Origin of the sequence: Parabacteroides sp. Marseille-P3160, assembly GCF_900162725.1 — a bacterium.
Classification (GTDB): Bacteria; Bacteroidota; Bacteroidia; order Bacteroidales; family Tannerellaceae; genus Marseille-P3160.
Genome location: NZ_LT799418.1, coordinates 4087278 through 4144948, shown reverse-complemented (window position 1 = coordinate 4144948; position 57671 = coordinate 4087278). Strand labels below are relative to the sequence as shown.

46 protein-coding genes and 1 pseudogene (1 of these 47 only partly in view) are annotated in these 57671 nt (G+C 45.5%); 33 read left to right on the top strand and 14 right to left on the bottom strand.

Features of this window, described 5'->3' with window-relative positions; all coding sequences use genetic code 11:
* From BQ8014_RS16775 to BQ8014_RS16685, 18 genes are all read left to right on the top strand, one after another.
* Window positions 1-1682 carry the 3' portion of a DUF4861 family protein gene (locus tag BQ8014_RS16775; protein ID WP_080905360.1) on the top strand. The gene continues 883 nt to the left of window position 1, outside the view, so 1682 of the gene's 2565 nt are visible here — the last part of the coding sequence; its start codon lies off the left edge, out of view; the stop codon is at window positions 1680-1682.
* Between the two features lie 28 nt (window positions 1683-1710).
* Complete coding sequence (locus tag BQ8014_RS16770) at window positions 1711-2883, top strand: sulfatase-like hydrolase/transferase (protein WP_080905359.1); 1173 nt, start codon at window positions 1711-1713, stop codon at window positions 2881-2883.
* A 52-nt stretch (window positions 2884-2935) separates the two neighbouring features.
* Window positions 2936-4315, top strand: coding sequence for a DegT/DnrJ/EryC1/StrS family aminotransferase (locus BQ8014_RS16765; RefSeq protein WP_087880561.1), 1380 nt, complete (start codon window positions 2936-2938; stop codon window positions 4313-4315).
* The gene (locus tag BQ8014_RS16760) at window positions 4278-5675 is read left to right on the top strand and encodes a neutral/alkaline non-lysosomal ceramidase N-terminal domain-containing protein (RefSeq protein WP_200814416.1); all 1398 of its coding nucleotides are present in this window, start codon (window positions 4278-4280) and stop codon (window positions 5673-5675) included. Before BQ8014_RS16765 ends, BQ8014_RS16760 begins: the two co-directional genes overlap by 38 nt.
* Before the next feature lie 31 nt (window positions 5676-5706).
* A complete protein-coding gene (locus tag BQ8014_RS16755) occupies window positions 5707-7509 on the top strand; it encodes a beta-N-acetylhexosaminidase (protein WP_087880522.1) in 1803 nt (600 codons plus the stop codon).
* A 254-nt stretch (window positions 7510-7763) separates the two neighbouring features.
* Window positions 7764-8915 (top strand): DNA-binding transcriptional regulator, encoded by a 1152-nt coding sequence (locus BQ8014_RS16750; protein WP_080905357.1) that lies wholly within the window; start codon window positions 7764-7766, stop codon window positions 8913-8915.
* Between the two features lie 151 nt (window positions 8916-9066).
* A complete protein-coding gene (locus BQ8014_RS16745) occupies window positions 9067-10407 on the top strand; it encodes a sugar MFS transporter (RefSeq protein WP_080906022.1) in 1341 nt (446 codons plus the stop codon).
* A gap of 26 nt (window positions 10408-10433) precedes the next feature.
* Window positions 10434-11447: a Gfo/Idh/MocA family protein gene (locus BQ8014_RS16740; protein ID WP_080906021.1), complete on the top strand. Its 1014-nt coding sequence runs from the start codon at window positions 10434-10436 to the stop codon at window positions 11445-11447.
* A gap of 2 nt (window positions 11448-11449) precedes the next feature.
* On the top strand, window positions 11450-12871 hold the full coding sequence (locus tag BQ8014_RS16735) for a putative oxidoreductase C-terminal domain-containing protein (protein ID WP_080905356.1): 1422 nt from the start codon (window positions 11450-11452) through the stop codon (window positions 12869-12871).
* Window positions 12872-12894: 23 nt separating this feature from the next.
* On the top strand, window positions 12895-14199 hold the full coding sequence (locus BQ8014_RS16730; protein ID WP_080905355.1) for a Gfo/Idh/MocA family protein: 1305 nt from the start codon (window positions 12895-12897) through the stop codon (window positions 14197-14199).
* Between the two features lie 258 nt (window positions 14200-14457).
* Window positions 14458-15264, top strand: coding sequence for an FAD:protein FMN transferase (locus BQ8014_RS16720; protein WP_080905353.1), 807 nt, complete (start codon window positions 14458-14460; stop codon window positions 15262-15264).
* Window positions 15265-15394: 130 nt separating this feature from the next.
* Window positions 15395-16291 (top strand): diaminopimelate dehydrogenase, encoded by an 897-nt coding sequence (locus BQ8014_RS16715; protein ID WP_080905352.1) that lies wholly within the window; start codon window positions 15395-15397, stop codon window positions 16289-16291.
* 37 nt (window positions 16292-16328) lie between these two features.
* Window positions 16329-17165: a prolipoprotein diacylglyceryl transferase gene (gene lgt, locus BQ8014_RS16710; protein WP_080905351.1), complete on the top strand. Its 837-nt coding sequence runs from the start codon at window positions 16329-16331 to the stop codon at window positions 17163-17165.
* A 4-nt stretch (window positions 17166-17169) separates the two neighbouring features.
* Window positions 17170-18363 (top strand): FprA family A-type flavoprotein, encoded by a 1194-nt coding sequence (locus BQ8014_RS16705; RefSeq protein WP_080905350.1) that lies wholly within the window; start codon window positions 17170-17172, stop codon window positions 18361-18363.
* A 19-nt stretch (window positions 18364-18382) separates the two neighbouring features.
* Window positions 18383-19195 (top strand): glucosamine-6-phosphate deaminase, encoded by an 813-nt coding sequence (gene nagB / locus BQ8014_RS16700; RefSeq protein ID WP_080905349.1) that lies wholly within the window; start codon window positions 18383-18385, stop codon window positions 19193-19195.
* 54 nt (window positions 19196-19249) lie between these two features.
* The gene (truA, locus tag BQ8014_RS16695) at window positions 19250-20002 is read left to right on the top strand and encodes a tRNA pseudouridine(38-40) synthase TruA (protein WP_080905348.1); all 753 of its coding nucleotides are present in this window, start codon (window positions 19250-19252) and stop codon (window positions 20000-20002) included.
* A 15-nt stretch (window positions 20003-20017) separates the two neighbouring features.
* Window positions 20018-20914, top strand: a complete 897-nt coding sequence (locus BQ8014_RS16690) for a DMT family transporter (RefSeq protein ID WP_080905347.1) — start codon at window positions 20018-20020, stop codon at window positions 20912-20914.
* A 7-nt stretch (window positions 20915-20921) separates the two neighbouring features.
* Window positions 20922-21554: a DUF3256 family protein gene (locus tag BQ8014_RS16685; RefSeq protein ID WP_080905346.1), complete on the top strand. Its 633-nt coding sequence runs from the start codon at window positions 20922-20924 to the stop codon at window positions 21552-21554.
* A 16-nt stretch (window positions 21555-21570) separates the two neighbouring features.
* Here the strand turns inward: BQ8014_RS16685 and BQ8014_RS16680 are convergent, their stop codons facing one another.
* Window positions 21571-21927: a thioredoxin family protein gene (locus BQ8014_RS16680; protein ID WP_080906020.1), complete on the bottom strand. Its 357-nt coding sequence runs from the start codon at window positions 21925-21927 to the stop codon at window positions 21571-21573.
* 149 nt (window positions 21928-22076) lie between these two features.
* Here BQ8014_RS16680 and BQ8014_RS16675 point away from each other — a divergent pair, with 149 nt between their 5' ends.
* Window positions 22077-22871: an SGNH/GDSL hydrolase family protein gene (locus BQ8014_RS16675; RefSeq protein WP_369808816.1), complete on the top strand. Its 795-nt coding sequence runs from the start codon at window positions 22077-22079 to the stop codon at window positions 22869-22871.
* A gap of 212 nt (window positions 22872-23083) precedes the next feature.
* Here the strand turns inward: BQ8014_RS16675 and BQ8014_RS16670 are convergent, their stop codons facing one another.
* Complete coding sequence (locus BQ8014_RS16670) at window positions 23084-23893, bottom strand: MBL fold metallo-hydrolase (RefSeq protein WP_080905344.1); 810 nt, start codon at window positions 23891-23893, stop codon at window positions 23084-23086.
* A 137-nt stretch (window positions 23894-24030) separates the two neighbouring features.
* Here BQ8014_RS16670 and BQ8014_RS16665 point away from each other — a divergent pair, with 137 nt between their 5' ends.
* From BQ8014_RS16665 to BQ8014_RS16620, 10 genes are all read left to right on the top strand, one after another.
* A complete protein-coding gene (locus tag BQ8014_RS16665) occupies window positions 24031-24525 on the top strand; it encodes an RNA polymerase sigma factor (RefSeq protein ID WP_080905343.1) in 495 nt (164 codons plus the stop codon).
* 5 nt (window positions 24526-24530) lie between these two features.
* Window positions 24531-25031 carry a hypothetical protein gene (locus tag BQ8014_RS16660; RefSeq protein ID WP_080906019.1) on the top strand — a complete coding sequence of 167 codons (501 nt, stop codon included), beginning with the start codon at window positions 24531-24533 and terminating at the stop codon, window positions 25029-25031.
* Between the two features lie 59 nt (window positions 25032-25090).
* Complete coding sequence (locus BQ8014_RS16655) at window positions 25091-25498, top strand: DUF6108 family protein (protein ID WP_369808834.1); 408 nt, start codon at window positions 25091-25093, stop codon at window positions 25496-25498.
* A gap of 30 nt (window positions 25499-25528) precedes the next feature.
* Window positions 25529-26428, top strand: a complete 900-nt coding sequence (locus BQ8014_RS16650) for an outer membrane beta-barrel protein (protein ID WP_080905341.1) — start codon at window positions 25529-25531, stop codon at window positions 26426-26428.
* Between the two features lie 35 nt (window positions 26429-26463).
* Window positions 26464-26859, top strand: coding sequence for a YkvA family protein (locus BQ8014_RS16645; protein ID WP_080905340.1), 396 nt, complete (start codon window positions 26464-26466; stop codon window positions 26857-26859).
* A gap of 309 nt (window positions 26860-27168) precedes the next feature.
* Complete coding sequence (locus BQ8014_RS16640; protein ID WP_080905339.1) at window positions 27169-27726, top strand: helix-turn-helix domain-containing protein; 558 nt, start codon at window positions 27169-27171, stop codon at window positions 27724-27726.
* A 10-nt stretch (window positions 27727-27736) separates the two neighbouring features.
* Window positions 27737-29392: an AMP-binding protein gene (locus tag BQ8014_RS16635; RefSeq protein ID WP_080906018.1), complete on the top strand. Its 1656-nt coding sequence runs from the start codon at window positions 27737-27739 to the stop codon at window positions 29390-29392.
* 7 nt (window positions 29393-29399) lie between these two features.
* Entirely contained in the window at window positions 29400-30485 is a 1086-nt protein-coding gene (proB, locus tag BQ8014_RS16630; protein ID WP_080905338.1) for a glutamate 5-kinase, read from the top strand.
* A gap of 10 nt (window positions 30486-30495) precedes the next feature.
* A complete protein-coding gene (locus tag BQ8014_RS16625) occupies window positions 30496-31746 on the top strand; it encodes a glutamate-5-semialdehyde dehydrogenase (RefSeq protein WP_080906017.1) in 1251 nt (416 codons plus the stop codon).
* Between the two features lie 28 nt (window positions 31747-31774).
* On the top strand, window positions 31775-32728 hold the full coding sequence (locus BQ8014_RS16620; RefSeq protein ID WP_080905337.1) for an N-acetylornithine carbamoyltransferase: 954 nt from the start codon (window positions 31775-31777) through the stop codon (window positions 32726-32728).
* A gap of 116 nt (window positions 32729-32844) precedes the next feature.
* On the opposite strand, the gene BQ8014_RS16615 is transcribed toward BQ8014_RS16620, so the two are convergent.
* Both BQ8014_RS16615 and BQ8014_RS16610 read right to left on the bottom strand, forming a co-directional pair.
* Complete coding sequence (locus BQ8014_RS16615) at window positions 32845-34356, bottom strand: peptide MFS transporter (protein ID WP_080905336.1); 1512 nt, start codon at window positions 34354-34356, stop codon at window positions 32845-32847.
* 18 nt (window positions 34357-34374) lie between these two features.
* Entirely contained in the window at window positions 34375-35454 is a 1080-nt protein-coding gene (locus BQ8014_RS16610; RefSeq protein WP_080905335.1) for a DUF4831 family protein, read from the bottom strand.
* A gap of 220 nt (window positions 35455-35674) precedes the next feature.
* Between BQ8014_RS16610 and BQ8014_RS16605 the strand changes: the two genes are divergently transcribed.
* The 4 genes from BQ8014_RS16605 to BQ8014_RS16590 all read left to right on the top strand — a co-directional run bounded on the left by BQ8014_RS16605 (window position 35675) and on the right by BQ8014_RS16590 (window position 49083).
* On the top strand, window positions 35675-35986 hold the full coding sequence (locus BQ8014_RS16605; protein ID WP_080905334.1) for a DUF3467 domain-containing protein: 312 nt from the start codon (window positions 35675-35677) through the stop codon (window positions 35984-35986).
* Window positions 35987-36270: 284 nt separating this feature from the next.
* Window positions 36271-38022 carry a helix-turn-helix domain-containing protein gene (locus BQ8014_RS16600; protein WP_080905333.1) on the top strand — a complete coding sequence of 584 codons (1752 nt, stop codon included), beginning with the start codon at window positions 36271-36273 and terminating at the stop codon, window positions 38020-38022.
* A 294-nt stretch (window positions 38023-38316) separates the two neighbouring features.
* Window positions 38317-38538 carry a hypothetical protein gene (locus BQ8014_RS19260; RefSeq protein ID WP_139785145.1) on the top strand — a complete coding sequence of 74 codons (222 nt, stop codon included), beginning with the start codon at window positions 38317-38319 and terminating at the stop codon, window positions 38536-38538.
* A 30-nt stretch (window positions 38539-38568) separates the two neighbouring features.
* Window positions 38569-49083, top strand: coding sequence for an InlB B-repeat-containing protein (locus BQ8014_RS16590; RefSeq protein WP_139785144.1), 10515 nt, complete (start codon window positions 38569-38571; stop codon window positions 49081-49083).
* Between the two features lie 116 nt (window positions 49084-49199).
* Here the strand turns inward: BQ8014_RS16590 and rny are convergent, their stop codons facing one another.
* The 10 genes and pseudogenes from rny to BQ8014_RS16540 all read right to left on the bottom strand — a co-directional run.
* A complete protein-coding gene (rny, locus tag BQ8014_RS16585) occupies window positions 49200-50681 on the bottom strand; it encodes a ribonuclease Y (protein WP_369808833.1) in 1482 nt (493 codons plus the stop codon).
* Between the two features lie 159 nt (window positions 50682-50840).
* A complete protein-coding gene (locus BQ8014_RS16580; RefSeq protein WP_080906015.1) occupies window positions 50841-51140 on the bottom strand; it encodes a cell division protein ZapA in 300 nt (99 codons plus the stop codon).
* A gap of 4 nt (window positions 51141-51144) precedes the next feature.
* The gene (locus BQ8014_RS16575; protein WP_080905330.1) at window positions 51145-51438 is read right to left on the bottom strand and encodes a hypothetical protein; all 294 of its coding nucleotides are present in this window, start codon (window positions 51436-51438) and stop codon (window positions 51145-51147) included.
* A 150-nt stretch (window positions 51439-51588) separates the two neighbouring features.
* Window positions 51589-51789 carry a winged helix-turn-helix domain-containing protein gene (locus BQ8014_RS16570; protein WP_080905329.1) on the bottom strand — a complete coding sequence of 67 codons (201 nt, stop codon included), beginning with the start codon at window positions 51787-51789 and terminating at the stop codon, window positions 51589-51591.
* Window positions 51790-51966: 177 nt separating this feature from the next.
* The gene (gene obgE, locus BQ8014_RS16565) at window positions 51967-53118 is read right to left on the bottom strand and encodes a GTPase ObgE (protein ID WP_080905328.1); all 1152 of its coding nucleotides are present in this window, start codon (window positions 53116-53118) and stop codon (window positions 51967-51969) included.
* A gap of 7 nt (window positions 53119-53125) precedes the next feature.
* A complete protein-coding gene (locus tag BQ8014_RS16560) occupies window positions 53126-53704 on the bottom strand; it encodes an adenylate kinase (protein WP_080905327.1) in 579 nt (192 codons plus the stop codon).
* Between the two features lie 41 nt (window positions 53705-53745).
* Window positions 53746-54285, bottom strand: coding sequence for a phosphoribosyltransferase (locus tag BQ8014_RS16555; protein WP_080905326.1), 540 nt, complete (start codon window positions 54283-54285; stop codon window positions 53746-53748).
* A 75-nt stretch (window positions 54286-54360) separates the two neighbouring features.
* The gene (locus tag BQ8014_RS16550; protein ID WP_080905325.1) at window positions 54361-55146 is read right to left on the bottom strand and encodes a DUF3298 and DUF4163 domain-containing protein; all 786 of its coding nucleotides are present in this window, start codon (window positions 55144-55146) and stop codon (window positions 54361-54363) included.
* 367 nt (window positions 55147-55513) lie between these two features.
* Complete coding sequence (gene mutL, locus BQ8014_RS16545) at window positions 55514-57367, bottom strand: DNA mismatch repair endonuclease MutL (RefSeq protein WP_080905324.1); 1854 nt, start codon at window positions 57365-57367, stop codon at window positions 55514-55516.
* A gap of 27 nt (window positions 57368-57394) precedes the next feature.
* A pseudogene (locus BQ8014_RS16540) lies at window positions 57395-57671 on the bottom strand (hypothetical protein); the annotation flags it as partial.

The following is a 57671-nucleotide window of genomic DNA, read 5'->3' as shown; positions in this document are numbered from 1 at the left end:
TTCCTGTACTTAAAAGAGAAGTTTCTCGCTCTTATTTGAAAGAGGTGACTTGGGCTAGAATGTTAATGACTTGGGATGAGAATGATCTAAATAAGTCTTTTAATCCCATAAGACCAGACATTGAACGATGGGAGGGCGTTATAGCTGCACCTTCCAATGATAAAGGATTTGAATTCCCGGTTATTGGAGGACCAGATTGTGGCCCTTATAATAAACGTTATGAATTGTGTCTGTCTCCAAGGGGGCCTAACGCTTATTATTTCAATCCGGCCGACCGTCGTATTCATCTTAAATACAGTGATAAAACTTGGTTGAAAGTCGATTATGATTACGATAACAAGTGTGATATGTATTATCTATGGACGGATACGGATCGGGACGGAGTGATGGATAAGTTAGAAGTGGATATTGACGGCGATGGGAAAATGGATGATTCTTTTATACTTGATGTTTCTAAAGTGAGACCGGTCCAATGGACTTTTGAAGATCTGAATACCAACTATGCTCCGATTGTAGTGAATGAACCTTTGCTTGTCTATGAATTAAACCAAGCCCTTATACAAGCATTAGAATCTATTCATAAAGGAATAGATAAGGAACCTGTTTGGGAAATGATAGAACACCGAATGTCCGGAGAACATTTAACAGAGAATTTATCCCAAAGGCTGGTCAATAGTGATGAAACAATGCTTTATTATTTGAGATTAGCTGCTGATCGCCGGATTGTCGCTTTAAAGAAAGCATATAAAAATAGAGTTTTTTGGAAGCATTTTGCTGATGCGAGAACCCATGGAAATCTGAAAGAAATGATACAACAGCTATCTAACCAGTTTAAAATAACTTCCACGAAAGAAAATTATAACTCCTGGCTTAAGAATTTACGAAGTGAACCGAGTCAGAAGAAAGTCGCATGGAATAACACATGGTTACCGCCGAATTGGGGATGGGAATCGGAAAAAGCTGCTTTTCGTTGTTATGATGGGCATTTCGATTTATTTGGAAAACGTGTGGATGGGCTTCTTTATCCGACGATTGATAATGCCAGTAGCTACCATCTCGATGATGGAGGGATCGGAATGGATATACTTCATGTCGGACAGACCGGTGGTTGCGGAGGTTTAGTTTTGTATGTGGACGGGATTCCTTATCCCATTCGGAATGAAAAAAGAGAGGAAGATCCTGTTTTTTCGGCCAGATTGTTTGAAGAAACATCCGATAAAGTGACTGTCGAGTTTACCGTGACAGGGGTAGGTCCGAAAGAGGCTCCCTATACAGTTTATATTCGACCTTCTGCTTTGGCGGGTAGATATGACTCTCCCGTTGAAGTTGAAGTGAAGGGAGGAGATCCGGATAGAAAGATACAGCTCGGGCTTGTTTTGAATGTACTGCCTACTGAAGAATTCTTTTTAGATAAAGCTGCCGGAGTAATGGGAGTCTGGGGTTTCCAAGAGCCTGTCATTGGTTGGATTGGTACAGGAGTTGTGTTTGATCCTGATAAATTATTATATGCTGACGAACAGCCGGAAGAACATCGAGTAGTTTTACAGTATGAAAAAGGAGAGATTTTCCGGTATCATATTCAGGGAGATTGGTTGAGGGGGCATCGATTTGGCCCTTCTGCAGGAATGAAGGACTGGTTGAAAACACTTCAAAATACATCGAAATCAATAAAATGGAGATAGAATCCAAACATATTAATAATTACCTGTGATGAAAAAAATTGTATTTGTACTTGTTCTTATGATGGGAATGGTTACGGTGTCTGTGGCCCAGCAGACACAGAGTACAAAGAGAGTCATTCTATTTATGATTGACGGGCTTAGTTGGGAGGCGCCGACAAAATTGAATATGCCGGTTTTTAATGGTTTGATTAAACAAGGCACTTATATCTCCCAGTCGTATGTCATTATTCCGCATCATCCTACGATTGGCGATTATAGTAAATATAACAGTTGCTCATTTCCGAATCCGGTATTGCATCAGGGTTCTTTATTTTTAAGTCCTGATAATAAAATGATACAAGAAGTCTTTTCACCTAAAGAGCAAACTGCATTGGTTGTTAATACGGTTGCTTATCGGAGCATTGGGCGTGGCTTTTCTACTGCTATTATGGATGATACGTTCTCAGATGCAGAGGTCGTGGATTGTGCCATACGAATCCTTAAGAATCAGCAACCGGTTTTTATGCGCATCCATCTTCAAAGTGCGGGTCAAAGAGGGTATGATATTTCACAAAGTACTCCAGATAAGCCCTATTATAGAAATATATTCTATAAGAATTCTCCCTATGTGCAGGCAATAGAAAATGCAGATAAATTGTTAGGAAAATTTATTGCATTTTTAAAAGAATCCAAAATGCTTGATGAAACCGTTTTAATTATCACATCAGATCATGGGCAAAGCAAAATAGGCTGGCATCCGCTTTTTGATGAAGATAGCTGGAAGACCCCTTTGCTCTTTCTTGGTTCGGACATAGCCAAAGGACGTGAATTGCCTTATTTTGAACAAACAGATATTGCTCCTACGATTGCCGGTTTATTAAAGAAACAAGCTCCGGTTAATAACGGAGGGGCAGGTGTCTTTATAAAAGAAATTTTAAAAGAGAATGAGGTATCCTCCTTTCATTCTCCCCGATATCTGAAAACAATCAATGAACAAATAAAAGAATATAATTTTCTGAGGGCCCGTTTGATTCTTGCTTCAAAGGAAAATGGATATTATGCTAATGTGGTTGCTTTGTTGGAAAATGGAGCTTTTATTGAACCGTTTTATCATCAGGATCGGATTTTGGACTGGTATAAGGCTGGCGATATAAAACATTTGATCGAATCGAATGATAAGGTTTTGAAGCAAATGAGACAAATATTATCGGATAATATATGATAATGGTTTGCTAAAAATGATAAAATATACAATAAATAAAAATTATCAAGAGATGAATAGACGCAAATTTATAAAAAAGACAATATTAAGTGGAGTAAGTGTATTAACTATTTCAGGCTTAAATAATTCATATATATGGGGACAAACAAAAGGAGATAGTCGATTACCTGCAATATTAGGCGGAGCTAAATCCCATCTTGATTTATGGCCCAATTGGCCAGTGTGGAGATCTCCTGATTATGATGAAAGTGTTTTAAAAGTATTGCGTAGTGGAATTTGGTCAAGATCGAAAATTACTGGCGAATTTGAAAAAAAATGGGCTGAATTGATCGGGACAAAAAGGTGTCTCTCGGTTGTAAATGGAACCAATGCGCTCATTGCCTCGATAGCACAGTTTAATATAGGACCGGGTGATGAAGTTATTGTGCCGCCTTATACATTTGTAGCGACTGTTCAAGCTATATTGATCAATGGAGCTTTGCCCGTTTTTGTAGATATTGATCCTGAAACTTTTCAGATAGATCCATCAAAAATTGAAACAAAAATCACTTCAAGAACCAAAGCCATTTTACCGGTACATATTTTAGGCATTCCCGCGGATATGACTAAAATAATGGCTATTGCAAAGAAACATAACCTGATCGTAATAGAAGATGCTTGTCAGGCTCATTTGGCTGAAGTCAACGGGAAAAGAGTGGGTTCTATCGGGCATGCGGGATGTTTCAGTTTTCAAACGTCAAAAAATATGCCGATTGGTGAAGGAGGAGCAATTGTTAGTGATGATGAGAAATTTATGGATAGGTGTTTCTCATATCACAATTTAGGATTACCTTATGGTACGCAAGTAGGAAGCGTTAGCAGCGGACCTTTCATGGTAGGCTCTAAAATAAGATTTACCGAATATCAAGCGGCTATAGGACTTGTTCAAATGAAAAATTTGGAAAGAGATACAAATATTAGATGGAAAAATGCGAAATATTTATCGGAGAAGATAAAAGCTATATCCGGTATATCTCCGGCTAAATTGTATCCGGAAACAACTAAAGCCGTATTTCATTTATTCCCGCTACTATATAATAAGAATAAATTTAAGGGAATGTCTCGAAGTTTGTTTATGGACTCGTTGAGGGCAGAAGGAATTCCCTGTTCTTCTGGCTATACTCCGTTACATACTCAACCATTTATCAAAGCAGCTTTCGAGTCTAAATTGTATCAAAAAGTATATACTAAAGAAGATTTGAATTATGAGAATTTTCTAGATAAGAATATGTGTCCGATGAATGACCTCATATGTAATGAAGAAGCAATATGGCTGACACAAAACTTATTATTAGGCGATGAATCATCCATGGATAATATTGCAAATGCAATTGAAAAGATATATAATAATGCTGATGAAATTGTCAGAAAATTTAAAAATAAAGCAATATAGATTCAAGATGAGATTAAATAATCTTTTTGTTTTTTCCATTTTATTTCTTGGAGGGATATTCTTCTCGAAGCAACAGACTTTTGGTAGTAATAATATATGGAAAGTAGGAGTCGCTTGTAAAAATATTACTCCTGTTGCTTCAGTCTGGATGGGTGGTTATGCAAATAGAGTATCTCCGTCTGAAGGTAAAATACATGATTTGTGGGCAAAGGCTCTCATGATAGAAGATGCGCGGGGGCATCGCGCTATATTAATAACAATGGATTTATTAGGGATTCCTAAAAATTTTTCGGATGAATTGAGAAATAAAATCAAACAAAAATATGGTCTGGACAGATCACAAATTGTATTAAGTTGTTCCCATACTCATTCAGGTCCGGTTGTCTCCAGAGCTTTAGAATATATTTATCCAATGAATTCTGATGATTGGAAAAAAGTAGATCAATATACCGAAAGATTAGAAAAAATGCTTTTTCAATTAGTCGGAGAATCAATGGAAAATATGAAATATGCAAGGATCTATACAAAAAATGGAGTTGCACGTTTTCAGGTAAACAGACGCAATAATAAAGAAAATCAATTGACATCAACAACTAATTTATGTGGGCCTAACGACTATGCTGTTCCTGTAATTAAGGTGGAAGGATTGGATAAAAGTTTAATAGCCGTTATTTTCGGTTATGCATGCCACCCTACTACATTGTCAATCAATCGATTTTCAGGTGATTATCCGGGCTTTGCCCAAATAGAATTGGAGAAATTGTATCCGGGGACAGTAGCAATGTTCTTTCAAGGGGCAGGTGCTGATCAAAATCCTTTGCCAAGACGTACTATTCCGTTAGCGATACAATATGGAAAACAATTGGCCGCAGCAGTAGAGAGTGTTTTGTCTGATAAAATGGATAATCAGGAAAGTATACTAACGAATAAATATAATGAAATAGATCTTCCTCTTGATAATCCTTTATCTATGCAACAATTACAGGAAATTTCAAAAGAAAATGATTATCAGGCGCGATGGGCAAAGGGAATGATTGCCGAATATGAAAAAAAAGGTTCATTTATAAAAACTTATCCATATCCAATACAATATTGGAAAATAGGAAGCCAATCATTATTTGTAATGGGAGGGGAAGTTCTAGTTTCTTATAGTATTCAGTTAAAAGAATTATATGGACAAGAAATTTTCCTTATGGCGTATGCCAACGATATTGTATCTTATATTCCCTCCTCAGCAGTTATTGAGGAAGGAGGGTATGAAGGTGATATCTCACAGCGTGTATATGGCTTACCTGCAAAATGGGATAAACAAATTGAACCTCTTATAATTAGTGGTTTAAAAAAGTTGGCCTATGAATAGCATTTGATAATTAATTTTAACATAAAAAGTAATGGTAAAGTATATTGTGTTTTTGTTACTCTCAATAATGTCTTTTGCTTGTTGGGGACAAGCGCAGAAAGTTTCCCTGATTCCGGAGCCCAATCAGGTTGAAATTAATTCCGGTGATTTTATATTCTCTGAATCCACTCGCTTGCATTATCCTGCTAAAGTGGGAAAGACTGCATTATTGTTAAATGATTTTTTGTTTGCAAATTATGGAATCAGTTTGAAAAATGGAGCCGCCGGAAAAAATTCAATTCAATTGACGGTGGATAACTCGATGAAACCTGAAGCTTATTGCCTGATAATAGACCATAAAGGTATTTCTATTCGAGGAGGAGAGGCCGGGATCTTTTATGGGACTCAAACTCTTTTGCAATTAATTTCTAAAAATAATTCTGGGCAGTTAATCCTTCCCTATGTTGTTATTAAAGATGAACCCCGCTTTGCTTATCGCGGGCTAATGATGGATGTTGGACGATACTTTTTCTCTGAAGAATATATCAAACAGTTTATTGATTTAATGGCCTATTATAAACTTAATACATTTCACTGGCATTTGACGGAAGACGGAGGATGGCGTATTGAAATTAAAAAATATCCTGAATTAACGAAGAAAGGTGCATGGCGCAGCAGTACACAAAAAACACGTGATCCCAATAATCAAGATAGAATACCTCATGGCGGTTTCTATACACAGGAGCAGGTAAAGTCAATTATACAATACGCGGCAGATCGTCAAGTAACAATAATTCCTGAGATAGAAATGCCCGGGCATGCGATGGCGGCTTTATCTGTTTTTCCTGAATTGTCTTGTACAGCAGGACCTTTTGCGGTTCCTCTCCAATGGAGCATCAAAGATGAAATATTTTGTGCTGGAAATGAAAAAACCTTTGAGTTTTTGGAAGATGTATTAACGGAGATTATAGACCTTTTTCCGAGCGAATATATTCATATTGGAGGAGATGAAGCACCGAAGAAAAGATGGAAGGAATGTGAGAAATGTCAATCCCTTATTAAACAAGAGAAATTAAAAGATGAACATGAACTGCAGAGTTATTTTATTCAACGCATCGAAAAATTCATCAATAGTAAAGGCAAAAAGATTATTGGTTGGGATGAAATTTTGGAAGGAGGATTGGCTCCGAATGCAACCGTGATGAGTTGGAGAGGAGAAAAGGGGGGCATTGATGCTGCGAGTATGGAACATAATGTGATTATGAGTCCTAATAGTTATCTGTATTTTGATTATTATCAATCTTTGGATAGAGCTAATGAACCTTTTAATATAGGAGGTTACCTTCCTCTTTCAAAGGTCTATAACTATGAGCCTTTCACTCCACAAATAACAAAAGAACAACAGAAATATATAAAGGGGGTTCAAGGAAATATATGGATGGAATATATTCATTCAGAAGCCATGGTCTATTATATGACATATCCAAGAGCTTTAGCATTGGCTGAAATAGGTTGGTCATCCGCATCCAAAAAAGATTATAATTCTTTTTTGAACCGACTACCCCCTATATTAGCGGAGCTAGATAGAAGAGGTATACCTTTTCGTATTCCTGAACCAGCAGGACTGAATAAAGTGAGTGTTGAGGATGGAAAGGCGATCATCGATTTGATTCCATTGGTAGAAGGAGCAAGAATTTACTACACAACAGATGGATCTGACCCTTCAGTTACCGGTAAGCTATATACAGGCCCTTTGATGCTCCCTCTTAAAGTATCTGGCATTCATGTAAACTGTATACTCGTTTTGCCTTCGGGCAGAAGGAGTGGAATATATACAGTAACAGATGAAAGTTAGTTAATTACTAGTATGGAAAAGATCATCTATTCAATTGAACATTATCATTGCCGGTTTTTGGGCATTCTATTTATATATAAATATTTTTGTTTTACACAAAAGAGTAAATCTTTATCTTAAATTAATATCAATAAACAGAATAGCTATTCTACTTATTATAGACTTTTATCAAACGGGAATTTTATTTTCTAAATAATATGTCTTTTCACTTTTTAAATTGCTATTTTTGATGATAATTCTCTATAAGAATAGTTATGGCTAAGATCTTATTGTTGACAGATTATTCCAGTGGATATAGCAGGGATTTATTGAAGGGATTGGTGAGATATGCAAAAGGGGTCGGCTCATGGTCCTTGCAGCGGATGCCTTTATATTATAGTCTGATGCATGGGGAACGTGGGGTACTGGAGTATGTTAAAAGATGGAAAGCGGATGCGATCGTAGCTCAACTCAATGAGGTGGATATCGATTTATTTAAGGAATTGAATATTCCAGTAGTTGTTCAAAATTATGAGGATCGAAACCAAGCAGTTTCTAATCTTACCGGGGATTATTTTAGTACGGGAGTAATGGCCGCTGGTTTTTTCTTGAAAAGGGGTTACCGGAATTTTGCCTTCTATGGCTTTAAAGATGCTATCTGGTCGAGGGAGCGTCTGGATGGTTACAGGCAGGAAATAGAAAAGCATCATTATTACTTATCCACACTTGAGAATAATAAGAATGAGGAGGAATGGAATTATAATCATACAGGTTTAGGCAACTGGCTGATGGCGTTGCCTAAACCTGTCGCTCTATTTGCATGTGATGATTATTATGCCTTACAGGTTTCTGAAACTTGTAATTTATATGATATCGATATTCCGGGAGAAATAGCTGTTTTGGGTGTGGATAATGATGAATTATTATGCAATATATCGGATCCTTCTCTTTCTTCTATTGTATTGGATGTGGAAAATGGAGGATATAGGGTCGGTGAATTGCTCCAGCGGTTGATTAATGAAAAGAATATAGAACCCGTAAATATTGTTATTGACCCCTTGAGAATCGAGTGTCGGGGGTCTACGGAAAAGTATATTATTTCAGATAAATATATTCAAATGGTAATGGAATATATAGAGGAAAATTTTTCCAATGCTATTTCTGTGAAGGATCTGTTGAAAAAAGTTCCTCTTTCCCGCCGGGTTTTAGAGAAAAAATTTAAAGAGGAAACAGGCATTACTTTATATCAATATATACAGAATTGCCGGATCGAGCAATTCTCCCGTTTATTATTAACTACCGATTCCTCCTTATTGGATGCGGCTTTTCTATCCGGTTTTGATAATTATAAGAATGTTTCCCGTGTATTTAAGAAATATAAGGATCTTTCTCCTGCGGAATATAGAAAGAAATATCGGTCAAAATGAAGTCTTTTATTCCTAATTGACGTTTATTGAAGATTTTGTTTCGTGTTTAGAGGGGGTATTATATGCCTATCAGCTTATTTTTGCTTTATCAAAAAAATGTAATTGTACGACGAACAAATTCTTATGGAATAAACTTAAAAATCTTTTTATTATGAATCATCCGACAGGTCAGCTCGCTTCTAAACATACAACGGCAATTCCGATAGTGATTATCGGAGCTATGTTTTTTATCTTCGGATTGGTTTCGTGGGTGAATGCAATCTTGATTCCATATTTTAAGATTGCCTGCGAGTTGACCCATTTCGAGTCGTATTTCGTGACATTTGCTTTTTATATCGCTTATCTGATCTTGTCTATACCTTCCGCTTTTCTTTTGAAAAAACTGGGTTATAAGCGAGGAATGGTATATGGTTTTTTTTGTATGGCAATCGGTTCCTTGCTGTTTATTCCGGCCGCGTTGACTCGTACTTATGGGATTTTTCTAACCGGTTTGTTTATTATTGGCACCGGCCTGACAATTCTGCAGTCTTCTGCTAATCCGTATATTACCATTGTGGGACCCATCGAAAGTGCGGCTAAGCGGATTAGTATAATGGGTATTTGTAATAAATTCGCAGGCATTATTTCTCCCCTTATTTTTGCGGCTGCCGTATTGAGAGTGACAGATAGTGAATTATTTACTTTACTGGATTCCGGTACACTGGATACTATAACTAAAAACGAATTATTAGATGAGTTGATCCGAAGGGTTATACCTCCTTATGCAATCTTGTCAGTTTTGCTTTTTTGCTTTGGCCTGTTCGTACGCTATTCCGTTTTGCCTGATTTGAATCCGGAGGAGAGTAATAAAGAAGAAACGGGGAAGATGGGGAAGAAATCGGTTTTTCAGTTTCCATATCTTATATTAGGTGCGCTTGCCCTTTTCTTTCATGTAGGAACACAAGTAATAGCCATCGATACGATTATTGGTTATGCCGGCTCTATGGGGATGAATTTGTTGGAGGCTAAAGTTTTTCCATCTTACACTTTAACGGCAACTATCTTAGGATACTTGCTTGGTATTCTCTTAATTCCTAAATATATATCCCAGACGAAAGCTCTCCAGATCTGTTGCATTTCCGGCTTTATCCTTTCTTTGGGAATTATTTTCATAAATCATCCGATTACTATCTTTGGACATTCCGCCAATCTCTCTATTTGGTTCCTCTGCGCGTTGGGATTCCCTAATTCTTTGATATATGCCGGTATATGGCCTTTGTCCATACATGGATTAGGACGTTTTACAAAAATTGGTTCCTCTTTACTGATTATGGGATTGTGCGGAAATGGGATTATGCCGGTTTTGTATGGTTATTTGGCTGATCATTGGGGAGTACAAAATGCTTACTGGCTACTTATTCCGGGATATATCTATCTGATATTTTTTGCAACTTACGGATATAAGATGCATTCTTGGCCTGTTGTCATAAAACGGAAATACGATTATTTTTAATAATGTTGATCTCAAAACAAATTGATATGAAATCTAAGATTTTTATTATTGCATTGTTTTTTTCTTTTTTTTCCCTGGGCATATTACAAGGACAGAAAGTTTTTAGAATCGGAATTATCGGATTGGACACCTCCCATTCCCCTGCATTCATAAAGATGCTAAACGGGGAAGATAAGAAGGCGGAATATGCTGATTTCCGTATTGTCGCCGCCTATCCTTACGGATCGAAAACGATAGAGAACAGTTATAAACGTATTCCTGGTTATACGGAAGAGGCAAAGAAATACGGAGTGGAGATTGTAGGGTCTATTGCAGAGCTATTGGATAAAGTGGATTTTGTTATGCTGGAAACGAATGATGGAAATCTACATTTGGAGCAGGCTTATGAAGTTTTCAAAAGCGGTAAACCGGTCTTTATCGATAAACCGGTAGCCGCCACTTTGGTAGAGACTCTTGCTATTTTTATGTTATCTGAAAAATATAATGTTCCTATGTTCTCATCTTCTTCTTTGAGGTATAATCTTGAAACACAAAAAATAAAAAATGGAGCTTACGGAAAGGTTTTGGGCGCTGATTGCTATTCTCCCGCGCCCGGAGAACCTTCCCATGCCGATTTTTCCTGGTATGGGATTCATGGAGTCGAAACCCTTTATACGGTGATGGGAACGGGCTGTAAGGAGGTGAGCCGTGTCTCTTCCGACGGAATGGATGTGGTAACCGGATTATGGGACGGAGGCCGGATTGGCACCTTTAGGGGGATCCGCGCTGGAAAACAGGCTTACGGAGGTACCGCCTTCTGTGAAAAAGAAAATGTTCCGGTCGGAGGATATCCTGGTTATGAAGTTTTACTGGTAGAAATCCTGAAATTTTTCAAGACGAAGGTTGTTCCGATAGCTCCGGAAGAAACGATCGAGATTTTTGCTTTTATGGAGGCTTCGAATGAAAGCAAACGGAACAATGGGAAATTAATTTCCATACAGGAAACCTTGCAAAAGGGAGAAAAAGCGGCCGCGAAAATATTGAAAAAAAGGAAGTGGTGAATATGCGTATCTTGTTATTTTTACCCTTCCTTCTTCTGAGTGCCTGTTATTCGCCATCAGACCGTCGGTCGGGAGAGAGCGATAAAATCCGTTTGATTACGGTCGCTCCGGCTCACTTCCATGCCGCTCTCCTGCAAAAACAAGCCTTAGCACAATTGGATACGAATGTTTATGTTTATGCGCCGGAGGGAGCGGAATTAGCTGCTCATTTAGATTTGATTCAGTCGTATAATGAACGGAGAGAAGAACCTACTCATTGGAATGAAATTGTTTATCAAGGAGCTGATTTCTTTGAGAAAATGTTGAAAGATAAGCCGGGGGAAGTCGTCGTATTAGCGGGCAATAACCAACATAAAAGCTTCTACATCCTTGAGTCGGTTAAAAATAAGTTGAATGTCTTAGCCGATAAGCCGATGGCTATAGATGCAGCTTCTTTTGGGCAATTGGAGGAAGCATTTGCCGTTGCCGCCCGGAATAATGTGTTACTATATGATATAATGACGGAACGATACGATTTACTTAACCGGATCAATCGTTCGTTGATTAATGATAAGGAATTGTTCGGTGAATTGCAGAAAGGTTCGCCGGATAATCCTGCCGTTCAAATGGAGAGTGTTCATCATTTCTTCAAGACGGTTTCAGGAAAACCTTTGGTTCGTCCGGCCTGGTATTATGATGTTAAACAGCAAGGAGAAGGAATTGTCGATGTAACAACCCATTTGATCGATTTGATTCATTGGAGTTGTTTTCCCGGACAGATTCTAGATTACAGGAAAGAGATACGGGTGCTTGACGCTTGTCATTGGCCGACTCGGATCAGCCGAGCGGATTTTCAGAAGTCAACACTCTTGGATAATTTCCCGGATTTTTTATCCGAATATGTGAAGGACTCTTTACTGAATGTTTATGCGAATGGTTCTTTTGAGTATGAGGTAAAGGGAACCTATGTGAAAGTGGCTGTTGCATGGAATTTTGAAGCGCCGGAGGGTTCCGGAGATACTTTTCATTCGGTGATAAAGGGAACGAAAGCGACTACTTGCGTTTTACAAGGTAAGGAGCAGGGGCCTGTTCCCCGGCTTTATATCCGGAAGGCAAAAGAGGTTAAGCAAGAAGATTTCAGAAGGCAGCTTGAGCATTTCCTCCAAAAGGAAGATGCCCCGTCCCTTTCGTTACAGGAGCATGAAGACGGCCTTATTGAGATAGTCATCCCTCAGGAGATAAGGGAAGGGCACGAAACGCATTTCTCACAAGTTGCCGAAAAGTATTTTGGCTTCCTGAAAGGAGAAAGCATGCCTGAATGGGAAGTTCCCAATATGTTAGCAAAGTACTTTATTACGACACAAGCGTTAATGTTAGCGAAAGAAAAAGCCGACTGTGTGCGGGAACAACATAATTTTGTATCTTTACCGGCAGAAAAACACTAATCTTTATAATTTTGGATTGGAAGATGACTGAATTAGGCAGAAGAGATTTCTTTAAACAGTTAAGCGTAATTGGGGGAGGCGGTTTATTATTGAGTAGTTTGCCCTGGCTGGAAGGATTTGCAACGGATAAGCAAAAAGAGTTGAAAGGGGAAAGGGCGAAAATTGCTATTATCGGTACCGGATCCCGCGGCCTTTATCATATCAATAACCTTTTGGCAATGCCGAATGCTGATATTGTCGCCCTCTGCGATATTTATCCGCCTCACCTTGAAGAGGCTGGCGTTCTTTGTCCCAAAGCAAAAAAATACACCGACTATCATGAAGTATTGGCGTCGCCGGACATAGAGGGAGTTTTGATCGCCTGTCCTCTTCATGAACATGCACCTATTACGATTGCTGCCTTGAATGCAGGGAAACATGTATTTTGTGAAAAATCGATGGCACGGACATTGGAGCAGTGCAAGGCGATGTACGATACTTATAAAAGTACCGGTAAAGTGCTTTATATCGGGCAACAGCGTCTTTTTGACGCCAAATACATTAAGGCTCTGGAAAAGGTACATCAGGGGGGCATCGGAGAAGTAGTCGGTATCCGTAACTTTTGGTTCCGGAATAACGACTGGCGGCGGCCGGTTCCGGAACCGGCCTTGGAGCGGCAAATCAATTGGCGGCTGTATAAAGAGTATTCCGGAGGATTAATGACCGAGTTGGCAACCCATCAATTGCAAATAGGTTCGTGGGCCTTGAAGTCGATTCCTGACTATGTGATGGGAAGTGGTGATTTGGCTTTCTGGAAAGATGGGCGGGATGTATATGATAATGTAAACGTCATTTATCATTATGAGAGCGGAGTAAAAATGACCTTTGAATCCATCATTTCGAATAAACGCTATGGGATGGATGAACAGATTTTAGGACATACCGGCACATTGGAACTGGCTCAGGGAAAATATTACCCCGAAGAGCCGAAACCGGCTCCCGGCATTCAGCAATTGATTAATCAAATTGAACATAAGGCTTTTGATAATATTTCGATAGCTGGCCCCAGTTGGGTTCCCGAAACGGCTGCTGACGTACAGGGAGAGTATATTGTCAAAAATGTAAAAACCCATGACGGTTCTAATACAACCGGAGCAGTGGGGGACGGATCGGTCGAGTTGGTTTCTTCTTTTTGTGATTCGGTGATTACCGGAAAGCCAATACCTGTTTTGGTAGAAGAAGCTTATTATTCTTCCGTTTTGGCTTTGCTCGGATTGCAGGCGATGGAAGAACATCGTATCATTGAGTTTCCCGAAGAATATAAAATTCCTTATTTAAACCATGCATAACCGATGAAAGATATTGTATTTACCCGAAAAAGACAGTGTACGGAATTGATCATTTGGGGAGGATGTTTCCTTTTTTCTTTTTTACTGAACCTTTTTTCCATCATTTTTTACGGTACGGAATGGAAAGAGTTGTATACCCAACTTCTTTGGGTTGTCTGCCTCAGTTTCTTCTTCTATTTTGTCCTTTTGTTTTTTCGTTTGCTTTATCTGTTTGTTTTTTCGCTTTTTTCTTCGAAACATCGGAGATAAGGATTTTATATGGTTGCTTTTTATGAATCCTCGAACTTGCTTCATGGTTCTCTCCCCTATATAATGGGGACCCGATTGGATGCACTGATACTCAATGTAGGGGAAGCTGAGGCCAAGGCTATTTGGGAGAGGATGAGCGGAGAGATAATACGTTTGGACGGGCTTCTGAATAAGTTTGATCCGGAAAGTGAGCTTTCATTTATAAACAGGCAAGCTTATGAGACTCCTGTGCCTGTTTGTGATGAACTTTGGAATATTCTATTGGATTGCGAACTATATCATAAACTATCCTTAGGATATTTTGATATTACCTTAAAGGATTTCCGGCAAATATACTTGGATAAGGAGGAACATACGCTTCGTTTTCTTGAGGAAGGGATTCAGTTGGATCTGGGAGGATATGCCAAGGGGTACGCTCTGGAGAAAATCCGGGATATTCTTCAACGGGAAAAGTGTTTCCAAGCTTTGATTAATTTTGGCAATAGTTCCATTCTAGGTCTGGGAACCCATCCTTATGGTGAAAATTGGAGCATCGGTATCCCGAATCCGTATATTCTACAGGAAAATTTAGGAACGATGCTTTTAAAAAACACGGCCATGTCCACCTCCGGCAATATGCCTACTCATACCAAGCATATTCTAGATCCTCATACAGGGCTTTATTCAGCAAAGCGCCGTGTTGTTTCCGTTTCATCCGCCAATGCAATAGAGGCGGAAATTCTTTCCACTACGCTGATGGTTGCCGACAAGGAAAACATCCCTGAAATTCTCTCGCATTTTCAGATAAATCAATATTTGTTATTCGATTTACCTTAATCATTCATTTCTTTTCGTTTGCCATTCGTCCAAATATGATTATTTTTGTCGTGTTTGCGAGTATAACATGAAAGGATAATCATGGGGAATGGTTTTGCGGACCGTGTCCCCAATAAAAGACAATGTAAGAATGGGAAAAAGAAGAGCGGCCATTGTCGGATACGGCAATATAGGCCAGTATGTACTGGAGGCGTTGGAAGCGGCTCCCGATTTCGAAATAGCAGGTGTAATCCGTAGGAACCCGGATGACGTTCCGGACGAGTTGAGGCCTTATAAAGTTGTGGGCTCCATTACTGAATTGGACGGGGTGGATGTTGCAATCCTGGCGACTCCGACCCGTCAGGTGGAGGCACATGCCAAGGAAATATTGGCGCTGGGTATCCATACGGTTGATAGCTTCGATATTCACGGGGATATCGTTTCGCTTCGCCATTCGTTGAATGAGGTGGCGAAAGCGCATAATGCGGTGGCGGTTATTGCTGCCGGATGGGATCCGGGAAGCGATTCGGTCGTACGCGCCTTGCTGGAAGCAATCGTTCCGAAAGGGATTACCTATACAAACTTCGGCCCGGGGATGAGCATGGGGCACACTGTGGCGGTGAAAGCGATTGAAGGTGTCAAGGCTGCTTTGAGTATGACGATTCCGTTGGGTACGGGCGTACACCGCCGGATGGTTTATATTGAAGTGAAGGAGGGATACGTTTTTGATCAGGTGGCTGCCGCTATTAAATCGGATGCCTATTTTGCACACGATGAAACGCATGTGATACAGGTCGAATCCGTCGATGCCTTGCTGGATATGGGGCATGGAGTCAATCTGGTACGGAAGGGAGTCTCCGGGAAAACGCAAAACCAGTTGATCGAATTTGATATGAAGATCAACAATCCGGCGCTGACTGCACAGATCCTGGTTGCCGTGGCTCGTGCCGGTTTCCGGCAACATCCCGGCGCCTATACGATGATAGAGCTTCCGGTTATTGATCTTTTACCCGGAGATAAAGAAGATTTAATAAAAAGACTGGTATAAAACCGGTCTTTTCCATATATAATTAAAAAGATAAAGTATGTTTTCATTCATCACCTGGACAGCAGATCCTGTTATTTTTTCCATAGGTTCGAAAGAAATACGATGGTATGCCCTGGCTTTTGTACTGGGCTTTGCTATTGGTTATAAAATTGTAGAACGGATGTTTAAACAGGAGAAGGTGAATCCGGCGTGGTTGGATTCCCTTCTTTTCTATACGATCTTCGGAACAATTATCGGCGCCCGGCTCGGGCATTGCCTGTTCTATGCTCCCGGATATTATCTGGCGAACCCGATTGAGATACTGAAAGTATGGGAAGGCGGGCTGGCCAGTCATGGAGGAGTCTTGGGTATTATGGTGGCCATCTACTTTTTCTCCAAGCGGGTGTCCCATCGGAGTATGTTGTGGGCTTTTGACAAGTTGGTCGTACCGACCGGGTTGGTTGCGGCGTTCATCCGATTGGGAAATCTGATGAACCATGAGATCTACGGACATCCGACGGACTATCCCTGGGGAGTCCGCTTTATCCAGAATCTGCATCAATGGATGCATGGGGCTGAACCGATCTTTTCACAGCCTTCTCATCCGACACAAATATATGAAGCAATTGCTTACCTGCTGACTTTTGTCCTTTGTATGTGGCTCTATTTTAAGAAGCAGCTATGGAAAAAGGAAGGATTCATCTTCGGCATTTTTATGATTTGCATCTTTACCGCCCGGTTCTTCATTGAATACCTCAAGGAAGACCAGGAGGCATTTGAAGCGGGAATGTTGTTGAATATGGGGCAATTATTGAGTATCCCGTTTGTGTTGGCTGGCATTTATTTCGTCTGGAGGGCGAATAAAAAGTCAAAGACTGTAACCATAACTAAATAATATAATGTATAAATTAAAAGAGATTACAGACAAAGTCTATTATGTGGGTGTAAACGACCGTACCAAAGAGCGGTTTGAAAATTTGTGGCCGTTGCCGCATGGAGTGTCTTATAACTCTTATCTGATCATGGATGAGAAGACCGTATTGATCGATACGGTCGATATCTGTTATTCCGATATTTTTTTGAAAAAAGTAGCCGACGCACTAGGTGGGAGAAAACTCGACTATTTGGTTGTCGATCATATGGAACCGGATCATGCCGGAAGTATCCGTCTCCTTAAGGAGGAGCATCCCGATCTGAAAATAGTAGGGAATAAGATTGCTTTTGGGATGCTGGACGGCTACCATGGGATTAAAGACGGATTGCATGAAGTAAAAGACGGGGATACCCTTTCGATCGGAAGCCGGGAATTGAAGTTCTTTATGGCCCCGATGGTACATTGGCCGGAAGTAATGTTTACTTATGACATGAAGGAAAAGACGCTTTTTTCCGCCGACGCTTTCGGAACATACGGAACGTTGGACGGAGGGATTATCGATTCGGAGATCAATCTGCAGCGTTTTTGGGGTGAAATGATTCGTTACTACTCCAATATCATAGGCAAATACGGTATGCCGGTACAAAAGGTGTTGGGTAAATTGGCTGGTGTGGAAATAAAGACGATCTGCTCCACCCATGGACCAGTTTGGCGGGAGCACGTTCAGCAAGCGGTTGGCCTGTATGACCGATTAAGCCGTTATGAAGGAGAAGAGGGCGTGACCATTATTTACGGAACGATGTACGGTCATACCGAACAGATGGCGGACGCGATTGCTTTCGGTCTGGCAGAGAACGGAATAAAAAATATTGCAATGCACAATGTCAGCAATGTACATGCCTCGTATATCTTGCGGGACGTATTCAAATACAAAGGGCTTGTCGTCGGCAGTCCTACCTATAGCAACCAGCTTTTTCCGCCGATTGACGCCTTGTTGCATCAGATGGAGTTGCGAGAAATCAAGAACCGTTACGTCGGTTATTTCGGCTCTTTCTCCTGGGCGGGTGCTGCGGTGAAACGGCTTGCGGCTTTTCAGGAGAAGATCGGATGGGAACAGGTAGGCTCCCCTGTCGAACAAAAGCAAGGCATGAAGGAAAGTATTTATGAGGCTTGCATTGCACTGGGAGCTGAAATGGCCGGTAAATTAAAGAATAATTGACTTTAAAAACACAAAAAATATGAGATTGATTATTGAACCGGATTATGAAAAGTTATCCCAATGGGTGGCCAATTATGTAGCCGCCCGCATTAAAAAAGCGGCTCCGACGGCAGGCAATCCTTTTGTCCTGGGTTTGCCTACGGGATCTTCTCCTTTGGGGATGTACAAGCGGTTAATTGAGTTGAACAAACAGGGCGTGATTTCTTTTCAGCATGTCCTTACATTTAATATGGATGAGTATGTAGGACTTCCGGACGGACATCCGGAAAGTTATCATTCATTCATGTGGAATCATTTCTTCAGTCATATCGATATTCCGAAGGAGAACGTACACATACTGAATGGGAATGCCGCCGACTTGGAAGCCGAATGCGCCGCCTATGAAGCCGCTATCCGCCAAGCGGGAGGAATCGATTTGTTTCTCGGAGGGATCGGACCCGACGGGCATATCGCTTTCAACGAGCCGGGATCTTCCCTGTCTTCCCGTACCCGGGTAAAGACATTGACGACGGATACGATCATTGCCAACTCCCGTTTCTTTGATAACGACGTAGACAAAGTGCCGAAAACAGCGGTGACGGTAGGCGTCGGTACGGTGTTGGACGCAAAAGAAGTCCTGATCCTGGTGAATGGGCATAATAAGGCGCGTGCGCTGCAACAAGCCGTAGAAGGAGCTGTCAGTCAAATGTGGACCATTACCGCCTTGCAACTGCATCCCAAGGGAATCATTGTCGCTGACGAGGCCGCTTGCGCCGATCTGAAGGTCGGAACATATAATTATTTTAAAGATATAGAGAAAGCAAATCTGAATCCTGCTTCTTTGCTTGCGTGAGGATTCGTCCGCATCCGGCCTTTTTCTTACCTTTGCAGGGAATTTAAGTAAAAGGTGAACAGATACTTTATTTATCTCGGATATAACGGTGCGAATTACTGCGGTTGGCAGATACAACCCAACGGCATTACGGTACAGCAATGCGTGGAGGAAGCATTGGCTACCTTATTGCGTCGTCCGGTGCCTATTGTAGGCGCCGGACGGACCGATGCCGGCGTACATGCACGGCTGATGGTCGCCCATTTCGATTCGGAAGCGGAAATTGGCGATCTCTCTTTTCTCATGAAGAAATTGAATCGGTTATTGCCTAAAGATATTGCTGTCTATCGCATCCGGCAGGTGCTGCCGGATGCGCATGCCCGTTTCGACGCCACCTCCCGGACTTATTCTTATTATCTTACCGATCGGAAAGATCCGTTTAATTATCCTTTTGTCTGGAATTTGCATGGAGCATTGGATATGGAAGCAATGAACTGCGCCTGCAGGGTATTGCCTGAATATACGGACTTTACCAGCTTTAGCAAGTTGCATACAGACGTGAAAACTAACAATTGCCGCATCGACCGGGCGGAATGGACGAGGGAAGGGGAACTGTGGACTTTTACGATCCGGGCCGACCGCTTCCTTCGCAACATGGTACGCGCCATTGTCGGGACATTAGTGGATGTGGGACGGGGTAAAATGACGGTGGAGGATTTCCGGAAAGTTATCGAATGCAAGGATCGGGGAAAAGCCGGCTCATCGGCGCCGGGACATGCCTTATTCCTGACCGGGATTACTTATCCGGAACATCTGTTTAAGGAATAAAAATAGCAAAAAGATATGTGGGTTTTATTAGCCTTTGTTTCAGCGTTTCTGTTAGGTTGTTATGAAATCAATAAAAAAATATCGCTGACGGATAACGCTGTGATTCCGGTACTCTTTATCAATACGCTGGCATGCAGTCTTATTTTTGTTCCGTTCATCATCCTGTCGTTTACAACGAATATGCTGGACGGAACCTTGTTTTACGTGCCTCAGGCCTCTTTCCGGACTCACCTGGCGATCCTCCTGAAGGCCGTCATTGTTTTATCTTCCTGGATCACCGGCTATTTTTCAGTGAAGAACCTACCTTTGACGATCACCGGCCCGATCAAGGCGACGCAGCCGGTATTGACCCTTACCGGAGCCCTTATCCTTTTTGGGGAGCGGTTGAACTTATGCCAATGGATCGGAGTGATCCTTTCGATCGCTTCCTTCTATCTTCTTTCCTCCTCGGGAAAAAAGGAGGGAATCTGCTTTTCACACAACAAATGGATTTTCTTTGCGGTGCTCTCTGCCCTGACCGGCGCTATCAGCGGCTTATACGATAAACATCTGATGACGTCGATGGATGTCATGACGGTGCAGGTCTGGTACAATATCTACCAATGCATCATCATGGGAATAATCTTATTGTTCCTGTGGTATCCGCGGCGCCGGCAGTCTACTCCCTTCCGATGGAAATGGAATATCCTCCTGATCTCGGTCTTCCTGTCGGTTGCCGATTGGGTTTATTTCTATGCGCTGACTTTTCCGGATTCGATGATTGCCATCGTTTCGATGGTTCGGCGGAGCAACGTGCTGGTTACTTTTGCGGCCGGAGCCCTATTCTTCCATGAAAAAAACTTAAAGAACAAGGCAATTGACCTTTTCCTCGTGTTGTTAGGAATGATATTCCTATATTTGGGGACGAAATAGAAAAAATATGAAACGAATCCTTCTCTCGATAGTTTTTGCCTTTTGTGCTATTTGGGTGTCGGCACAGGATATGGCGAAAGTATTCACCTCGATGCCGGATACCTTGATCCCGCAATTGGAAGAAGCTTGGCGGAAAGATTTAATCGACTTGTTTCAGAATAAGAAGGAAGCGAAGTTGAAAAATACAATGAACGGCTTTTCGGAATTGAATAACCTGACGGCGGATTATTTGCAACTTCAGTTAACTGAGCGCAGTTCTATCGAACTGAAGCTTTTACCGCTGGTGAATAACACCTATATTATCTGTATGGTCACGACAGTAAGCGGACCGGTGGCGGATAGCCGTGTCGCTTTCTATTCTACCGACTGGAAAGAGTTGCCTGCCGGAGATTTGCTTACTCCCGTAGCAGATGAATGGTTCCTTCGCGAGGACGCCGATACGGCTTCTGTCGGATATATCCAGGCGGTTTCCCGCCTGGATGTGGATCTGATTAAGTATAGCTTAAATGCGGAGGAGTTGACCCTCACTGCCGAGTATACCACTCCTCTTTACCTGAGCGCCGAAGAACGCGAAAAAGTGGCTCCTTTTCTCAAAGAGTCGCCTAAAGTCTATCGCTGGAAGACCAGCCGGTTTGAATAATAATAGCTTAACAGTTTCAGAGAAGCTTTTCGTCAATTAGCTTTTTTAGCTCATTTTTAGGCATCGTGCCTAATGTCAGTTCCTTATACCCTCCCGGCGTACAGAGTAAAAGCGTAGGGATCGTACGGATGTTGAACGCTGTTTCCAGAGGCTCCTCTTGGTCCACATCGACGGTGTAGAAGTCTACTTTATCTTTGTATTCTTCCGTTAACTCGTCCAGGATCGGGTATAAACGCTTGCAATAGCTGCACCAGGGTGCATGAAAATCCACGACAGCGGGTTTGTTTCCCTGGTATTTCCAATTTTTCGGATCAGAGACCGCGTCTCCGATTGTCTTTACAAAATCGGCGGTAGATAATACGGTTGGTTTCATTTTTTTCTCCTCTTTTATTTTGTCTTCTTTATTATAACCATGAAAGTAGGGAAATAGATGCATAAAATATATCTTTGTGTGATTGATTTTATTTATCCGGGCATCTATTTTTACAACCGGATCTTTTGACTTATTTATTGTTATGCCTTATGAACAACAGAATGTACTTATTGATTTGCCTTTTTATGACTTGGCTGGGAGTGGGAGCGCAAAATATGGAAACATCCCGTTATGTGAACATTGTCTATATCGGCAATAGTATAACGGAGGGAGTCATTATCGAGAATCCGCGGGGCAATGCGCCTCCCGTGAAAGCCAGTGCCTGGCTACGCGAACAGCCGGGCATTGCCAAAGTCAAATATTCCAATCAGGGAGTCAGCGGGAAGACGACAGTCGATTTTCTACCCGAAACCAAAACCTATTTTCGCAAAGTGGTGGAAGCGGCGGACGAGCTCTCCACCGATTCCTGGGCGACGCTTGTCTTTTCCATCAGCTTGGGAACGAATGACAGTGCAATAAAAGGGCCGAACGGCGCCCCGGTTTCTCCGCAGCAATACTATGCCAACCTGAAGGCCATTACGGATGAGTTATTGCGCCTTTATCCGGGATGCCTGATTGTTTACCAGCATCCGATCTGGTACAGTCCGAATACCCATAACGGAGCAACTTACCTGGAAGAGGGGCTAAACCGCTTGAATAGTTATCCTGCTGAACTTCAGCAGCTAGTGATTGACTATGGGCAGACCCACCCCGGTCACGTATATCTGGGCGATACCGAGGCCTATAATTATTTTAAGGAAAATTACAAAGACAAGCTCATTCCCGAAAACGGACGTTCCGGCATCTTCTATCTCCATCCGAACGTGGAAGGTGCAGCCGACCTTGGCCGTTTCTGGGGAAAGGCCCTCTACCGGATCCTTTCCGGCTTAAGTGATGAAAAGTGAATTCCATGTATTACCGGACATTTAAAATGACGAAGCTGCATCAAAATGAAATCCTGCAAAACTCAAGAGGCTGTTTTAAAAGCATTGCGCCGCCTTGAAAATCGAGTATACTCATTTATAAAATCCCGTGCACGGCTTTTTTCCGTACGAGTCACGGCCTTTTGGACAGCTCCATGATACCCGGAGAAAGGAATTCCGGCTTTTGTCCTTTACTACCGGTTCTTCATCGGGCGGATGCGTAGCTCAATGCCGGTTCCTTCCAGGGCTTTGCCGATCTTCTCCTTGTCAAATTCGGAAAAGTGGCAAGGATACAGCACTTTGGGGCTGACTTTCTTCGCCGCATCAATAAACATTTCGTCCGTCATGGTATAAGGAAGATTCTTAGGCAGGAACGCGATGTCGATCTTTCCTTTCAGCGCATCCATTTCCGGAATGTTTTCCGTATCGGCGGATACATAAACTTTCCGTTCTCCGAAAGTCAGAATATAGCCGTTGCCCCGTCCTTTCGGATGGTAGGCTTCCCCGTCCGGCTTCTTATGCACGATATTGTAAGCCGGAACCGCTTCGATGGAAATGCCGTTCCATACGGTCTTGTCCCCGTTCTTCATTACTTCCCCGTATCCGAGCTGGTCGTGACAAACTTGGGAAGTAATGAATCCGGTATTTTCTTTTCGTACATCGGCGATGGCTTTCTGGTCCAGATGGTCGCCATGCTCGTGCGTCAGGAGGATTAAATCGGCTTTAGGCAATTTGGAATAATCGGCTACCGGGGAATAGGGATCGACCTGAATAATCCGGCCGGCATATTCAAACATAAAAGAACCGTGTCCGACAAGCGTTACGTAAAGCGCCGTCTTGCCGCTACCGAAGGTGTCTGCCGGAATCACTGTTCCGGACTGTACAGCAGAGGGTTTTCCCTCTTGATTCGTTTCTGCCTTCTCCGCCTTCGTATTCGCCTGGTTTCCGCAGGCAAAAAAGGAAAAGGACAGGACTGCGGATAATAGTGCCATTGTCTTTCTCATTTTGTCATCTGTTTATTTGAAATAACAATGCCAATATACGAAGAATCTGAATGTGATTCGCATATTGGAATTATTTTGGCAAAAATCCGGGATTCCCATGTTATGTTTTTCTTCCTTTGTCGTCTACAAAGAAGAGAATGGAACTGGAAGCGTTTAAAATAACGGTTTTGCCCTTGCGGAAGAAGATGCTGGACTATTCGTTGAGGTGGGTGGCGCCTGCCGATGCGGAAGACATCGTCCAGGAAGCCTTCCTGAAGTTATGGAGTATCCGCGAAAAACTGGATGCGTATCGTAGCGTTGAAGCGTTGGCTATCCAGGTGACGAAACATCTGGCAATCGACAAGCTCAGAGGGCGCAAGCATTGGGTGGAAGAATCGGAAGGTGCGCATATCCTTTCCGATTCTCATACGCCTGAAGAACAATTGGAAGAACGGGATGCGGTCGCACGGGTGCGGCGGATCATCGAGGCTTTGCCCGGATTGCAACAAACGATTATCCGGATGAAAGACATTGAGGGTTATGAACTGGCGCAGATCGCCGAAATAACCGGAACGCAGGTAGAAGCGGTTCGTTCCAATCTCTCCCGGGCAAGAAAACGGGTGCGTGAACAATTTTTACAAATGAATAAATGAAAACGATGGATATAGATAAATTACTGGCGGATTATTTTGAAGGAAAGACGTCGTATGGGGAAGAGCGCCGGCTTCGGGCCTATTTCGCTTCCGGAGAGGTGCGGGGGGATTTGCGGAAATACAAGCCGTTATTCGCCTATTTTGATGAGGAAGCGGAGAAGCCCCGGGAAGTTCCTGCGGAGATAAAGAAGATGCTCTCCAAACATTCCGCCCGGCGGATCTGGCTGTATGCATTGGCCGGTGCGGCGGCCTGTTGGCTGCTCATCCTCGGATGGGGGCATTATTCCGGTCAGGGAACGCGTTTTTGCGGCGAAAACTATGTTGTTATCAACGGGCATTGCTATACTGATATACATAAGGTGCGCTCGTTTGCTTTAGAGGCTTTGCAAGAAGTTTCGAGTTCGGATGAATCCTCTTTGCCGGAAGGAACGGGCGAGACTGCGAACGGGAAGGAGATCATCGAAGATCAACTAAAGGAATTCAGTTTTTTATTGGACAAAGACTAAACTAAAAAGGAATGAAACGAATACAATGTTTCCTTTGTTTGTTTTTCGGCTTGCTGCTTATGCTGCCGGAACAGGCTTATGGCGAAGGGATGCAGAAAGGGCTAAAGACGCAAGATGTCTTTCAGCGCTACGGAAAGAAGAAGAATGTAACCATGGTGGAGTTGTCCAATGAAATGTTGGATGCCTACAATATGACGCATTATAAGAGTATCACGATCAAAGACGATCCGGAGGCGTTGCGCTTCGTCCGGAAATGCCTTGAGACGGATCAGGTCGGCGCCCGCAAGATTAAAGAAATCACTGACGACGGCGGTTTGATCTCCGCCTACTACCAAATGCCGGGAGAGCAAAAGGAGGTAAACCGCTTCGTGCTCTTCAAGGTCAATCAGAAAGGAGTTATCACATTGGTTTATATCGAAGGCGAGCTGGATAGTGACGACTTAATTACCATTCTTTTTAATAAATAAGAGTAATAATCCATAAAATGCTATAAAACGATGAAAACGAAATTACTTTCCTTTATGGCTCTTTGCCTTTTGCCGTCTGTTTTGTCCGCCCAGTCGGAATCGCTTTCCATGGATACGGTCATCCGTTTGGAAAACAAACGGATCGAATTGAAAGATGACGGATACCGGATGAAAGTCAAAGTCTTTGACCTTAACGGAGGAGAAATGGAAGACGAGATGATTTTTGAAGGGCATTATCGCAACGGACAATCCTACGAGAACCGGCACACCCGTTCTATCCGTATCCCCATCCCCTCCTGGAATAAAGGCTGGGACGGTCATTGGGCGGGTTTCGGTATGGGTTTCGGCAGCTTTGCAGACGGCAGTTTGCATGTCAATAATATTGACGGTGTGGCTTTACGTGCGGAGAACTCGTTGGAATACAACCTGAATGTGCTGGAATATACCTTTCCTATTTCCCGCTACGGATGGGCGTTGGTAACCGGCGCCGGCATGCGTTGGAACCGTTACCGGCTGGATACGAACCAACATTTCCAGGAGATTGACGGCGTGACGCAACTGGTAGACGCCCCCGAGGGGATTACCTATAGGAAGAGTAACCTGAATACCACCAGCCTTACGATTCCGCTCTTACTCGAATGGCAGCAACGGAAGAATCATGATTCGGGTCTTTTCGTGTCGGCGGGTATCGTGGGTGTAATTAAGACAATATCCTCTTCCAGAGTTGTTTATAATGATGAGTCTGGGAAGAAGAGAAAGGAAAAGAAAGACCGGGGGATGAATATCCGTCCCGTAATGATGGATTTTTTGTTTCAGGCTGGTTATGACTGGATCGGGCTTTATGCCAAATATTCCCCGATGACTCTCTTTGAAAAAGACAAAGGCCCGGATGTGCATCCCGTTTCACTCGGTTTGCAAATTCATTTCTAAATCTTATCTTTGTTTATTCGTTATAAACAAAGAAAATGGCAAGCCTGTATTATAAACGTAAATATCCAATCCAGCCTCCGGAGCAATTGGTTCGTTATGGAACATTCTATTCGGAAAATCGCCTTTGGAATAAAGTAAGGCGGATTGCGCAAAAAGTCGGCGGCGAACTATTGCGGCCGGTGTTGCAACTGTTTTATATGTTGCAGGATAGCGATGTTTCATTGAAACATAAGGCTTATATCGTCGGAGCGTTGGGCTACTTTATCATGCCGGTGGATATTCTTCCGGATTTTATAGCCGTGCTCGGTTTTACGGATGATCTTGCTGTCATGACCCTTCTCTTGAAAGAATTGAAGGATAACCTGACACTTGACATCAAAGAGCGCGCCGATCGGAAACTGAAAGAACTTTTGCGTAACCCTTCTATTTAGAGCTAATTGAATTTTATACCTATTATTCGTGTCTATACCCATAAGAGTCCCGCTCATTCCACGTGGGCGGGACTCTTTTTCATGCCACAGGCGGCAAGATTCCGATCACTGCAACCCAATATTAATAAAGTCGCAACCCAATTATCTTTTTGACCATTGTTGAATATATTTTTGACCCGGTCAAAAATATATTTGGATAAACCCTTAGGAAAATCCGTCTATGCCCAATCAAATCATTCACAAGCGGGAATGATAAACAATTAATGCTTTTTTTATATCTTTGGAGCCTATTCACTAATTGAAAGGCGGATGACTGAAAATATCAAGCAGATTGCAGAGCGACTCGCAGGTTTGCGGGATGCATTGGAAATTTCCAAAGATGAGATGGCAAAAACATGCGGTTTGTCCCTTGAAGAGTATTCCCGGTTGGAAGACGGTTTAAGTGATATATCGGTGAGTGTTTTGCATAAAATCGCACATGCCTACGGCATTGAGCTCACCGCTCTTTTGTTCGGCGACGAACCGAAGATGAGCACTTACTTTATTACCCGTAAGGGAAAAGGCGTCGCTGTGGAACGGGTCAAAGCCTATAAATACCAATCCCTGGCAGCCGGGTTCTCAAAAAGGAGAGCAGACCCTTTTATGGTTACGGTACATCCCAAGCCGGAGGATCACCCGATGTTCCTGAACACGCACAAGGGCCAGGAATACAATTACATCATCGAGGGCAGGGTATTGCTGCAAATCAACAAGAAACAGGTTACGTTGGAGGAAGGTGACAGCATCTATTTTAACGCGGAACTTCCCCATGGCATGAAAGCGCTGGACGGCAAACCGGTCCGTTTCCTGGCAATTATATTAAACTAAGGCAATGAAGATGTTAGAAAGATTTGTTGAGAAAACAACATTCGAGTCGCAGGAAGACTTTATCAAAAACTTTAAAATCAAAGTCCCGGAAAATTTCAACTTCGGATATGATGTCGTAGATGTTTGGGCAAAAGAAGCCCCGGATAAGAAAGCGTTATGCTGGACGAATGACCAAGGGGCGCATATCGACTTTTCCTTTGCGGAACTGAAGCGTAAAAGCGACGCGACCGCTTCTTACTTCCGGTCGCTCGGCATCGGGCACGGGGATATGGTGATGTTGATCCTGAAGCGCCGGTACGAGTTTTGGTTTTCCATCCTTGCATTGCATAAACTTGGCGCTGTGGCCATACCCGCTACTCATCTGTTAACGAAAAAAGATATTATCTATCGCAATAAGGCCGCCGATATAAAGATGATTGTCTGTGCGGGGGAAGAAGAAATCCTGAAACATGTGAAGGACGCCCTGCCGGAATCTCCTTCCGTCAAGCAACTTGTTTCAATCGGCCCGCTCGTTCCTGAGGGTTTCCTCGATTTTCAGGAAGGAATCGAAGCCGCCTCCCCATTTGTACGCCCGGAGCATGTGAATAGCAATGATGATTTTTCTTTGCTCTATTTTACTTCCGGTACGACCGGCGAGCCGAAGATGGTAGTCCATGATTTTACGTATCCTTTAGGGCATATCGTGACCGGTAGTTACTGGCATAACCTGCACGAAGGCAGTTTACATCTTACCATCGCCGATACCGGCTGGGGAAAAGCCGTCTGGGGAAAACTCTACGGACAATGGATTGCCGGCGCAACGGTCTTCGTTTATGACCACGAGAAGTTTACGCCGGCTAATATGCTGCAAATGATTCAGGAGTACAAGATAACCTCCTTATGTGCGCCGCCTACCGTTTTCCGTTTCCTCATCCGTGAGGATCTGACGAAATACGACCTCTCTTCCCTTCACTATTGTACCATTGCGGGGGAAGCCTTGAATCCGACCGTGTATGAGACGTTCTATAAACTGACGGGAATCAAACTGATGGAAGGTTTTGGGCAGACCGAAACAACCTTATTGATTTGCACACTTCCGTGGATGGAGCCGAAACCCGGTTCGATGGGAGTGCCGAATCCGCAATATGATGTAGATTTGCTACGCCCGGACGGAACTCCGGCTGAAGACGGCGAGCAGGGGCAAATCGTGGTGCGTACGGATAAAGGAAGGCCCTTAGGCTTATTCAAGGAATATTATCGTGACCCGGCGCTGACCAAAGGTTCCTGGCATAATCATATATATTATACCGGCGATGTGGCCTGGCGTGATGAGGACGGCTATTACTGGTTCGTAGGCCGTGTGGATGATGTGATTAAAAGTTCGGGTTATCGTATCGGCCCGTTCGAAGTGGAGAGCGCCCTTATGGCGCATCCGGCTGTAGTCGAGTGTGCGATTACCGGGGTGCCGGACGAGATTCGCGGACAGGTGGTGAAAGCGACGATCGTTCTCTCTGCCGAATATAAGGCAAAGGCAGGCGAGGCCTTGAAGAAAGAAATACAAGATCATGTAAAGCGGGTGACCGCCCCTTATAAATACCCGCGCATTGTGGAATTTGTGGATGAACTGCCCAAAACGATCAGCGGAAAGATACGACGGGTGGAAATAAGGGAAAAACACGGTAAATAAAAATCGTATGGGCTATTCCTATTCACGCATTGCTATAAAAATAGGGAGTAACGTCCTGACGCGTAAGGATGGGACGCTGGATATTACCCGTATGTCCGACCTGGTCGATCAGGTGGCGGAGTTGCAGGATGCCGGCGTGGAGATTGTTCTGATCTCTTCCGGAGCTGTCGCCTCCGGGCGGAGTGAGGTAAAGCCCGCCCGTAAGTTGGATGCCGTTTCGGCGCGGCAGCTTTATTCGGCAGTCGGACAAGCCAAGTTGATCAATCGTTATTTTGAGCTTTTCCGGGAACATGGAATTGCTTGCGGGCAGGTCTTGACGACGAAGGAGAACCTGTCCACCCGCACTCATTACCTGAATCAGAAAAACTGTATGGAAGTGATGTTGGCAAACAAGGTGATCCCCATAGTGAATGAGAACGATACGATTTCCGTTACGGAACTTATGTTTACCGACAATGACGAATTATCAGGCTTGATTGCCGCCATGATGGGAGTGGATGTCCTGGTGATCCTCAGTAATATAGATGGCATCTATGATGGTGATCCGGTGGATCCGGATTCCCGGATCATTCCCCGGATCAACGGAGCGGAGGTCGATCCGGAAAGTTTTATCCAGGCGAAGAAGTCGGATTTCGGCCGGGGAGGGATGCAGACCAAATACCGGATCGCCCGGAAGGTGGCGGACGAGGGGATCGAAGTTATTATTGCCAACGGACGAAGGAATCATATCTTGCCGGAACTATTGGCTGACGGAAGCCAAACGGTCTGTACCCGGTTTGTTCCTTCGGTAAAACCGATCAGCAGCATTAAGAAATGGATCGCCCATTCGGAAGGTTTTGCCAAAGGGGAAGTGCATATTAATGCCGGGGCGGAAAAGGCGCTATGCGGCCCACAAGCTACCAGTGTGCTGCTGGTGGGGGTGACCCGTATTCTCGGTGATTTCGAAAAAGAAGACATCGTCCGCATCATCAATGAAAAAGGGAAGCAAATCGGGGTCGGATGCGCCGGTTACAGCAAGGCGGAAGCCGAGAAACGTATCGGCCAACGGGACATCAAACCTTTGATTCATTACGATTATTTATATATTGATTAAGCAAAACGATATGGAAACCCTCGATTATATAAAAGAAGCGGCGCAAGCCTTCCGCTCGGCCGGTAGGATTCCGGAGGAAACGATTCGAGAGGTGCTGCGGGATACGGCAAAAGAGTTAAGGGAACAACTGCCTTTTATCCTGGAAGAGAATGAGAAAGATCTGAAGCGCATGCAGTCCGGCGACCCGAAATACGACCGTCTTAAACTGACGGAACAGCGATTGGAGGGAATGGCAAAGGATATGGAAAATGTGGCCCTGCTGCCTTCTCCTCTCGAGCAGACGTTGAGTGAGGCGACCCGTCCGAACGGGATGAGAATAAGGAAGGTATCCGTACCTTTCGGGGTGATTGGCATTATCTATGAAGCCCGTCCTAATGTTACCTTCGACGTCTATTCTCTTTGTCTGAAAAGCGGCAACGTTTGCATACTGAAAGGAGGTTCCGACGCCGACTTCTCCAACCGTGCCCTGGTGAGCCTGATTCATCGGGTACTGAAACGATACGGATTGGCGGAGGCCGTTTGTACGCTCCTTCCTCCGGGAAGGGAAGCGACGACCGGTCTGTTGGAGGCGGTCGGGCTTGTCGACCTGATCATACCCCGCGGGAGCCAATCGTTGATACAATACGTACGGGAATATTCGCGCGTACCGGTTATCGAAACCGGCGCGGGCATCTGTCATACCTATTTTGACAAGGAGGGCGACCTGCTCAAAGGCGTGGCGATCGTGAATAATGCGAAGACTCGCCGTGTCAGCGTATGCAATGCTTTGGATTGCTTGTTGATCCATCGGGATCGCTTGCAAGACCTTCCTGCGATTTGCCGTCCGCTAGCGGAAAACAAAGTGATCATTTATGCAGACGAACCGGCTTATGAAGCCCTTAGCGGGCAGTATCCTTCCGCTTTACTTCAAAGGGCAACGGAAGTAAGCTACGGTACCGAGTTTCTGGATTATAAGATGAGTATCCGTACTGTCGCATCCATCCGGGAAGCTTTGGATCACATCGCCCGGTATGGTTCCAAGCATAGTGAATGCATCATCAGCGAGTCGGAGACTGCGATCCGTCTGTTTGAGCAAACGGTGGACGCCGCCTGTGTTTATGCGAATGTTTCTACGGCCTTTACCGACGGCGGCCAGTTCGGCTTCGGAGCAGAGATCGGAATCAGTACCCAGAAGTTGCACGCCCGCGGGCCGATGGCTTTGCCGGAACTGACTACTTATAAATATATTATCGAGGGAGAGGGGCAAACCCGCATTTCTTGAAATTAGAAAATAGCAAAAAAAAAATAGAATGAAACAATTTACTTGCGTACAAGACATAGGAGATCTCAAACAGGCTGTTGCAGATGCTTTGGAGATAAAGAAAGACCGGTTCCGTTATACGGAGTTGGGAAAGAATAAAACGTTGTTGATGATCTTTTTCAACTCCAGTCTTCGTACTCGTCTGAGTACACAAAAGGCGGGCATGAATTTGGGTATGAATACCATGGTATTGGATGTCAATCAAGGAGCCTGGAAATTGGAAACCGAGCGCGGGGTCATCATGGATGGCGATAAGCCGGAGCATCTACTCGAGGCGATTCCGGTGATGGGCTGCTATTGCGATATCATCGGCGTGCGTTCCTTTGCCCGTTTCGAGAGCAAGGAGGAGGATTATGACGAAAAGTTGTTATCACAATTTATCCAATATTCCGGTCGACCGATATTTAGTATGGAAGCCTCTACGCGTCACCCGTTGCAAAGCTATGCCGACCTGATTACCATCGAAGAGTATAAAAAGACAGCGCGTCCCAAAGTTGTCCTTTCTTGGGCGCCGCATCCGAAACCGTTGCCTCAGGCTGTTGCAAATAGTTTTGCTGAATGGATGAATGCCACTGATTATGACTTTGTTATTACCCATCCGGAGGGATATGAACTCGATCCGGTTTTTGTCGGGAAGGCGAAAGTCGAATACGACCAGCGTAAGGCTTTTGAAGGGGCGGATTTTATTTATGCCAAGAACTGGTCTGCCTATACCGATCCGAATTATGGCAAGGTGATTAATACGGATCGGGCCTGGACGGTCGATACGGAGAAAATGGCATTGACTAATAATGCCTATTTCATGCACTGTCTTCCGGTACGTCGTAACATGATCGTGACCGACGATGTGATCGAAAGCCCCCAAAGCATCGTCATTCCGGAAGCTGCCAATCGCGAAATCTCCGCGCAGGCCGTACTCAAAAAAATATTGGAGAGCCTCTGAAAAACAATTTTCTTCGTTTGATGCGAAATAGCTCTAATGAAGAAGACTTAGCAAAATGCCCCCTCTTGTAATTTGACAAAAGGGGGCATTCTGTGTTGAAAATATTTTCTTCCGGATTATTTAGTAATCCGCTCCAGCCATTTAAGCATAAACAACATGGAAAGCATGGAAATCAGACAGGCTATAACGAAGACCATCCACGTCATCCAGATCGGAATGTTTTCGTAAAAAATGGCGCCGAATACCAAAAGTTGGTTTCCTAATGCGGTTGCTCCCAGCCAACATCCTTGCATGATTCCCTGGTACTGGGGAGGTGCGACTTTGGATACGAATGATATACCCAGAGGGCTGATAAACAGCTCCGCTACGGTTAAGATCAGGTAAGTCACAATCAGTAGATAAGGGGTAACCCGTTGGGCATCGGGCAGTCCGCCCATTGCTTTTACTTCCTCGGAAGAAGGCAGGCCGAGGGAGCCTAAGGTCATTACGATATAGGCTGTCGCTGCGATACCCATACCGATGGCAATCTTCCGCGGGGCGGAAGGCTCTTTATCTTTAGAGCGTAACCAACCGAAAAAGGCAAGTACAATCGGCGTCAGGAAGACGACAAAGAAAGGATTGAATGATTGAAACAACTCGGTGGTAATATTCCACGGGCCTATCTTTAAGAGTGTGTAATCGTTGGCAAAGAAGGTTAATGTCAAACCGTTCTGGTGAAAAGAAAACCAAAAAAAGATCACAACGAAGAATACGGCAAACAAGGCATATAGACGTTGCTTTACCTCTTTTACATCCATCTTCGTAGCTTTCGAAGCTTCCTCCGCTGTTTTTACGGTTGGCTCCGGGAATTGTTTCTTATTGACGATGAAAATAATCAAGGAAATAAGCAGGGCTAAGATTGCAATACCGAATGCATAGTGGAATCCGGTATTGAATATGTTCAGATAAGTATTGGCAAAAGCCGTTAAATCGTTGACGGGTTCGCCGTGGCTCACTTGTGCAACAAGTTCCTGATACCGGGCTGCGGCTTCCGGTGTCAATGTTCCGCTCAAATGTTGATGGCAAAGGGCGGACAGGTCGGAGTTGTAGCTGAATCCATTTCTTTCCAGCCACCAATTACGAACAAAGATTGCCAACATCGGTGCAAAAATGGCTCCGATATTAATGAACATATAGAACAGGGAGAATCCGGAATCACGCATTTTCCCGTATTTCTCATTGTCATACATTTGTCCTACCAATGCTTGTAAATTCCCCTTGAAAAGTCCGTTGCCAAAAGCGATGACAAACAATCCGACGCAGGTGATGGTCAGAAACAAAGGCAAGTTGGCCACCGGTGTCGGGCTCGGAATCGCAATAATCAGGTATCCGGCAGCCATCAAGACTGTTCCGGTAATAATTGTTCCTTTAAAATTCTTCGTCCGGTCGGCGATAATACCTCCCACCAAAGCTAAGATGTAGATGGAAAAGTAGAATACCGAATAAATAACTCCTGAGTTTGTTTTATCCAATCCGAATTTGGACATTAAAAAGAGGGAGAGGATTGCCATCATTGTATAGAATCCGAAGCGCTCTCCCATATTGGCTAAAGAAGCGGCCAAAAGGCCTTTAGGGTGATTTTTAAACATCTGCTTTTATTTTAAACATTATTGAATAATCTGTTTAATGGCTCCGGTTTCAGGGTAGAAGAATACTTTAACCGGCATTTTCTTATCTTCCAGAATGACAGGCGCCAGGCTTTCTTGTGAACCGAATTGAACGATCAACGTTTCTCCTTTATAAAGCGGTTTGTTATTGTACACAATTTCCGCCTCCGCTTTTCCGGGAACGTTGTAGATTACGCCTTTCATCGACTTTTCTTTCTTCTCCGCCTCTTTCGGATCAAGCTGCGGGGCACGTTCGGTAGTTTTCAGGTTGATATAGACCGGAGCGCCACCTAAATCGTCTGCATCCAGAATACCCAGTAATTCGGAAAAACGGAAAAGCACTTCCTTTTCCAAATCTCCTGTGGGAATGACTGTTACGTCATAATGGCTTACTTCTTTGGTGATTGTGCCGGTAAATAAGTTGGTAAGCCCCCTTTCCTGTTCTTCCAATTGTTGAATAACTAATTTCATCGCTTCGCCATCGGGCGGTAAGTTGTCTGATTCACCCGTAAGGATATCCATCCGGCTTTCTCTGATCCGGTAGACCTGTTTGGCGGCAACTTCAGCCTGGCGGGCAGTCGAGCCTGCCATCAACAGTTCTTCCGTAAAAACGGAAGGATCGACAGCCTTTTCTTTAGGCAGTCCCGCTTTTTTCACTGCTTCGAGAGCGGATTCCGCAGGAGGAGTATATTCGGCATTAATCGTACAGAGCAGTCCGTCTTCCGTCAGATAAGCATAAGGAGCGACGGTACCCGGCTTGAAAGTAACGAGGTAAGTATTCTCCGGATTGGGTATCCCTTTGTTGATCAGGCTAATCTTCCCCAATTCATAAGTGACTTTATCTTCCGTTATGACATCTTTTACACCTAAGTATTTTTCTGCATATTGGTAATAAATTCCCGACTTATATGTTTTTTTAATGACCTCCACATCTATGATCAGCGATGTTTTTGGAAGTAAGTAAGTCACGCCGTAATCGTTGCTTTTGGCTGCTATTTTTTTCGTCACTTTCGTTTGCGCTACGGCGGACAGGCTTAATAGTAGCAAACCGACAGTGAGAATTTTGTTTTTCGTATTCATCTTTATTCGGATTATAGAAAATCAATTCACAAATTTAAAAAAATATTTCGGAAGTGGGCAAGATGCCATGATAAACACTAAAAAAATATAGTTCACTGAATGAAGAGAATGAGTAGACTGTTTTTTTAGGGTGGATAAGAAAAAATAGCTATCGGCACATTCATTGCTTTTGTGTATATTTGTTGTTCAGTAGTAATAGTAAATTCATTTAAAAAAAATTATGGAAAAAGAAAGACCGTCCAATGAGATACAAGTTGAACTATCAGAGGAAACAGCACAAGGTACGTATGCCAATTTAGCAATTATTTCACATTCCTCATCCGAATTTATTTTGGATTTTATCCGGGTGGTGCCTGGAGCGCCCAAGGCAAGAGTACAAAGCCGTATCATTCTGACTCCGGACAATGCGAAACGTCTTCTGTTAGCTTTGGAAGACAATATCCATAAGTTCGAAGAACAAATGAAAGGGGACAAAACCGCCCAGTTCAAAGATTTCATTCCGCCCATAGGGGGAGTTCAGGGAGAGGCGTAATGTTGGCAATTGATGTTAATTTGTCGAAAGGGGCTGATCCAGGCGATATTCCGCCTCTTCCGGGCAGCGTAGAAAGTCTGCTTTTGTGCGAATCGGTTCCGGATCCGCCTTGAGTTCCATGCGGAAAGTCGTGCTGTCTTTTGTGTTGACCCGGACAGCCTTGCTGCCGTACCGTTAGAGGGGTGGAGGGAGGAAGCCTGATGGTTGTTTTCTCTATTTTTTTACGATTAGTTAGCAATGATTAGTTATTTCTGCTATATATTTGCCACATACAATATATACAAATGAAACTCTTCGGAACTTTATTTCTTATCTGTTTCTGTTTTTTTTCTTCTTTGCGCATTTCTGCACAGGAAAACGATGTTGTGAAAGACTCTCTCCGTCGGGTGATCGCCAGCACGCAAGGTGAAGAGAAATTGAAAGCCTATATGTATCTGGCCACGGCTTATTTCTTTGAAAGTAAAGACGAGTTGAAAATGGATACTATGCTGACTATCTATTCCGAAATGGATAAGGAAGCCCGAAAACAAGACAATATTAAAATGCGCGGAGTGATCCGGTGCAATATCCTTGCGGCTTTCAAAAATCAGGGAAATTTCGATGAAGTATTCCGAAGGGCGCCCGAATATCTCACCCTGTTGGAAAAAGGACAAAGTTGGTTTCATTATTATAATGTATATCGTTATCTCGTTGATTCTTATTTAAGAGTTTACCAATTCGACCGGGCGCTTGCCGAAGCGAAAACGATGTATGACAAAGCCCAATCCTTCAACCACAAAGACGGCATGGCCCTGGCGCTTTATGCGATGGCCCAAATATCCGGTAAACAAGACCGCTGGGAAGAAGCAGTATCTTTGGAACGCCAGACAATCGAATTAATGAAAGGCGATCCCATAAATTATCCGATTATGGCAAATGTGTATTTTGATATGTGCCAAAGCCTGCTTTCTTTGGAGAGGTACGACGAGTTGGAACCGGAACTCAAGGCTTTTGAGAACATTAATCGCCTTTATGAAGAAAATGTGAAACGGGAAATCCCTACCACGCGAGCTAACCTGTGGGAGTGCTACGCCCGTTACTATATTGCCATCAATAAATTGGATAAGGCCGAGCAGTACTACAATAAAATTGATAGCGCCCTTCAAACCACAGCCTATAAAATCTTAGTGCATCACGGACGGGCGAAAATCTATCGTTTGCGCAAACAGTTCGATAAAGCATTGGAAGAAGTCAACCGTCTGATTAAACTGGAAGAGCAAACATCACATCCGGATGCGGGAGACTTGATATTGAAAGCCGATATCCTGGCCGAAATGGGGAATTGCAAGGAAGCGGTCGAACTTGCCAATCAATCTTTGTCGCTCAAAGATAGCCTCGGCAAAATAGAATATGCCCGGCAATTAGACGGACTCCGTACCCAATACGAAGTCAGTAAGCATATTGTCGAAAAAGAACGCAACCGCAACTATTTCCTCCTTGCCCTTGGCGGCTGCATTTTGTTGTTCATTCTGTTGGCAATTTGGATCTATTATAACCGGAAAATCACCCGGAAAAACCGGACGCTCGTTTCGCAAATCAAAGAGTTGCAGAGCGAGCAGGAAATTAGAAACCAAAGCTTATTGCAAAAAACCTCTTTCCAAATGCCGCAAAGCAATGCCTCCGAACTCTGTCCTGAAAGCCGTCGCGACAAGCTCTGCCTTGCCCTGCGTGATCTGCTGCTTAAAGATAAAATTTACCGTGAATCTACCCTTTCGCGCGACGGTTTGGTGGAGAGGCTGGGCATTAATCGTTTCGATCTCGAAGACGCTTTCTTGTTCTGTTTCGGAATACCATATTCCGAATATATCAACCAGTTGCGCCTGAACGATGCCATCGTTGTACTCGAAGAGTCCGATTTATCGATGGAAGAAATTTCGGAAAAAGTGGGTTTCGGCACCGTACGTACTTTCCAAATGCAATTCCGCAAAAAATACAATATGTCACCCCGTGACTACCGTAAGTTGGCGAAAGAGAAAAAGGTCAGACAGCCATCATAAGGTAACCGGCCGATAGAAACCTCCGTCCTAATGACCCGGGTTGGATGAATTAATTTGAACGGAAAAATTGAGTATACTCGATGTAGATAAGGAGTATACTCGATGTGAAAAAGGAGTATACTCAATCACTTCATTGAGTATACTCGATTTCTTTGTTATAAACCACCTGTGTTTAATAAGCGTAATAAGCAGATTATAAGCCTATTCCGAATCTTCGCATTTTACTTCCGAGTTTTCGCATTTGTTTCAGGCCCTGTACTGACCTTTAGGGAAACAAATGCAAAAAAAAACAAGATGCCTTCCTTTTTCCAAGATATATTATTTCTCAGCCTGTCCATTATGGTGGTGGTGATCGTCGTTTTACTCATCTGGCACAGGCGGGTGATCAGACGGAAAAACCGTGGTCTCTTTAATCATATCGACAAGGAGAAGCAATTGGAGGAATCGCTGAAACGCGAAAAGATTGAGAAGGAAACATTGATGAAAGTAATAAATCGGATGAAAAGCAGTAAATAATATCATAATAATTAATAAAAAGTACATATTATGGCAAACAGTTTCCTTCCCAAATCAGCAGTCGCTTTATTGTTGGTCGCTTTCTGCGCCACAAGTTGGGCGCAAACCACACCCCAACGCATTGCGGGCGATGTCATCACCTTCGATGGCGGTCAAAAAGACGCCAACGAAGATATCTACGTCGTTGAAATGGGCATTTTCGAAATGTCCAAGACTTATTCTATCACTGTCCGCCGTCCGAAAGGCATTGAGGTAAACTACGCCGCTCAGGTGGAATGGCAAATTGTGCAGGGCAGCCTCGATGCAAGTTGGTCGTACAATTCGCAACTTATTTTCGAGCCGGGCGAAACAGAGAAAACGCTCTCGTTCAAGCCCAATGCGGGCTACAGCTACACTCCGCGCCAAAGCCTCGAAACGGCCTATCTCTTTTTCAACTACGCCAGCCGCACCAAGGTGGAATACCCCGTCGTACAACTCAACTTCCAACAGAGCGTAACACCCGGTGCATCGGTGACTACACCGTTCATAATGTCCCATTGGTTCAACGAGAATATGACAAACGTCGGTTCGTATCTGCTCATAACCGAGCGCTTCGAACAACTGTTCAGCGATGTGACCGCCGGGCAAAAGTTACGAATGAACCATTATCTTACCGACCATACGGCCTTCAACGTGGCCGAGTCGGACAATGCACGCATCAACGTAAGCGTCCTTCCGACAATATTCACTCTTGCTCCTCGCGAAATCGGCGCAGTCTGTAATGAGGTAACATTTCTCTATAAGGTAACGGAAGAGGCCATAATAACAGATAAATTTGGCGGTTTTGGCTCGGGATGTTTGATGGTCAATATCGATAGTCTGACCGGCATAAAAGCCATCGGCTCGGAAAATATGTTCACAGCTACTCCTTATTTTGCAGGTGGCGGTAACAGCGTTCAAGCGAACGTAAAGAACGGCAGCGTCAACCTTCCGCCGCGATTCGGTGCGTTTTCGCTCAACAAAACCACTTTCGACGGCGGTGAAACCGTTACGCTCACCATTCCTTTCCTCAATTGGAAAGTCTATCAAAAAACATTCAATCTTAGCGAATCAACCATTACGCGCTTTTTCCGCCTCACGCTTGACGGCGGCGCAACTTTTATTCCAACGGCGCAAATGACCTTCAGCGCTTCAACGGGCAACATCACTGCCTCCTTTGCTGCGCCCGGCAATCTAACTGCAACCGATACGACGATCTATGCCGAAATCATGGTGCAAAAACCGAGTTGGTCGTGGGACGACGGGGACTGGGCAGCGGCCCGCGAGTACTATCCTGCAGACGCCTTCACATTCTTCACCGTTACTACCGAAACCGCCGGCAAGGTTTATACCGACTCGCTCAAAGTCGGAGGCTTGCCTGCGCAACTGGCCCTCTTCAACGGCGATGCAACTACGCTCACATATCAGGTTTTTCCGGTCAATTCTTCATTTTTAACCTGTTCGTGGGAGAGCCTCGATCCTGCGATTGCCGAAATCAATGCGCAAACAGGTGTGATTACCATAAAATCGACCGGCGCGGCAAGGTTTCGCTTGACAAGCGAAGAAGTCGCTTTCCGTACTCAATACGGTATGCCGGCTAATGACGAGGCCCTCGTCCGCGAGTTTACGATAAATTTCCTCGGCGACCGGCCGACGCTGACCTCGTATGGCACTACGCTCAGCTATTCGTGGGGAGCACAGGCCGAGTTCACGCATAATCTGACAACCGACTGGAGCGTTGCAGGCCACGCCACGCTTACGCAAACTCACTTTAACACCAATTATGGCGTTCATACCGAAAGCATTGAAATAGATACGTCAAGTGTCGTTTTTAAAGATGGCAAGAAAATCGTTTGCAACCTGTTTTTCGACGACGCCACGTTCCCGAAAATACCATCGCCCTATGCCGCAGGCTCCACAGCCGACGTCAGTATTCCATTGCAGCATGCCTGCGGTGTAACTTACACGTTGACGGGCAGTAGTGACGTTTATGTCTATCAGCCCTCAGCCGTGATTGAGAATATGTCCGACGCCGGGACAGAATACCTCTGGCAGGCAGGGCAAAGCATCGACCTGGGTTTCACGCTCAAAAACCTCGCCCAAACATCTGATTTCACAATTGGTTATACCCTAAAGAAATCTAACGGAACAGTCCTTAAGCAGGATACATATACCTCTTCTCAAGGCGCCGCCCCCGCATGGCTTATACTTAGTGACGACGGGCATTTCCGAAAAGGGGTGGCCAGCATCTCTTGTCAGTTGGCTGAACCGGCTTCGGAGACGGAAGAATATACCGTCGAGGTCTCGGTCGCAAACGCCGGCGTTCCCCTATGGGAAAAGCAGCCGTCGATAACGCGCCGTTTCAGCGTCGTCAGCCCGTCGATCAACTATTATCAAGGCTATGCATATGTCGATTTTCAGCCCGTCGACATCAATACTCTTTCTACTCTCGGCCTCGACGAGAATCTGCTGGCCGGTTATGCCAACGCCGCAACGAAGACCGACAGCAAAGCGTTGCGCGGCTATCTGCGCGACGCGTACAACAAATCCTACCCGCAGTCGCTCATTTTCCGTTACCCTAAGGCTTGGGGAGACGTCGTTGTTGACATCGGCGCCGACAAGCCCGATACTTTAACGAACAACGGTTTCCTGGCGTCTGTGCCGGTAAGTTTCCCGATGGACGGCAAAGCTTACAGCATTAACGTCTCGTGGCCAAAAACCGGACAATCGAAAACTTATACGTTCAATGCCCGCAATATGCGGAACCAATTCTATGGCTGCAATATTGGTGACTTGAGGAAGGATATCAGCGGATTGGACAATGCAACCGTATATTATGTAAACGGACGCGGCGAACGGGTTTCGCGTAGCATTGACCTAAGCCAAAAAATACTTTACTTTTACGAACCCGACAGCCTTTCCATTCAGGCAACTGACTATTTGGAAGGCAGTACAACTGTTGGCGACATATTCATGTTGGAATTCCCATTGACGTCGCTCTCTTTCAGTCCACCGACAGCATGGCTCGACAAGCCGCAGTTCGCAGAACCCCGTTGGACAGAAGTAGGCATGGGCTTCGGATTCCTGGAGCGCATGAATTATGTGGACAACTACGTGAAGATAGTCGATGAGAAGGGGGAAGCCATAACTACTGCGGTAACAGTTAATTATTGGGAGAAAGACGACGAGGCGAACGTTACCTCTGTCACGACGCCTGTTGAAGACGGCCTATACAAACTGAATACCGCCCTCAAAATAGAGATGCCGATTGTGGAAATCACGGCTGAAGGCTACTATCCGCTGCTTGTCGATACGCTCAAATGGCGCGATAATTTCAGCAGAGGAAGCGGCCACACGTTCACTTTCGTTATGAAACAAGCCGACGGTAGGAAAAACAATTACTCCAACGCTTATCTGACTTGGCATAAACCGGTATATTCGTATTTGGAACCGTTCGAAAAGACGGACATGAACTTCCTGCCCCTCAATGGCGTGTCGTCTTATTCGGCCTCGCTCGACCCCGAACTATTTGTGTCGATTGCGTGGGCAGGCGATGAAATCGATTTCAGTGCCGTTAAGCTTCAGGGCAAAAACGCCCGGCCGCTTGCGCCCACCGCAACGAAGTTTATCGGCAAAAATGCGCAGCGCAAAAACAACTGGGTGAAACTGACCTATAAACTCACCGATTTCCTTGCCTACGAAGCTCAGACTTTCCCCTCACTTGTCCTTGGCGACAGCCTGTTGACCGCCTTGCCCGGAGTTAAAAATATTGACCACGACTTGAAGGGAGAAGAACAGAATCTTTCCGGCAGAGTAGGCGATGGCGGTTTTGGTGACCCCTACATCGATAATTCTGCAAGCCCCGATATGGATGATACGGAAGAGGCTTTCGGCGACTTCGACATCACGCTGCCTTCGGGCCTGCCTTTCACCTTCCGGATTGAAAAGCGCGGCTATGAATACATCATTCGCGGCTATGTCGAGGCGAATTTCTTCCCCGGCAATCAGGTGACGGAACTGGTTGAGACGGCGGCAAGTTTCGACCAATGCTATAACGACTGCTACGACGCCCTTCGCGGCGGATATAACAAATATCGCACGGAGTCGGAATGGGCGGAATATGAAAAGAACAACAACTACTTCAACAAGCTGCCTTTCATCGGCATTAAGGGGTTTGCGAGCGCCAAGGGTGTGTTCAACCCCGTAACGGGTGATTTCGATATTTCGTTTAATGACGCCGGAGTACAACTCGAAGTGTCAGGCGAATTGTCATACAAAATGGACTGCTTTATAGCAGAGTTCGGCCTTAGCATCTCCGGCTTGCTGCGTACTACGATGATGGTTTCGCAGCCTTCGGTCGAAGATATCAAGCAGGCCATCAACAATACAAAAATCGATTTCACACTCCAATCGGAAGCACAGGTATTCGTCAAAGCTTGGCTTTCGGCGGGCTTCGACATCTGGATTTTGGGAGCGAAAGTGGGTATTACAGGAGGAGCAGGAGCCGGCTTTACAAATAAACTCCTCTACAAACCCTATTTGCCGGGCAACAACGTGCTGGCAGGCAATAAGATTTCGCTCCGCCTCTTCCTGAAAATGTGGACCATGTTCAAGTTAATGGGCATCGAAACTTACGACGAATACTATATCGTGGATTGGACAAAAGACTTCTACTTCCCCGACAATAGTTCGAATCCGCTGAAATCATCCCGTCAGGGACTGCAATATGCCGGTTCGCAAGTACAGATGCCGTCGCCTTTGCGTTCGTCGCCTGCCCTGCAGGCATTGAACGGAGTTGTGCTAAGCGATGTCGATTTCTCGGCGCAGCCGCTTTACGTGGGGGACAACGAATGGACGTTCCTCAACCGGAAAGTGGCCTCCAACTACGACGACGACCGTGTACAGACATTCAATGGCAGCACTGCCGCCGACATCGATGCAACAACTGCCAACCCTGCTTTTGCCTACCATGCCTCTTCATCCGGTAGTAACCGCATTGCTGCCTACGAGCAGCTATCCGGCGCATACGGCGCCGCTCCCAATGTCAGTAACCGTGAAGAGGTGAAAGACTTTATCGCCCGCCAGGCCGTGCGTACTGAAATAGAGGTAGCTACCTCGTCGGGTGGCGCTTGGAGTACAACACGGTTGACGCAAAACGCGGTGGGCGATATCGCTCCGCAAACCGCTGTCGCCGCCAATGGCCGCGCCGCAGTGGTATGGAAACAGGGCGACGTGTCTCTTTCCGACGGTCAAGCGATGAAGCCGACCGTCAAAGGCGACCTGCTTATTTCGCAATACAACGGTTCGACTTGGAGCACGCCTGTAGCAATCGCTTCCATCGACAATGCTGCGAACGACATTAGCGAATACTGCGTAGCCGTAGCGCCCGACGGCTCTGCACTTGTAGCTGCAGTGCGCCGTCCGCCGACGGGTTCGGCCGAGACTGCCGGCGAAATACGGCTCATCGCAGTCGCTCCCGACGGTAATGTTAAAGTTGTTGACGCAGGTTACCGTGGAGCTCGCCCGCAACTGCGTACGCTGGGCGCAGATTACGTGCTCGGCTTCATCACTCCGAAAGATGAAAAAACCGACGTATATCTGGTCTCACTCAACGCAGAAGGTTCACCTGTGGGTAGCCTCAACGGTTTTGCCAACCTGTCGTCGGAACCTGTTGATTTTTGCCTTGTGACTGACGCGACAGATGTATCGCTGGTTTGGTCAGGAACCTGTATGATGTCGACCGCAACCGGGTTGGCGGTTGAGACTGGTCTCTTTGCCGCAAAAGTGGGCAAAAACACGGACGGCTCGCTCTATGTTTCCTCGCCGGTCAAGGTGATGCAGCAAGNAAGCCCCGATATGGATGATACGGAAGAGGCTTTCGGCGACTTCGACATCACGCTGCCTTCGGGCCTGCCTTTCACCTTCCGGATTGAAAAGCGCGGCTATGAATACATCATTCGCGGCTATGTCGAGGCGAATTTCTTCCCCGGCAATCAGGTGACGGAACTGGTTGAGACGGCGGCAAGTTTCGACCAATGCTATAACGACTGCTACGACGCCCTTCGCGGCGGATATAACAAATATCGCACGGAGTCGGAATGGGCGGAATATGAAAAGAACAACAACTACTTCAACAAGCTGCCTTTCATCGGCATTAAGGGGTTTGCGAGCGCCAAGGGTGTGTTCAACCCCGTAACGGGTGATTTCGATATTTCGTTTAATGACGCCGGAGTACAACTCGAAGTGTCAGGCGAATTGTCATACAAAATGGACTGCTTTATAGCAGAGTTCGGCCTTAGCATCTCCGGCTTGCTGCGTACTACGATGATGGTTTCGCAGCCTTCGGTCGAAGATATCAAGCAGGCCATCAACAATACAAAAATCGATTTCACACTCCAATCGGAAGCACAGGTATTCGTCAAAGCTTGGCTTTCGGCGGGCTTCGACATCTGGATTTTGGGAGCGAAAGTGGGTATTACAGGAGGAGCAGGAGCCGGCTTTACAAATAAACTCCTCTACAAACCCTATTTGCCGGGCAACAACGTGCTGGCAGGCAATAAGATTTCGCTCCGCCTCTTCCTGAAAATGTGGACCATGTTCAAGTTAATGGGCATCGAAACTTACGACGAATACTATATCGTGGATTGGACAAAAGACTTCTACTTCCCCGACAATAGTTCGAATCCGCTGAAATCATCCCGTCAGGGACTGCAATATGCCGGTTCGCAAGTACAGATGCCGTCGCCTTTGCGTTCGTCGCCTGCCCTGCAGGCATTGAACGGAGTTGTGCTAAGCGATGTCGATTTCTCGGCGCAGCCGCTTTACGTGGGGGACAACGAATGGACGTTCCTCAACCGGAAAGTGGCCTCCAACTACGACGACGACCGTGTACAGACATTCAATGGCAGCACTGCCGCCGACATCGATGCAACAACTGCCAACCCTGCTTTTGCCTACCATGCCTCTTCATCCGGTAGTAACCGCATTGCTGCCTACGAGCAGCTATCCGGCGCATACGGCGCCGCTCCCAATGTCAGTAACCGTGAAGAGGTGAAAGACTTTATCGCCCGCCAGGCCGTGCGTACTGAAATAGAGGTAGCTACCTCGTCGGGTGGCGCTTGGAGTACAACACGGTTGACGCAAAACGCGGTGGGCGATATCGCTCCGCAAACCGCTGTCGCCGCCAATGGCCGCGCCGCAGTGGTATGGAAACAGGGCGACGTGTCTCTTTCCGACGGTCAAGCGATGAAGCCGACCGTCAAAGGCGACCTGCTTATTTCGCAATACAACGGTTCGACTTGGAGCACGCCTGTAGCAATCGCTTCCATCGACAATGCTGCGAACGACATTAGCGAATACTGCGTAGCCGTAGCGCCCGACGGCTCTGCACTTGTAGCTGCAGTGCGCCGTCCGCCGACGGGTTCGGCCGAGACTGCCGGCGAAATACGGCTCATCGCAGTCGCTCCCGACGGTAATGTTAAAGTTGTTGACGCAGGTTACCGTGGAGCTCGCCCGCAACTGCGTACGCTGGGCGCAGATTACGTGCTCGGCTTCATCACTCCGAAAGATGAAAAAACCGACGTATATCTGGTCTCACTCAACGCAGAAGGTTCACCTGTGGGTAGCCTCAACGGTTTTGCCAACCTGTCGTCGGAACCTGTTGATTTTTGCCTTGTGACTGACGCGACAGATGTATCGCTGGTTTGGTCAGGAACCTGTATGATGTCGACCGCAACCGGGTTGGCGGTTGAGACTGGTCTCTTTGCCGCAAAAGTGGGCAAAAACACGGACGGCTCGCTCTATGTTTCCTCGCCGGTCAAGGTGATGCAGCAAGCCGACGACACACGTATCGTTTCGTTCGACGCCCGCCTCAGCGGCAACAGCATGAAAACGATCGCCACCGTGGCCGATGGAACCGGCGGTTCAGCGTCGATAGTCGAAGCCGCGTCGGAATTCAGCAACAAGATAAAGCTCGAAAACGAATATCACGCCTCGCACAAACTCGCGCCGGGACAATTCCCCTTCGAGTTCACCATATCCAACACGGGTTACTTGCCCGTAACCTCTGTCGCCGTGTCGATGGGCAGCGTTGTGAAAACAACGGCAACAACGCTCATGCCGGGTAAATCGGCCACCGTTTACGGATTAGGCGACCTGACAACCGATCTTTCGGCCCCGGTCAACTACTCGATTGAAGCTACTTTCGCAGACAACTCGAAACACATACTCACCGGCGATCTCAACCTCGAATCGGTTGACCTCGCCGTGTCGGTCGTTTCTTCCGTCATAAGCGATACGAAAACCACCGCCCTGCTGGAAGTGAAAAACAAGTCGCCTTTCGAATTGAATGCAAACTATACCGTGGAAATCGGCATTTACGATGACCTGCTGGCAACGAACCTCGTTGCAGGCACGAGCGTTAAAACTATTGCCGTTGCCGATCTCTACGACGGCGTCAAGGGCAACCTGAGCGCACTTGTTTCATTCGAAATACCCAATGCGACGGAAACGAAGTCGGTTTATCCGATTGTAAAAATCCTGAACGGCAACAGTCCCGTCGCCGACCGTGCGGCGGAAGACAACGGTACGGTTCTGCAACTCTTCGGCACAGGGCTGGCTGCTCCGGTCATCAATACTGCAACCTTGCCCGACGCCACTGTCAGCGCGACGTATAGCGCCACGCTCGATGCAGCAAGCGAAGCCGTAGTCGTGTGGACGCTTGGCGGCGGCGAACTGCCAACAGGTCTCACACTCTCGCCCGACGGCATCCTATCGGGCACGCCAACTGCCGCCGGCACGTTCAATTTCACGGTGAAGGCTGAAAATAACGGCGGGACCGTGACTAAATCACTTACTGTTAAAGTAATGGCGGCAACAGTGTATGGCATTAGCATAGGAACCTTCACCGGTGGTAGCGTATCATCCAGCAGCGTGTCGGCGCAGGAAGACGCTCTTGTGACGCTGACTATTACGCCCGACCCGGGTTACGAACTCAACTCGATTACTGCCTATGAGACCGCCCATCCGAATAATCTATTGACTCTTGGCGGCTCAGGCTCGACGCGTACTTTCACGATGCCCGCTTACGGTATAACGGTAACGGCTACTTTCCAAAAGACGCAGGCAACGCTTGACGCAGAAGCGGTCGCAATAGCAAAATCCGCTATCGAAAGCCATACCTATACCGTTGCCCAGGCAACGGCTCAGACGGAAGCGGAAATAAAAGCCTGGTTGGTTGGCCAAATGAACGACCTGATTGCTTCAACCGGTATTATCGTTTCGGCCTCCGATATAACGATAAGCAATTATTCAGCCCCCACAAACGGAAATAACGGTGGTTTCAACTTTGTCGTTTCGCTCGTCAAAGGCAATGCGACCGGTACGGCAAGCAAGACCGGAAATACAATTACGGTAACTTCTGTTTATACCGTTACCATTGCAATTATGGCTAACGGCAGTGTATCGGCTGATAAGACGACCTTAGCGCAAGGTGAAACGGTTACTTTGACGATTTCACCCTCTGCAGGTTATGAGTTGGATGTGATTACGGCAACGAAAACCGGTGAAACGACAACTGTCGTAACATTAACCGGAAGCGGTGATACGCGCACGTTCACGATGCCTGCTTACGATGTAACGGTAAATGCTATCTTTAAGAAAAGGCAAGCGCAATTAGACAAAGAAGCCGTTGAAGCAGCAAAAGCCGCTATCGAAGGTGGAATATATCGTGTGGCGCAGGCAACAGCAAACGATGCAGCAAACGTTAAAACGTGGTTAAAGAATACCCTAAACACATTATTCGGGCAGTCTCACGGTTTACAACTCAGAGCAGCGACAGCCTCCATTGTGGGAGAAATAACAATAACCGACATAGCATCGGCAATTGTAGGAACTGAAAGCAATCCAAACGGCACAGACGGTTCGTTCAACTTTACCGTTGCTCTGACGCTCGGCGAAACTATGCTCACGACGACGATTACGCCCGGTGTAATCGTGGCTACTCCTTATGACGTTACACCGGTGAAACGCATCGAACTCCTGTTGTTCGGCAATCTGGAACTTCGCATCATCAATACGGGCAACGTTGCCACCGGCACCCTTTCGCTTACCCTTTCAGGTGAGAACGCAGACGTATTTACGCTTCCGTCAACGACGGTAAGCAGTCTGCCTGTCGGCGGCGTAGCAGACATCGCGCTCACTCCCCGTGAAAACTTACCGGAAGGAACCTACACGGCGACCCTGAGCGTAGGCGGCGAAAGTATAACTCCCGTATCGGTGGAAATCACTTATACGATGACACTTGTCGGCATTGGAGATCTGCAAGTAGAAGTTCTGAAAGCATGGATACAAAACAGAATGCTGCATGTGAGCGGTCTTACCCCAGGTAAACAATGGAGCGTTTATCATATTTCCGGCATACCGGTTTATCAGGATGTGGCAAGCAGTGATGAGGCTGATATCAACTTGCCGGTTCATGGCGTATATATCGTGAAATCCGGAAAGGAGATTATTAAAGTGGTGTATTGATACAAGAGAGCAAACGATAGTTATGAATGGATGCAATCATAACTATGAACATATAAATTCATAACTGTGAACAAATCCGTTCACAGTTATGAATTTTTACAGGATTTATTTAGCCTTTATTTTGCGTAGCTGACAGCGCGCGTTTCGCGGATAACCGTGATTTTGACTTGTCCCGGATAGGTCATTTCATCCTGGATCTTCTTGGCGATATCATTCGATAGATTTTCCGTATCCTTGTCGTCGATCTTGTCAGCACCTACGATGACGCGTAGTTCCCGGCCGGCTTGTATGGCATAAGTCTTAACTACTCCGGGGTAAGAGGCTGCCAGTTGCTCCAAGTCGTTCAACCGTTTGATGTATGCTTCGACGATTTCACGGCGGGCTCCCGGACGGGCGCCGGAGATGGCGTCGCATACCTGTACGATCGGTGCGAGTAATGTCTGCATCTCCACTTCATCATGGTGAGCTCCGACGGCATTGCAGATTTCGGGTTTCTCCTTATATTTCTCGCAAAGCTTCATGCCAAGGATAGCGTGCGGCAATTCCGGTTCGTCATCGGGTACCTTACCGATGTCGTGTAAAAGTCCGGCCCGGCGGGCTTTTTTGGTATTCAATCCTAATTCGGATGCCATTACGGCGCAGAGATTAGCCGTTTCACGGGCATGTTGCAACAGGTTTTGTCCGTAGGAAGAACGATATTTCATCTTGCCGATCAAACGGATCAGTTCCGGATGCAATCCGTGGATGCCCAAGTCGATGACAGTGCGTTTACCGGTTTCGATGATTTCGTCTTCCACTTGTTTCCGAACCTTGCTGACCACTTCCTCGATGCGCGCCGGATGAATACGGCCGTCCTGTACCAATTGGTGCAGCGCCAGGCGGGCGATTTCACGCCGCACCGGGTCGAAGCCGGAAAGGATGATCGCTTCGGGGGTATCGTCTACCACAATCTCGATGCCGGTCGCGGCCTCCAGTGCGCGGATGTTGCGTCCTTCCCGCCCGATGATACGTCCCTTGATTTCGTCGGAGTCGATATGGAAGACTGTGATGGCATTCTCGATGGCCGTTTCCGTAGCCACCCGTTGGATGGATTGGATCACAATCTTTTTCGCTTCCTTATTGGCAGTCATTTTTGCCTCTTCCACAATCTCGTTGATGTAGGAGGTCGCCTGAGATTTCGCCTCGTCTTTCAACGATTCGATCAACCGCTCTTTCGCCTCATTGGCGGACAGTCCGGAAAGAACCTCCAAGTGTTCGATTTCCCTTTGGTGGAGCTTGTCCAGATCCTGTTTTTTCTTTTCCACAATGGACAGTTGGTTACTCAGGTTTTCCTTGACCGTTTCCAGCTCGTTGTTTTTCCGCTGTAATTCCTCCTGGCGTTGGTTGAATGCCAGTTCCCGTTGTTTAAGCTTGGCCTCGGCCGACTGTATTTTTACATTCCGTGCAGAGACCTGCTTCTCCAGATCGGCTTTCAGGTGGATAAACTTCTCTTTGACTTCGAGTAATTTATTCTTTTTAATCACTTCCGCCTCCTTCTCCGTCTCCTTCAGCAGGTTCATTCGCTGTGCCTTGAAAGCGAAGCGCATAACCAGCCACATCGCCAATCCTCCGGCGAAGAGGGCGACTAGTGAAACCAGTATATACATTCCAAATATTTCCATGTTGTTACTTATTAAATTAATTATATATAGATATAAAAAAAGCACTACGACATATGGCATTTATCCATATATGGCAGTGCGGAAATTCTCTTATCCCTATTTATTATCCTTCAGATAGTTTGTAAGTTCCCCTGCAAGATCCTTAATCTTGTCCATAATGGGGATCGTATCGTTTTTCTCTTCCAGTTGTAAATTTTCGATAGACAATTGAAAGGTGACCATCGCTAATGCATCCCAGGCGCTAACCTTCTCTTTCGCAAAATACTGCTGATATTGGTTAATCTTGTTCTGAATTTGCTTTGCGGCCTTCCGCGCGAGTTCTTCGTCGCTGCGTCGGACCCATACCGGATACTTTCTCTCGGCTATTTGTACATGTATAAGAATTTGATCGTCCATTGCCCTACTCATTTAATAGTGCAATGCACTTGTCTACTTCCCGCACTAACTTTGACAACCTCATCCGGGCGTTCCTCCTATCTCCTTCCTCGATGGAAGCAACTCGCGCCGTTAATAGGTTGGTATTCTTGGCATTCAGTTCCTCGATCTTCTGTTGGGCCTGCCTCAACTCTTCTTTCTTTTGTTCCAACAAGAAAGAGAATTCATCAATTTTAGACTTTTGTTGTTCACATAAAGCGATCAAATCATGAATTCGTACTTCAAAAACAGCTAACAGACTTTTTTGATCTTCGGTCATTGGATACCAAATTGTACACAATTCATACAAAAGTATACGGAAGATTTGAATTATACAACTTTATGTCTATTTATTTTCCTGCGGATGGAAACAAAAAAGGCCGTTCACTTTAAAGAACAGCCCTCTCGTCTAGTGTCTCGCTCTCTTGGATCAGAGAAGAGAGATGAACAATTCACCTTCTACTTCTTCAAAGGATAATTTGTTTTCTTTTGCCAACCATCCCAAAGCTGCATACAGATCTTTCTCTGTCTTGATCTTTGTGGCTTTTTTCAATTCTTTGGGAGTCAATTTGCCACCCTCGCTCAATGCGGTCCAAACCAGACCGGCGTTTGTTCCAATCAATTCAACCATAATCGAATTCAGTTAATAATAGCCACAAATGTATTAATTATTGAATGAAAAGAAAATTATTTACATGTTTTTTAGCATAGTTTCTCTGTTTTTTTAACAAAGGCGTAATACTCTTACCGTTATAGGTGTTTTTTTGCTTTTTTTGTTACCGGATTGTACTTTGCCCGGTAATTTCATTTATTTCACCGATTCATCGTCTTCCCACTCTTCCCATTCTTCTTCTTCATCTTCCGTTTCATCTTCGTAACCGGGTATATCGAAAACTTCATCATCGCCTTCCGGTAAAAACTTCATATCCATATCCCGGTGGGCAATCGTGGTGACATCGTGGAACGTTTCCTTATTGAGTTCTTTCCAAAGGAGATCTTTTAATTCAGTAATGCCTTTTTGGGTAACGGAAGAGATGAAGACAGTCGGAATATCTTCCGGCAATTCTTTTGACAGGGCTACCATCAACTCCTCATCCAACAGATCGCTTTTGCTGATCGCCAAGACACGGTTTTTTTCCGCCAGGTCCGGATTATATTTCAACAATTCGTTATTCAGTATGCCGTATTCTTTCCGGATGTCGTCGGCATCCGCCGGAATCATGAAAAGTAGGAGTGAGTTTCGTTCGATGTGGCGTAGGAAACGAAGTCCGAGTCCTTTGCCTTCACTGGCTCCCTCGATAATTCCAGGGATATCCGCCATTACGAACGACTGGTTGTTCCGGTAGCTGACAATACCCAGGTTGGGTTCCAGCGTGGTGAACGGATAATTGGCAATTTTAGGTTTTGCGGCTGAGACGACGGACAGGAGCGTCGATTTTCCCGCGTTGGGGAAGCCTACCAATCCGACATCGGCCAATAGTTTAAGTTGTAGGATGACCATCCGTTCTTCCCAAGGTTCGCCCGGTTGGGAATAGCGGGGTGCTTGGTTGGTTGCCGACTTGAAATGGACATTTCCCAAGCCGCCCCTTCCTCCTTTTAACAGCCGTACCATCTCACCGTCCTTGGCGACGTCGCAGATGTATTCTCCAGTCCCGGCATCATATACCACCGTCCCGCAGGGTACGTCGACAATGCGGTCTTCTCCGTCTTTGCCGGTACTTTTTTTTGCGCTTCCACTTTCTCCGCTGGTCGCCAGTATATGACGCTCGAATTTCAGGTGAAGCAGCGTCCACAGGTTGCGGTTGGCACGTAGATAAATATGGCCTCCTCTACCTCCGTCGCCGCCGTCCGGTCCTCCTTTCGGGATATATTTCTCCCGCCGGAAATGGGAAGAGCCTCTTCCTCCTTTACCGGAACGACAGTAAATCTTGACATAGTCTACAAAATTCGATTCAGCCATAATTTTTTTATCCTATTACTTTATTGATTGCCGCTTCTACGCGTTTGAAAATATCTTCGATCGATCCGTTTCCTCCGTCGATAGCCACGTGCTTTCCTTCTTCGATATAGAATTGGGCTAGAGGGGCGGTTTGTGTATGATACACATTCAGTCGGGATTGGATGGTCTCCAGGTTATCGTCCGAACGGCCGGAGATTTTCCCGCGTTCCAGCAGACGATGGATCAGGATGCTTTCTTCCACCTGGAGATCCAGTAGGATGCTTACATCTGTGCCGCGTTCGTTCAGCATTTTCTTCAAAGCTTTCGCTTGCGGGATCGTGCGCGGGAAGCCGTCGAAGATGACGCCTTTTTTATTCTTCTGCGTATCTAAAACCTTCGCCAACATATCGATGATCAATTCGTCCGGCACCAATTGTCCTTTTTCGATATAGTCCTTGGCCACCCGGCCCAGTTCCGTATCCCCTTTTATCTCTGCGCGCAGTACGTCACCGGTAGAGATATGGCTTACTCCGTATTCCTTGATGATTAGTTCGCTTTGCGTCCCTTTTCCAGAACCGGGAGCGCCAAAAATAACAATGTTCAACATCTGCTTTTAACCTTTTAAGTTTTAATACTCTTTATGCCTTATTATTCTATTACTGTGTAAATGTCGCGGTAGGACCGTCCCAGGCCGTCGTAATCCAGTCCGAAGCCGACGATGAAGTCGTTCGGAATCCGGAGCCCGACATAATCCGGTTTTAAATTGCACTGCAGAGCGTCTGGTTTCAACAGCATCGTCGCCAGTCTGACATCGTCGGCGCCCTCGCTTTTCAGCTTTGGCAGCAGGTAATTCATCGTCAGCCCACTGTCTACCACATCCTCCAGAAGGATGAGCATCCGCCCGCGGAAGTCTGTCTGGATCGGCATGATTTCCGCCACCGTACCACTTGAACGTAATCCCCTGTAGGAGGAATAGGAGGCAAATGTAACCTCGTAATAATCGTTCAGCTTGCCCATGAGTTCGGCTGTAAACATGAAAGCGCCGTTCAAGACGCCTACAAACAGGGGATTTTTATCTCCCACATCTTTCCTGATTTCTTCCGCCATGCGGCTGACAGCGGCTACAATCTCTTTCTCCGGGATAAATAGCTTGAACTTTTTGTCCTTTAACCTGATGATCGGTTCCATGTCGTAATTCCCTATTCTTGAAATAAGGAACAAAAGTACAATAAAAAAATGAAAGACAAGGCCGGAGGCTATAGATTAAAAAGCATTTGGAACCAGATAGGGCTTCAGAGAATCCCAGTCCAGGGCAATTTCGACAATGCCGAAGGAGCGGGGCGCAATCTGTCCCTGATTGAAGTAAAAGTTCAGCGTTGAATCTTTAACAACGAAGTTCTGCAGGTTGGATCCGAAGAAGTAGCCGTCACAATTACATTTTTCTTTATCCAGTGTCACTCCGTCGCCCTTGAGGAAAGATAGTCCCAGCCCATTGTACAATAGCTCTTTATCTAATGAAGGAATTTCTTTCAGTGCTTTTTCTGCCAGAACGTTACTCAACATAATGGCATTCTTATTATCGATGTTCAGCAGGTCGGTAATCTCCCGCGGCCTCTTATTGTCGCCGAAAGTGAACGTATTGACGGTCGTCGGACCGTTTGCTCCCCCTTCGAACTTATACGTGTTAAACATATACGACTTCGTTTTATGTTTTGCCGACTTGAATTCCTTGTAGTTCATAGCGAATGCATATCTTAAGTTACTCCTTTCGGTATATTTTTTTCTCATTTCCATTTCGGCATTATAGATTTCTCCCCCTGCTTTCCATGCTTCTTTCTGATCCGACACGACATAGTTTACAAATTCTTCCATCTTTTTGGCTGTATCCAAGTCGGAAACCGGATAACTAGCCGTCAGCGTATAAAGTTCCGTAGAATCTTGCAAGGTGATTGCCTCGGCATTCACCCCTTTTTCATCTGTTTTTGTTTTGTTGGCGCTGCAGGCGACTAGTAGGCAGGCCGCGGCCAATAAAAATAAGTTGGATTTCATAATTCTATATTTTAGTTCTGAACTTTATTAGGGGAACAAATCCTCGAGATTTAAAGTTTCGACAAAGGTAATCATTTTTGTATAGCTCCGGTAAATAACATCATTTTCGCAGATGAATGTCGATTTTTCATTCGTCTTGCGAATGTTTTTTATTCACGCCTGCCGACTCTTTGTTTGGATAGGCTCCCGTATCTCTTTGGGTTTATCCAAATATATTTTTGACCGCATCAATGTGTACCGCAACGATCTTGGCATAATGGCCTATGATGAAGAAAAAGACCGGAAAAGAAGGGCATGTAGTGGATCGAAAAGAGGAGCGCGTAGAAGGCAAAATGGAAATTTCCGGAATTTGAAAGTGAAAGGCCTCTTACCTATTGAAGCGACGCTCCAACTCTTCGTCGGAGAAGACGGTCATGATGGGTTTGCCGTCGGGAGTGATATTGTTGACGGGGGAGGAGAAGAGTGCAGCGACAAGATGCTCCATCTCTTCGGGTGAAAGCGTTTTGCCGGTATGGATGGCTGCCGAACGGGCTAGGGTAAGAGCCAAGGTATTCAGTAGTTCGTCTCCGGTTTTGTTCCCTAATTCCATCACCGTGCCGACGATATATTTGATGAGTTCCACCGGGTTATGCTGCTCGACTCCGGCAGGCAGGGCATTGATTGCATAGCTGTTATTGCCCAGGTTGCTGAGGTCGAATCCCAATAACTGAAGATCTTCCTGTAATTGGGGAAGGATGACGGATTCGGCCACCGTAAATTCGATAATTTCGGGAAACAGCAACTGTTGCGAGGCCGATTTGCGTTGCTTTAAGTTGGCGATGTATTGGTCGAAAAGAATCCGGACATGCGCCCGGTGCTGGTCGATCAGGACAAGCCCGGACTTGATGGGAGTTACGATGTAACGTAACTTATACTGATAACAGGAACTGGCGGCCCCTTCAAACAACTCTTCATTTTTTTCTTCCGGGGTTTCCCCTTCCGGTGGAAAATCGAAAGGAGAGGAAGGCGGAGTGACGCCCGAAGCGGGACGGTCATTCTCAAAACCTTTGTACAAGGCGCTCCAATCCTGGGTAGGGTGGTGCCCCGGTGTATAAGACGATGTGCTTTTGAAAGGGTTGTAGCTTTTATTGACCTCGACTTGGGGCGGAACCAATCCTTCGCCGGTCTTCTCCGGATGATAAACCGGGATGTCAATCGCACCTTCGGTATCGAAATCGATCGTAGGAACGGAGTTGAATTTGGCCAGCGCTTCCCTTACGACTGAAAAAAGAATTTGCCAGATCGGCTGTTCGTTCTCGAACTTGATCTCCGTTTTGGTCGGATGGATATTGACGTCGATGGTGGCGGGATCAAGCGTAAGGTAGATAAAGTAGCCCGGCATCTCACCCGGGACGATCAATTGGTCGTAGGCTTGCATCACCGCTTTGTGAAAATAGGGATGACGCATGTAGCGGCCGTTGACAAAGAAGTATTGCAGCGCTCCACGCTTCTTGGCGGCGCCGGCGCTTTCCACAAAGCCTTCGATAGTCACCAGAGAGGCTTCTACATTCACGGGAAGTAACTTCTGGTTCTGGCTTTTCCCGAACACATGGATAATACGTTGCCGCAATCCTGCCGCCGGAAGGTTATATACCTCCACTTCATTATGGTAAAGGAAAAAGGAGATCGAAGGGTTGACCAAGGTTACTCGCTCGAATTCGCTTACGATGTTGCGGAATTCCGTTTCATTGGATTTCAGGAATTTACGACGTGCCGGCACATTGTAAAACAGGTTCTTTACGGAAAAGACGCTGCCTTCAGCGCAGGCAACCGGTTCGACCGTTTCAACCGTGGAACCGGCAATGGATAATTGGGTTCCTAATTCCGCCCCTTTCAGCCTTGTACGAAGGTCAACATGGGCGACTGCAGCGATGGAAGCAAGGGCCTCTCCACGGAATCCCATAGTGCGGAGGGAAAAGAGGTCGGCGGCCTGTGTAATTTTGGATGTGGCGTGCCGTTCAAATGCCATTCGGGCATCCGTTTCGGACATGCCGCTACCGTTATCGATCACCTGAATCAAACTTTTGCCCGCCTCTTTTATGTTCACCGTTATCTGCGTAGCACCTGCATCGACCGCATTCTCCATCAATTCCTTTATGACCGAAGCCGGGCGTTGGATTACTTCTCCTGCAGCGATTTGATTGGCGATGCTGTCAGGTAGTAAATGAATTATATCGCTCATCTCAATTCGTTTCTTTTAAAACAAAGGCTAATGTACGAACTTATTGCTTCTCTTGACTTGTTCCGGCCCTTGTCTTTTAACAACCCGGAAGATATCATCTTTGTTCAGCGGACGGATATAATCGAACCATTGAAAGTCACGAAGCGTCTTTTGTTCCGGTTTTAGGTCGGGGATCGGCGTGATTAATCCCTGCGGCTTCGTCCAGATTTTCAGTTTATCCATTTTCCGTTCTTTCATCCAAAGGGTAAGGAAGCCACTCTGGGTAGAATTCAAACCTAGCATGGAGCCGTCTTTTTCCAAAGGA

What these genes read in the sequence shown, in the direction of transcription:
- BQ8014_RS16640 (WP_080905339.1), top strand. Translation starts at nt 27,169, where the DNA reads ATGACTGAAAATATCAAGCAGATTGCAGAGCGACTCGCAGGTTTGCGG.
- lgt (WP_080905351.1), top strand. Translation starts at nt 16,329, where the DNA reads ATGTTTTCATTCATCACCTGGACAGCAGATCCTGTTATTTTTTCCATA.
- rny (WP_369808833.1), bottom strand. Translation starts at nt 50,681, where the DNA reads ATGTGGCTGGTTATGCGCTTCGCTTTCAAGGCACAGCGAATGAACCTG.
- BQ8014_RS16730 (WP_080905355.1), top strand. Translation starts at nt 12,895, where the DNA reads ATGACTGAATTAGGCAGAAGAGATTTCTTTAAACAGTTAAGCGTAATT.
- BQ8014_RS16635 (WP_080906018.1), top strand. Translation starts at nt 27,737, where the DNA reads ATGTTAGAAAGATTTGTTGAGAAAACAACATTCGAGTCGCAGGAAGAC.
- BQ8014_RS16705 (WP_080905350.1), top strand. Translation starts at nt 17,170, where the DNA reads ATGTATAAATTAAAAGAGATTACAGACAAAGTCTATTATGTGGGTGTA.
- BQ8014_RS16685 (WP_080905346.1), top strand. Translation starts at nt 20,922, where the DNA reads ATGAAACGAATCCTTCTCTCGATAGTTTTTGCCTTTTGTGCTATTTGG.
- BQ8014_RS16745 (WP_080906022.1), top strand. Translation starts at nt 9,067, where the DNA reads ATGAATCATCCGACAGGTCAGCTCGCTTCTAAACATACAACGGCAATT.
- BQ8014_RS16610 (WP_080905335.1), bottom strand. Translation starts at nt 35,454, where the DNA reads ATGAATACGAAAAACAAAATTCTCACTGTCGGTTTGCTACTATTAAGC.
- mutL (WP_080905324.1), bottom strand. Translation starts at nt 57,367, where the DNA reads ATGAGCGATATAATTCATTTACTACCTGACAGCATCGCCAATCAAATC.
- BQ8014_RS16575 (WP_080905330.1), bottom strand. Translation starts at nt 51,438, where the DNA reads ATGACCGAAGATCAAAAAAGTCTGTTAGCTGTTTTTGAAGTACGAATT.
- BQ8014_RS16690 (WP_080905347.1), top strand. Translation starts at nt 20,018, where the DNA reads ATGTGGGTTTTATTAGCCTTTGTTTCAGCGTTTCTGTTAGGTTGTTAT.
- BQ8014_RS16570 (WP_080905329.1), bottom strand. Translation starts at nt 51,789, where the DNA reads ATGGTTGAATTGATTGGAACAAACGCCGGTCTGGTTTGGACCGCATTG.
- BQ8014_RS16755 (WP_087880522.1), top strand. Translation starts at nt 5,707, where the DNA reads ATGGTAAAGTATATTGTGTTTTTGTTACTCTCAATAATGTCTTTTGCT.
- BQ8014_RS16660 (WP_080906019.1), top strand. Translation starts at nt 24,531, where the DNA reads ATGGATATAGATAAATTACTGGCGGATTATTTTGAAGGAAAGACGTCG.
- BQ8014_RS16580 (WP_080906015.1), bottom strand. Translation starts at nt 51,140, where the DNA reads ATGGACGATCAAATTCTTATACATGTACAAATAGCCGAGAGAAAGTAT.
- nagB (WP_080905349.1), top strand. Translation starts at nt 18,383, where the DNA reads ATGAGATTGATTATTGAACCGGATTATGAAAAGTTATCCCAATGGGTG.
- BQ8014_RS19260 (WP_139785145.1), top strand. Translation starts at nt 38,317, where the DNA reads ATGCCTTCCTTTTTCCAAGATATATTATTTCTCAGCCTGTCCATTATG.
- BQ8014_RS16600 (WP_080905333.1), top strand. Translation starts at nt 36,271, where the DNA reads ATGAAACTCTTCGGAACTTTATTTCTTATCTGTTTCTGTTTTTTTTCT.
- BQ8014_RS16620 (WP_080905337.1), top strand. Translation starts at nt 31,775, where the DNA reads ATGAAACAATTTACTTGCGTACAAGACATAGGAGATCTCAAACAGGCT.
- BQ8014_RS16770 (WP_080905359.1), top strand. Translation starts at nt 1,711, where the DNA reads ATGAAAAAAATTGTATTTGTACTTGTTCTTATGATGGGAATGGTTACG.
- BQ8014_RS16655 (WP_369808834.1), top strand. Translation starts at nt 25,091, where the DNA reads ATGCTGCCGGAACAGGCTTATGGCGAAGGGATGCAGAAAGGGCTAAAG.
- obgE (WP_080905328.1), bottom strand. Translation starts at nt 53,118, where the DNA reads ATGGCTGAATCGAATTTTGTAGACTATGTCAAGATTTACTGTCGTTCC.
- BQ8014_RS16560 (WP_080905327.1), bottom strand. Translation starts at nt 53,704, where the DNA reads ATGTTGAACATTGTTATTTTTGGCGCTCCCGGTTCTGGAAAAGGGACG.
- BQ8014_RS16605 (WP_080905334.1), top strand. Translation starts at nt 35,675, where the DNA reads ATGGAAAAAGAAAGACCGTCCAATGAGATACAAGTTGAACTATCAGAG.
- BQ8014_RS16615 (WP_080905336.1), bottom strand. Translation starts at nt 34,356, where the DNA reads ATGTTTAAAAATCACCCTAAAGGCCTTTTGGCCGCTTCTTTAGCCAAT.
- BQ8014_RS16550 (WP_080905325.1), bottom strand. Translation starts at nt 55,146, where the DNA reads ATGAAATCCAACTTATTTTTATTGGCCGCGGCCTGCCTACTAGTCGCC.
- BQ8014_RS16555 (WP_080905326.1), bottom strand. Translation starts at nt 54,285, where the DNA reads ATGGAACCGATCATCAGGTTAAAGGACAAAAAGTTCAAGCTATTTATC.
- BQ8014_RS16735 (WP_080905356.1), top strand. Translation starts at nt 11,450, where the DNA reads ATGCGTATCTTGTTATTTTTACCCTTCCTTCTTCTGAGTGCCTGTTAT.
- BQ8014_RS16675 (WP_369808816.1), top strand. Translation starts at nt 22,077, where the DNA reads ATGAACAACAGAATGTACTTATTGATTTGCCTTTTTATGACTTGGCTG.
- BQ8014_RS16650 (WP_080905341.1), top strand. Translation starts at nt 25,529, where the DNA reads ATGAAAACGAAATTACTTTCCTTTATGGCTCTTTGCCTTTTGCCGTCT.
- BQ8014_RS16715 (WP_080905352.1), top strand. Translation starts at nt 15,395, where the DNA reads ATGGGAAAAAGAAGAGCGGCCATTGTCGGATACGGCAATATAGGCCAG.
- BQ8014_RS16720 (WP_080905353.1), top strand. Translation starts at nt 14,458, where the DNA reads ATGGTTGCTTTTTATGAATCCTCGAACTTGCTTCATGGTTCTCTCCCC.
- BQ8014_RS16765 (WP_087880561.1), top strand. Translation starts at nt 2,936, where the DNA reads ATGAATAGACGCAAATTTATAAAAAAGACAATATTAAGTGGAGTAAGT.
- BQ8014_RS16665 (WP_080905343.1), top strand. Translation starts at nt 24,031, where the DNA reads ATGGAACTGGAAGCGTTTAAAATAACGGTTTTGCCCTTGCGGAAGAAG.
- BQ8014_RS16760 (WP_200814416.1), top strand. Translation starts at nt 4,278, where the DNA reads ATGAAATTGTCAGAAAATTTAAAAATAAAGCAATATAGATTCAAGATG.
- BQ8014_RS16750 (WP_080905357.1), top strand. Translation starts at nt 7,764, where the DNA reads ATGGCTAAGATCTTATTGTTGACAGATTATTCCAGTGGATATAGCAGG.
- BQ8014_RS16645 (WP_080905340.1), top strand. Translation starts at nt 26,464, where the DNA reads ATGGCAAGCCTGTATTATAAACGTAAATATCCAATCCAGCCTCCGGAG.
- proB (WP_080905338.1), top strand. Translation starts at nt 29,400, where the DNA reads ATGGGCTATTCCTATTCACGCATTGCTATAAAAATAGGGAGTAACGTC.
- BQ8014_RS16625 (WP_080906017.1), top strand. Translation starts at nt 30,496, where the DNA reads ATGGAAACCCTCGATTATATAAAAGAAGCGGCGCAAGCCTTCCGCTCG.
- BQ8014_RS16740 (WP_080906021.1), top strand. Translation starts at nt 10,434, where the DNA reads ATGAAATCTAAGATTTTTATTATTGCATTGTTTTTTTCTTTTTTTTCC.
- BQ8014_RS16670 (WP_080905344.1), bottom strand. Translation starts at nt 23,893, where the DNA reads ATGAGAAAGACAATGGCACTATTATCCGCAGTCCTGTCCTTTTCCTTT.
- BQ8014_RS16680 (WP_080906020.1), bottom strand. Translation starts at nt 21,927, where the DNA reads ATGAAACCAACCGTATTATCTACCGCCGATTTTGTAAAGACAATCGGA.